This is a genomic window from Archangium violaceum Cb vi76, from assembly GCF_000733295.1.
GTDB lineage: Bacteria > Myxococcota > Myxococcia > Myxococcales > Myxococcaceae > Archangium > Archangium violaceum.
In genome coordinates this window covers 1-54,793 of the sequence record NZ_JPMI01000052.1, presented here as the reverse complement: position 1 = coordinate 54,793, position 54,793 = coordinate 1, and the positions used below count along the sequence as shown (strand labels likewise).

Annotated in this window: 35 protein-coding genes; 15 read left to right on the top strand and 20 right to left on the bottom strand. The window is 69.4% G+C overall.

Annotation, left to right across the window (positions count from 1 at the left end):
• Both Q664_RS51805 and Q664_RS08885 read right to left on the bottom strand, forming a co-directional pair.
• A partial coding sequence (locus tag Q664_RS51805; RefSeq protein ID WP_052517868.1) for a serine/threonine-protein kinase occupies positions 1 to 3,165 on the bottom strand: 3,165 nt, incomplete at its 3' end.
• Between the two features lie 131 nt (positions 3,166 to 3,296).
• Positions 3,297 to 3,770 carry a GNAT family N-acetyltransferase gene (locus Q664_RS08885; RefSeq protein ID WP_043392182.1) on the bottom strand — a complete coding sequence of 158 codons (474 nt, stop codon included), beginning with the start codon at positions 3,768 to 3,770 and terminating at the stop codon, positions 3,297 to 3,299.
• Between the two features lie 96 nt (positions 3,771 to 3,866).
• Between Q664_RS08885 and Q664_RS08880 the strand changes: the two genes are divergently transcribed.
• The 3 genes from Q664_RS08880 to Q664_RS08870 are packed head-to-tail and all read left to right on the top strand — an operon-like array spanning position 3,867 to position 5,867.
• Positions 3,867 to 4,730, top strand: coding sequence for a WGR domain-containing protein (locus tag Q664_RS08880; protein ID WP_043392159.1), 864 nt, complete (start codon positions 3,867 to 3,869; stop codon positions 4,728 to 4,730).
• A 28-nt stretch (positions 4,731 to 4,758) separates the two neighbouring features.
• Positions 4,759 to 5,166 carry a hypothetical protein gene (locus tag Q664_RS08875; protein ID WP_152621996.1) on the top strand — a complete coding sequence of 136 codons (408 nt, stop codon included), beginning with the start codon at positions 4,759 to 4,761 and terminating at the stop codon, positions 5,164 to 5,166.
• Positions 5,163 to 5,867 carry a hypothetical protein gene (locus Q664_RS08870; protein WP_043392154.1) on the top strand — a complete coding sequence of 235 codons (705 nt, stop codon included), beginning with the start codon at positions 5,163 to 5,165 and terminating at the stop codon, positions 5,865 to 5,867. The genes Q664_RS08875 and Q664_RS08870 overlap by 4 nt, the downstream gene beginning before the upstream one ends.
• A gap of 9 nt (positions 5,868 to 5,876) precedes the next feature.
• Here the strand turns inward: Q664_RS08870 and Q664_RS08865 are convergent, their stop codons facing one another.
• Positions 5,877 to 6,731 (bottom strand): hypothetical protein, encoded by an 855-nt coding sequence (locus Q664_RS08865; protein ID WP_052517867.1) that lies wholly within the window; start codon positions 6,729 to 6,731, stop codon positions 5,877 to 5,879.
• A gap of 242 nt (positions 6,732 to 6,973) precedes the next feature.
• Between Q664_RS08865 and Q664_RS08860 the strand changes: the two genes are divergently transcribed.
• On the top strand, positions 6,974 to 7,936 hold the full coding sequence (locus Q664_RS08860) for a DUF6624 domain-containing protein (RefSeq protein WP_043392152.1): 963 nt from the start codon (positions 6,974 to 6,976) through the stop codon (positions 7,934 to 7,936).
• Position 7,937: 1 nt separating this feature from the next.
• On the opposite strand, the gene Q664_RS08855 is transcribed toward Q664_RS08860, so the two are convergent.
• The 6 genes from Q664_RS08855 to Q664_RS08835 form a co-directional block, all read right to left on the bottom strand.
• Complete coding sequence (locus Q664_RS08855; protein ID WP_043392148.1) at positions 7,938 to 8,894, bottom strand: hypothetical protein; 957 nt, start codon at positions 8,892 to 8,894, stop codon at positions 7,938 to 7,940.
• Between the two features lie 175 nt (positions 8,895 to 9,069).
• On the bottom strand, positions 9,070 to 9,390 hold the full coding sequence (locus Q664_RS54655) for a hypothetical protein (protein ID WP_075207389.1): 321 nt from the start codon (positions 9,388 to 9,390) through the stop codon (positions 9,070 to 9,072).
• A 17-nt stretch (positions 9,391 to 9,407) separates the two neighbouring features.
• Positions 9,408 to 11,138: a chloride channel protein gene (locus tag Q664_RS08850; RefSeq protein WP_052517866.1), complete on the bottom strand. Its 1,731-nt coding sequence runs from the start codon at positions 11,136 to 11,138 to the stop codon at positions 9,408 to 9,410.
• A 10-nt stretch (positions 11,139 to 11,148) separates the two neighbouring features.
• On the bottom strand, positions 11,149 to 12,033 hold the full coding sequence (locus Q664_RS08845; protein WP_235216612.1) for an aldo/keto reductase: 885 nt from the start codon (positions 12,031 to 12,033) through the stop codon (positions 11,149 to 11,151).
• Positions 12,030 to 12,842: a M14 family metallopeptidase gene (locus tag Q664_RS08840; protein ID WP_043392145.1), complete on the bottom strand. Its 813-nt coding sequence runs from the start codon at positions 12,840 to 12,842 to the stop codon at positions 12,030 to 12,032. Before Q664_RS08840 ends, Q664_RS08845 begins: the two co-directional genes overlap by 4 nt.
• A gap of 98 nt (positions 12,843 to 12,940) precedes the next feature.
• The gene (locus tag Q664_RS08835) at positions 12,941 to 13,402 is read right to left on the bottom strand and encodes a Spy/CpxP family protein refolding chaperone (RefSeq protein ID WP_043392143.1); all 462 of its coding nucleotides are present in this window, start codon (positions 13,400 to 13,402) and stop codon (positions 12,941 to 12,943) included.
• Between the two features lie 351 nt (positions 13,403 to 13,753).
• Here Q664_RS08835 and dnaE point away from each other — a divergent pair, with 351 nt between their 5' ends.
• From dnaE to Q664_RS08815, 4 genes are all read left to right on the top strand, one after another.
• Positions 13,754 to 17,329: a DNA polymerase III subunit alpha gene (dnaE, locus tag Q664_RS08830; protein ID WP_043392141.1), complete on the top strand. Its 3,576-nt coding sequence runs from the start codon at positions 13,754 to 13,756 to the stop codon at positions 17,327 to 17,329.
• Positions 17,330 to 17,395: 66 nt separating this feature from the next.
• Complete coding sequence (locus Q664_RS08825; RefSeq protein WP_043392139.1) at positions 17,396 to 18,223, top strand: crotonase/enoyl-CoA hydratase family protein; 828 nt, start codon at positions 17,396 to 17,398, stop codon at positions 18,221 to 18,223.
• 5 nt (positions 18,224 to 18,228) lie between these two features.
• Complete coding sequence (locus tag Q664_RS08820) at positions 18,229 to 19,029, top strand: SDR family oxidoreductase (RefSeq protein WP_043392137.1); 801 nt, start codon at positions 18,229 to 18,231, stop codon at positions 19,027 to 19,029.
• 140 nt (positions 19,030 to 19,169) lie between these two features.
• Positions 19,170 to 24,737, top strand: coding sequence for a lamin tail domain-containing protein (locus Q664_RS08815; RefSeq protein ID WP_043392135.1), 5,568 nt, complete (start codon positions 19,170 to 19,172; stop codon positions 24,735 to 24,737).
• Positions 24,738 to 24,831: 94 nt separating this feature from the next.
• On the opposite strand, the gene Q664_RS08810 is transcribed toward Q664_RS08815, so the two are convergent.
• The gene (locus Q664_RS08810; RefSeq protein WP_043392132.1) at positions 24,832 to 27,342 is read right to left on the bottom strand and encodes a glycogen/starch/alpha-glucan phosphorylase; all 2,511 of its coding nucleotides are present in this window, start codon (positions 27,340 to 27,342) and stop codon (positions 24,832 to 24,834) included.
• A 400-nt stretch (positions 27,343 to 27,742) separates the two neighbouring features.
• Here Q664_RS08810 and Q664_RS08805 point away from each other — a divergent pair, with 400 nt between their 5' ends.
• Entirely contained in the window at positions 27,743 to 28,330 is a 588-nt protein-coding gene (locus Q664_RS08805; protein WP_043392130.1) for a TIGR02265 family protein, read from the top strand.
• 22 nt (positions 28,331 to 28,352) lie between these two features.
• Here Q664_RS08805 and Q664_RS08800 read toward each other — a convergent pair whose 3' ends face one another.
• On the bottom strand, positions 28,353 to 28,739 hold the full coding sequence (locus tag Q664_RS08800) for a hypothetical protein (protein ID WP_043392128.1): 387 nt from the start codon (positions 28,737 to 28,739) through the stop codon (positions 28,353 to 28,355).
• Here Q664_RS08800 and Q664_RS08795 point away from each other — a divergent pair.
• Entirely contained in the window at positions 28,729 to 29,352 is a 624-nt protein-coding gene (locus Q664_RS08795) for a hypothetical protein (RefSeq protein ID WP_043392125.1), read from the top strand. The two genes, Q664_RS08800 and Q664_RS08795, sit on opposite strands and share 11 nt — an antisense overlap.
• Positions 29,353 to 29,594: 242 nt before the next feature.
• On the opposite strand, the gene Q664_RS08790 is transcribed toward Q664_RS08795, so the two are convergent.
• The 8 genes from Q664_RS08790 to Q664_RS08755 form a co-directional block, all read right to left on the bottom strand.
• A complete protein-coding gene (locus tag Q664_RS08790; RefSeq protein ID WP_043392123.1) occupies positions 29,595 to 30,767 on the bottom strand; it encodes a peptidoglycan DD-metalloendopeptidase family protein in 1,173 nt (390 codons plus the stop codon).
• A gap of 201 nt (positions 30,768 to 30,968) precedes the next feature.
• Entirely contained in the window at positions 30,969 to 32,462 is a 1,494-nt protein-coding gene (locus tag Q664_RS08785) for a SpoVR family protein (protein ID WP_043392120.1), read from the bottom strand.
• A gap of 21 nt (positions 32,463 to 32,483) precedes the next feature.
• Positions 32,484 to 33,593 carry a DUF444 family protein gene (locus Q664_RS08780; RefSeq protein WP_043392118.1) on the bottom strand — a complete coding sequence of 370 codons (1,110 nt, stop codon included), beginning with the start codon at positions 33,591 to 33,593 and terminating at the stop codon, positions 32,484 to 32,486.
• Between the two features lie 18 nt (positions 33,594 to 33,611).
• A complete protein-coding gene (locus tag Q664_RS08775) occupies positions 33,612 to 35,678 on the bottom strand; it encodes a PrkA family serine protein kinase (RefSeq protein WP_043392116.1) in 2,067 nt (688 codons plus the stop codon).
• A gap of 334 nt (positions 35,679 to 36,012) precedes the next feature.
• Positions 36,013 to 36,810 (bottom strand): ABC transporter permease, encoded by a 798-nt coding sequence (locus Q664_RS08770; RefSeq protein ID WP_043392114.1) that lies wholly within the window; start codon positions 36,808 to 36,810, stop codon positions 36,013 to 36,015.
• A complete protein-coding gene (locus tag Q664_RS08765; RefSeq protein WP_052517864.1) occupies positions 36,810 to 37,568 on the bottom strand; it encodes an ABC transporter ATP-binding protein in 759 nt (252 codons plus the stop codon). Before Q664_RS08765 ends, Q664_RS08770 begins: the two co-directional genes overlap by 1 nt.
• 72 nt (positions 37,569 to 37,640) lie before the next feature.
• Positions 37,641 to 41,279 carry a PAS domain-containing protein gene (locus tag Q664_RS08760; protein WP_052517863.1) on the bottom strand — a complete coding sequence of 1,213 codons (3,639 nt, stop codon included), beginning with the start codon at positions 41,277 to 41,279 and terminating at the stop codon, positions 37,641 to 37,643.
• A gap of 179 nt (positions 41,280 to 41,458) precedes the next feature.
• Complete coding sequence (locus tag Q664_RS08755) at positions 41,459 to 42,319, bottom strand: tetratricopeptide repeat protein (RefSeq protein ID WP_043392111.1); 861 nt, start codon at positions 42,317 to 42,319, stop codon at positions 41,459 to 41,461.
• Between the two features lie 194 nt (positions 42,320 to 42,513).
• Here Q664_RS08755 and Q664_RS08750 point away from each other — a divergent pair, with 194 nt between their 5' ends.
• Entirely contained in the window at positions 42,514 to 44,097 is a 1,584-nt protein-coding gene (locus tag Q664_RS08750) for an ArnT family glycosyltransferase (protein ID WP_084609641.1), read from the top strand.
• Positions 44,098 to 44,243: 146 nt separating this feature from the next.
• Positions 44,244 to 46,568 (top strand): PAS domain-containing protein, encoded by a 2,325-nt coding sequence (locus Q664_RS51800; RefSeq protein ID WP_052517862.1) that lies wholly within the window; start codon positions 44,244 to 44,246, stop codon positions 46,566 to 46,568.
• Here Q664_RS51800 and Q664_RS51795 read toward each other — a convergent pair.
• Positions 46,551 to 48,971, bottom strand: coding sequence for a PAS domain S-box protein (locus Q664_RS51795; protein ID WP_052517861.1), 2,421 nt, complete (start codon positions 48,969 to 48,971; stop codon positions 46,551 to 46,553). The two genes, Q664_RS51800 and Q664_RS51795, sit on opposite strands and share 18 nt — an antisense overlap.
• Positions 48,972 to 49,412: 441 nt before the next feature.
• On the opposite strand from Q664_RS51795, the gene Q664_RS08735 reads away from it, so the two are divergent.
• The 3 genes from Q664_RS08735 (at position 49,413) to Q664_RS08725 (ending at position 54,742) form a co-directional block, all read left to right on the top strand.
• Positions 49,413 to 49,640, top strand: coding sequence for a hypothetical protein (locus tag Q664_RS08735; RefSeq protein WP_043392106.1), 228 nt, complete (start codon positions 49,413 to 49,415; stop codon positions 49,638 to 49,640).
• An 82-nt stretch (positions 49,641 to 49,722) separates the two neighbouring features.
• Entirely contained in the window at positions 49,723 to 52,554 is a 2,832-nt protein-coding gene (locus tag Q664_RS60680) for a PAS domain-containing protein (RefSeq protein WP_052517860.1), read from the top strand.
• Positions 52,555 to 52,636: 82 nt separating this feature from the next.
• Positions 52,637 to 54,742: a sensor histidine kinase gene (locus Q664_RS08725; protein WP_063934672.1), complete on the top strand. Its 2,106-nt coding sequence runs from the start codon at positions 52,637 to 52,639 to the stop codon at positions 54,740 to 54,742.
• The last annotated feature ends 51 nt before the right edge of the window (positions 54,743 to 54,793 follow it).

Sequence of the window (54,793 nt, the reverse complement as noted above, 5' to 3'; positions counted from 1 at the left end):
AGTGCGTTCGGGTGGGGGGGTCTTCGGCTCGTATCGCTTCAGCACCGCGTCCAGCTGCGCCAGCTCGTTCGCGCGCAGGATGGGCGTCCGTGCGTAGGTCGCCCGCGCCGCCGTGGCCAGCTTCTGCACCCGCTCCGGCTGCTGCCCCGTGTTCCACAGCGCCCGCGCCAGCGCGGATTGCACCAGCGCCAGGTACTCGGGGCGCCCCTTGTGTTTCTCGACGATCCGCAGCGCCCGCTCCAACTGTGGAAGGGCCTCGACCGCCCTGCCCAGCTTGCGCAGCGCCTCGCCCTTTCCCGCCAGCAGCAGCGCCCACACCGGTGACTCCAGGTCCGTCGTCTTCTCGAACAGCACCCGCACCTGCTCGAACAGCGCGAGCGCCCGCGCCGGCTGCCCCATCTCCAACAGGCTGTTGGCGACCTCCATCCGGATGAGCGACGTGTTGAAGTGATCGGCTCCCAGGAACCGCTCGCGCAGCTCCAACACCTGCTGGTGCAGCTTCAGGGCCTTGTCATGCTGGCCCCGCACCGTGCTCAGCGCCGCCAGCCCGTTCAGCGCCTGCGTGTAGATGTGCTCCTGCTGCTGTGGGTCCTTCTTCGTCAGCTCCAGCACCTGCTGGAACGTCTGCTGCGCCTGTCCCAACTGCTCCAGCGCCATCTGCGCCTCGGCCACCCGCACCAGGGATTGCAGTGCGTCCGTGCTCTCCGGACCCGTGAGCGTCCCGTACAGGCTCGCCGCTTCCTGGTAGTGCTCGAGCGCCTCGGCGTCCCGGCCCTGCTCGCTGTCGAGCTCGCCCGCCGACAGGTGGTAGTGCGCCCACTCCTCCGAGTTGGGCCGGAACGCCCGCTTCACGATCTCCCGCACCCGGTCGAGGATGCGGCGCGCGTCCGCCAGCCGCCCCTGCATCACGTACGTGCTCGACAGGTTCATCATCGGCTGCACGAGGAACGGGTGCAGGGGACCCAGGTTCCGCTCCCCCACGGACACGAGCGTCTCCAGGGCCCGCAGCGACTCGTCCATGCGGTCCAGGTTGCCCAGCGCCGCCAGCGAGTTGGTGGCGTAGCGCAGCGTCGTCGAGTGCGCCGGGCCCAGCGTCTGCTCCGCCAGCGCGAAGGCCTTGTCGAAGGACTCGTACGCCTCGGCGAAGTTGCCCTTCTGGTAGAAGGCCATGCCCCGGTTGTTGTGGTAGATGGCCCGCAGCTCCCCGTTCTCCCCCAACCTGTCCAGCGAGGCCAGCGCGAAGGCCTGCCAGCGGCTGTTCTCCTCCTCCGGGCCCCGCTGGGCGTAGTAGCCCATCAGCCGCACCGCCGCGGCGGCGGCGATGACGTCGTGCCGGGAGGCGTGCGCCAGCCACAGCGACTCGGTGAGCAGCGGGGGCACGCCCTGGTTCTCCCCGGAGATGATCTGCACCCACGCCTGCGTGAAGAGCGCCTCGGCGTGCACGGGCGAGTAGCCCAGCGTGGGCGCCTTCTTCGCCACCTCCGTGGCCAGCTCCAGCGACTCCTGGAACTTGCCGGCGGTGGTGAGCGCCTTGACGCGGGCCAGTTGCGCGCGGACCGTCTCCACCGCGGCGCGGGTGTGGGTGTCCTCCGGCGGCTTCACCTCGGACATGAGCGCCTCCACGTCCGCGCAGCCCCACAGGCGCCGCAGCGAGCTGGTGGCGAAGATGGCCTTCTCCACCACCGTCTCGTCCGCGGCGGTGAAGACCTCGGTGAGCGCGGCCAGCTCCTGCCGGCGGCCCTCCAGGCAGGCCATGCGCAGGGACATGACGGCCTCGGATTGCTCGCCCCGGATGCGGGTGGCCACGCACGTGTCCTGGTGCATCTCCTGCCACTCGCGGGTGTACAGGTCGAGCGCCTCGCGCACGCGCACCCACGTGTCGCGCGCGTAGTCCCGGCCCGTGGCGAAGAAGGCCTTCTCGATGGCCGCCTTGCGCGGCGCGTCCCAGATGCCCACCAGCTTCGCCGCGCCTCCGGTGCACAGCTGCGCCTGGCGCTGGTGCCACGTGGTCCACGCCAGCGCCGCCGAGCCCGTCACCAGCAGGCCCAGGGCCGCGATGGCCAGCGCGCGGCGGCGCACCCGGGCCGGGTCCCTCTCCAGGACGGCCAGCAGCGCGTCCAGCGACGGGTAACGCGCCTCCGGGGCCGTGTTGAGCGCGCGCAGCAGGGCGCGGTTCACCCAGGGCGGCACCTTGGAGTAGGCCGGCGGCGGGTTGATGCGTCCGGCCAGCACGTTCTCCCGGCGCTCGCTCGGGGACGTGCCCTCGAAGGGGCGCACGCCGTAGAGCGCTTCCCACAGCGACACGGCGAAGGAGAACTGGTCGCTCCGCGCATCCGCGGTGGCGCCCCGGAACTGCTCCGGCGCCATGTAGGCCGGCGTGCCCAGCACCGCGCCCCGCTGCGTCAGGTTCAGCTCCAGCAGGCTGTGCCCCTTCACGGGGCTGGTGTCCGGAGGGGCCTCGGACGCCTGCTCCGCGGGGGCGTTGTGCGGACGCGCCAGGCCGAAGTCCGTCACCCGGACGCGGCCGTCCTTGCCCACCAGCACGTTGGTGGGCTTGAAGTCGCGGTGCACCAGCCCGGCGGCGTGCGCGGCGGCCAGTCCCCGGCCCGCGGCGAGGTAGGCCGTGAGCAGCTCCCGCCACGTCCTCGGCTTCTCCCGCTCCCACTGCAACAGCGTCTGGCCCTCCACCAGCTCCATGGCCATGAAGACCTGGGAGTCGTGCTGGTGCACGTCGTAGATGGCCACCACGTTGGGATGCGACAGCCGGGCCATGGCCTGCGCCTCGCGCAGCAGCCGCGCCCGTCCCGAGGACATCTCGGGGCCTCCGTCGAGCTCTCCCGGCGGCAGCAGCTTCAGCGCCACCTTCCGGTCCAGCACCGAGTCGTACGCGGCGTACACCATCCCCATGCCGCCCTCGCCCAGGGGATCCAACACCACGTACCGGTCCAGGGGCGTCCCCCGGCCGAGCGTGGGGGCCTCGGCGGGCGCCCCATTGGCTCGAGCGCCAGCCGCGCGCCCTGGTGCGTCCCCCGTGCCGATGTTCACCGTGCGCCGATCGTCCGTCACGACCGTGCGCCGGGGCTCCTCGGGCACGAGCGTGCGGCGCTCGTCGTTCACGACGTCGTTCACGAGCGTGCGGCGCTCTTTGTCATCGAAGGACGTCATGAGGCCTCGCTACCACGCACCTACCACGCAGAATGGCATGCCCGTGTGGACGCGAGAATGGATCGTCTCACCGATTCTCCAATCAACGCACGGCGACGCTCCGCGGCGGGCCGGATGGAGGGCAGCCGGGCTCAAGTCGCTCGGGCGAGCCGCTCCAGCGCCTCGCCCGTGACGCGGAAGACGGTCCAGTCGCTCATCGGTACCGCGCCGAAGGATTTGTAGAACTCGATGGAGGGGGTGTTCCAGTCCAGCACGGACCACTCGAAGCGGCCGCAGCCCCGCTCCACGGCGAGCTTCGCCAGGTGCGACAACAGGCGCTTGCCGTGCCCCCGGCCGCGCTGCTCGGGCAGGACGAAGAGGTCCTCCAGGTAGATGCCCGGCTTGGAGAGGAAGGTGGAGTAGTTGTGGAAGAAGAGGGCGAAGCCCACCACCTGTCCGCCGTCCTCGGCCAGGACGACCTCGGCATGGCGCCGCTCGCCGAAGAGGTGCTGGCGCAGGTCCTCCTCGCGCAGGACGACCTCGTGGGAGAGCTTCTCGTACTCGGCCAGGGCCCGGATCAGCCGGGCGATGGAGGGGATGTCCTCGGGGGTCGCTGAACGAATCATGTGGGGGGGATGGTAGCGCCCCGGGCACACGGCCGGGGCCGCTTCGTAGTAGCGTCCGGCCCGCATCCGCACACCGGGTACGGGAGGGGCAGCACCATGCGCAGGTTCGAGTTCGTGGAAGGCACCAGCGCCAAGTTCTGGATGGCCGAGGTCCAGGGCAGCACCTTCATCGTGGTGTTCGGCCGGTTGGGCACCGACGGACAGCGCAAGGAGAAGGAGTTCGACGATGAGGCGGGCGCCCGGCGCGAGTACGAGCGCAAGGTGGCCGAGAAGCTGCGCGAGGGCTACCAGGAGGTGTCCGCGGAAGCCGCTCCGGCACCCAAGGGCGCCAAGGGCGCGGCCGCCGCCACTCCGAAGCTCGTGCTGCCGCCCCGGGTGCGCGGGGGCAAGCCGACCGCGGAGCAGGTGACGGCGGCCGCCGAGGCCCTCACCGCGCTCGATGCACGGGTGGGGGGACGCAGCTGGAAGGTGTCGCTCCAGGCCCGCGGGGCGCGGCGCGCGCTCCGGGCGCTGGGAGGCGTGGACCCGGCCAGCCACTCCGCCCTCGGCGCGGTGTTCACGTCACTGATGGGGAAGGTGGTGGCGCCCCGGGGCGAGCCGCGGCTGCCGCTGTGGGTGGCCCTGGAGCTGCTGGCCGAGCTGGACGCCGCGGCCTTCGTCCGGACGCTGGAGCAGTGGAAGCGGGCCCCCGCGGGGACGCCGGCCCAGGCCGCCATCGGGCTGCTGTCCCGCCAGGCCGAGGTGCTCGGCGAGCCCGAGCTGGCGCTGCGCCTGGGCTCGCTGCTGGGCGCGCGGCCCCGTGTCTCCGGCGACGGCTGGGAGAAGCGCTGGAGCGCGCTGCGCCCGCACGTGGAGGGACACCTGGTCTCGGGAGGCAGCTCCCTGCCGGCCCTGCTGCGCTCGCTGGAGGCGGGGGGCGATGCACGGCTCGCCGAGCGCCTGTCCCGGCTGAGCGGGTAGGGAGTGGTACCCTGGCGGGACCATGAACATGTCCCGCTGGTGTTGGTTGCCCGTGCTCGCGCTGTGCGCGGCCGGGTGTGCTTCGAGCAGGAGTGGTGCCCGTGCGTCCTCGGGCTCGGCCACGGAGCGGCGCGCGAACGAGCTGGAGGCGCGCAACACGGAGCTCCGGGCCGAGCTGGAGCGCAAGAGGGCCGAGCTCCAGCAGTCCTACCAGGTGGTGGCGCAGGCGGAGGGTGCCGCCGGCCTCAACAACCTGGGCTGCGCCGGCGTGGCTCCGGCCAACGCGCAGGTGCCGGGGCTGCCCCAGTCGGGTGCCGTGCACGCCCGCTTCCAGTTGCGCGGCCAGCCCTACAGCATGACGGCCACCTTCTCCGCGCCTCGCAAGGCGGGGGCGTGGCGCGTGTCCCAGGGCACCTGCCGGGTGGTGGGGCCATGAGGGCGCTGTCCCTGGGCCTCCTGGTGGCGTGGGCCGTCGCGAGCACGGGCTGTGGCACGAGTGCCGCCACGCGGCTGCGCTCGGCGGAGCAGGACAACCGGCGCCTCACCGAGGAGCAGCAGCAGCTCGACCGCGCCCTCCAGTCCGTCTCGCGCTACACGGAGGGGCTGCGCTCGTCCGGCAAGGCGGGGCGCTCCTTCTCCATGTACTACACGCCCGCGGCCCTGGAGCAGATGGCCGCGCAGCTGCTGCCGATGCGGATGCCCGCCCGCACCTTCGATCAGAATCTGCTGGGCGAGGTCGTCATCGAGCGCGTCTCCGACGTGCGCTTCGGCCCGCTCAACACGCTCACCTGCCGGGCGGAGATGCGCGGCGACAACATCCGCTACAACGGCAGCGTCCCCAAGGCCTACCAGGCCGAGGTCCGCAAGTTCCAGTCGGGCGTGGCGGCCGGCGTGGTGGCGGACCTCGTGGTGGAGCTGTCCATGGGCGGCGACAACGCCCTGATGGCCCGGGCCCATGCCTCGCGCACGAAGCTCAAGGCGAACTCCAGCAGCCAGTCGGAGGGCATGCTGCGCAACGCCCTGAACGAGCGCGTGCTGCGCCTGCCCTTCACCTTCGACCTCACCCTCCCGGGCGGCGGCGCGCCGCGCGGGATGGTGCTCACCGCCAACCACCTGGTGGTGACGTACGCGCCGTAGCGCGGGGGCTCAGTTGCCGCCCGCGGCCGTGCCCTGGGCGGGCGCCGGTTCGGGAGCGGGAGCCGCCGCGGGAGCGGGGGCCGCCGCGTCCGCGACGCTCGTCGGCTCCTTGTCCATCTCCTCCACCGGGTAGCCCTGGGCCGCCTCGAGGTAGCGCGGCGGCTTCACCTTGCGGCGATCCTTCGCGCTGAGTCCCTCGGGCGAGAACAGCGCCGGCTCGCTTCCCTTGGCGGACTGGACGACGTGGCCATCACAGAAGAGCCACTCGGTGGTGCCGTCGATGAACTTGCGCGCGTAGTACAGGTCGGTGCTGCCCACCTCGGGGTTCTTGGCACACCACGTCTGGCGCGCCGCCTGCTCCCGCTGGGGTGCCTCCGCCTTCCACTTGCGCTGGGCCTCCTCCAGGGCGAGCACCTGGGCCCCCTCGGCCATCCGCGCCCGCGACTGCTCCACCAGCTCCGTGCCGCGCCTCGCGATGTCCGGGAAGGCCCCGCTCTTCGCGAAGCCGCACTTCTGCACCGCCTGGAGGTTGTTCTGGTGCACCTTCAGCACCTTCTCCAGCGAGCCCGACGCCTCCTTCAGCAGCTCCATGGAGCGGGCGTAGTCCACCGACTTCGGGTTCTTCACCTGCTCGGTCTCGGACAGGAAGCGCGTCATCAGACCGTTCACCGCGCTCAGCTCGTCCGTCAGCCAGCGGGTCTCCGCGTCACAGATGTTCGCCTTGGCTCCCGTGTAGTCGCGGTAGTCCGCGCGGGCCACTCCCAGGCTGTACCGCTGCACCGGCGCCACATTCTTCGCTCCACACGCGCCCAGCGCCAGGCTCATTCCTCCGACGATCCACAGCTTCCGGCTCACGAAATTCATGGCTCGCGACTCTAACGGACAGCGCCCATCCGGTCGAGGTGGTTGGCTCTCAAAGCAAAAGGGCGAATGGCGGTCAAATGACGGTAATCCAGGTTTTATCGTGGCGGGGGCGTCACACGGCGGGAAGGAGTGAGTGGCTGCCTGCCTGGTGTCCAGTCAGGAGGGCATGTCCGGCTTCTCCGTTAGCATCCGCGCCCCTCCGCCGGCCTTCCGCCGGCCTCCTTTCCAAGGGAGATGACTGAATGAATCACCTCATCGTGCGACTCGCCGCCCTGAGCCTGCTGTCGGCCTGTGCCCATACGGCGGCCCCCAGCGAGAAGCCCGCGCCCGCTGCTGCTTCCGCGCCCGCGGCGGCACCGGCGCCCACGCCCGAGGCCCGCGCGCTGGCGATGCAGGCGGATGCGCTGCTCACGAGCGGCAAGAGCACCGAGTCGCTTCCGCTCTACCGGCGGGCCTGGGAGCAGGGCATGCGCACCGAGGGCATGAGCTACAACGCCGCCTGTGCCGCGGCGCTCGCGGGTGAGAAGGCCGAGGCCCTCACGTGGCTCGAGCGCGCCGTGGACGCTGGCTTCGCCGCTCTCGGACACATGAAGCAGGACGAGGACCTGGCCTCCCTGCGCGAGGAGCCCGCCTTCGCCCGCATCGCCGAGAAGGCCGCCGCCAACGAGGCGAAGCTCATGGAGGCCCGGAATCCGCAGTTGCGCGACGAGCTGCTGCGCATGATGGAGGAGGACCAGGCCGCCCGGCACGCCGCGGGCGCGGCTCGGTTCAAGGACACGGCGGCCAACGAGCGGATGAAGGCCATCGACGTGAAGAACACCGCGCGGATGAAGGAGCTCGTCGCGCAGGTGGGCTGGCCCACGAAGACGCTGGTGGGCGAGCGGGGCGCGAAGGCGGCATGGCTGCTCGTGCAGCACGCGGACCTGGACGTGGCCTTCCAGCGCCAGTGCCTGCCGCTGCTGGAGAAGTCGGTGGCGGCGGGCGAGGGCTCGCCGAAGGACCTGGCCTACCTGACGGACCGCGTGCTGGTGGCCGAGGGCAAGCCGCAGCGCTACGGCACCCAGTTCCACACGGTGGAGGGCAAGCTGGTGCCCCGTCCCATCGAGGACGAGGCGAACGTGGACGCGCGCCGCGCGGCCGTGGGGCTGGGCACCCTGGCCGAGTACAACGCGCAGATGCAGCGCATGGCCTCGGGCGGCAAGTAATCTAGGCCAGACGCCGCCAGCGCATGGAGAGCAGGGTGAGCGTGAGGAGACCGCCCGCGCTCGCGATGGCGAGCAGGGGCCGGCGCAGTTCCGCTCCGAGCGCCTCCAGCACGCCGCGCGTGAGCTCCCGGCTCATGCGCCGCGGGGTTCCGCTGCTCGCCAGGGCCTCCCGCCAGGTGCGCACCTGCTCCGTCAGGGCTCCGCCCACGCCCCGGACGGTCGCGGCGGCGGTCAGCTCGGCGAGCGTCTCGAGGGAGGCCCCCTGCACCTCGCCCGACACCGCCGGGTTGGAAGCCAGCTCCTCGCGGAGGCCGGCGGCCAACCCACGCACCAGCTTCCGGCCCGCGTTCTCGAGCAGGTCTCCGAAGGGGTCCGGGTTCTCCCGGAGCTTCGCTTCGATGCCCTCGACGAATCCCCGCCCCGCCTTCGCGGCGAGCTCTCCTCCCACGGGAGCCACCGCCCGCAGATCCTCCGCGAGCGCGGGCAGTTCCTCGCGGAGCTGTTGCACCACCGTCTTCACCATGGTCTCGGTGATGGCCTGGGCCCGTTCCCTCGGGGTGCGAATCTCATCGGAGCGGAAGTGGGCGAAGTCCGTCACCCCGTCCAGGAGACGGTTGAGCCGCTCGATGAAGGAATGGAGGGGCAGGCCGCCGTCCTGCCACTCCCGCTCCAGCACCTCCAGCATTCCCTGGGTCGCGGAGGCCGCGATGGCGTGAGCGGCCACCCCTGGCTCCACCTGCTTGTGCTCGGCCGCCTCATGCGCCAGCCGCCCGAGGACCGTCAGCGTGTCCTGGAGGAGCGCGCGCAACTGCCCCTCGAGCTCTGGCATCTCCTGGCGCAGCCCGTCCGCCGTGCCACGCACGACACTGCTCGCGGCCTCGTGGGCCGCCAGACGCTCGAGTGACAAGGCCAGGTTGCGAAGCATCTCCACGGGGCCCGGGCGCCGCTCATTCGACATGCATCCACCTGTCCTTCCCGGCGCCGCTCTTCGCTCGCCTGGAGCACATCCCCACGAGGAGGATGCGAACGGATGCCCTCGCTGGCACGACCGGCCGTCCGCTCACCTGGTGGGCGTGCGTCTTGCCGGAGCGCCCGACTCCTCCGCTGGCCAGGGGCGGACACGCCGTCCCCGCTCAGTGCTGCTCTGCGGGTCGCCGCGGCGGCGGAGGCGGTGGTGCCGAGCCCCCCGTTCCCCAATCCGGGGGCGGCACCTCCGGCAGGGGCCAGCCGAGGAAGAGGGGCCACCCCCGGTACATGTTCGGGTCCAACCGAGGCGCCGTGGAAGGCGGATGCGTCTCCGGCGGATGCGGCTCCGGTGTGCTCGTGGCCTGGTGTCCTCGCGGGGTGGCATGCGAGGGGCTCACCTGGGGGGGCGTCCGCAGCAGGACATAGGCCAGGAGCGCGCACAGGAGACCCAGTGCCACGATGCTCCACGCGCGAGTCCTCTTGTTCATGGTGGCCCTCCGCCCCGTCAGAACTGCCCTCTCTGCAACACGTCGCTCTTGGAGACCGTGCCCAGCAGACGCCGTTCATGGTCCACGACGGGCAGGCACTCGAGCGCCGTCTTGCCGAAGCTCCTGGCCACCTCGGCCAGGGAGAGCTCCGGGGTGATGATGGGCACGCCCGTGTCCATGACGTCCGCGGCCACCGTGGCCTGCAGCAGCGCGTGGTTCGGAAGGTGTCCCTTGAGGTTGTCGAGGATGATGGTGCCGAGCAGCCGCCCGTGCTCGTCCGTGACGTAGAGGTCCGTTCCGGGGGGCTGCTCCAGCAACAGCACCACCACCTCCTGGAAGGGGGCGGAGGGGGGGATGCGTCGTTGCACGGGTTTGAGCAGGGCGCGGGTTCCCTCCTCCCTCAGCCATGGGGGGACGCTGGCGGGCATGCGCACGTTGCGGCGGTTGAGCACGGACGTGTAGAGCGACTCCGGCTCCAGTCTGCGGCTCACCGCCGCGGAGATCACCGCACACAGCATCAAGGGCAGCATCAAGTCATAGTCCGCCGTCATCTCGAAGATGAGGAGGACGGCGGACACGGACGCATGCGTCGTGCCCGCGAGCACGGCCACCATGCCCAGCAGCGCGTAGGCTCCACTGGGTGCCCCGCCAGGCCACACCATGCCCGCCACGTGCCCGAAGGCGCCTCCCAGCAGGGCTCCATAGAAGAGCGAGGGGGTGAAGAGGCCCCCGGGGACCCCCGCGCCCGCGCACATCGACGTGGCCAGCAGCTTGGCCAGCGGGAGGATGGCGAGCAGCAGCAGCGACATCTTCCCGAGCAGCGCCGCGTTCACCGCGTCATAGCCATTGCCGAGCAACTCGGGCAGCCAGATGGCGGCCAGCCCCACGAGGCTCATCGCCACCAGGGGTTGGAGCGCTTGGAACCGGCGGGGCACCTTGTCCAGCGTGTCCGACAGCAGGTTGATGGTGCGCACGTAGAGGGCGGAGGCGGCCCCCACCAGCACGCCCAGCAGTAGTGCGAGGAGCAGCTCCCGGGGGTGCGTCAGCACGTAGTGCGGGATGAGGTAGCTGGGGCGGTCCGCGACGAGCGTGCGCGACACGAGCGTCGCCACCACGCAGGAGACGACGATGGGGCCGAACAGCTCGAGCGCGAAGCTGCCCAGCAGCACCTCCAGGCCGAAGAGCGCGCCGCCGATGGGGACGTTGTAGGCGGAGGCGATGCCCGCCGCGGCCCCACACGCCACCAGCAGGCGGGCCTGTCCCGAGGGCAGCCGCAGCCAGCGGGCCAGGGCGGAACCGCTGGCCGCCCCCGTCTGCAGGAGCGCGCCCTCGCGGCCCAGGGGGGCTCCCAGGGCCACCGCGATGATGGAGATGAAGCCCCGGAAGAGTGCCCGCGGCAGGGACAGCTCGCCGGCCTTCACCCAGATGGATTCGATGATGCCCGCCGTCCCATGTCCCCGGAGGGGCTGCCCGACGAGCAGGGTCATCAGGGAGACGAGCCCTCCACCGAGCACGGGCACCAGGAAGCGGCGCCAGGGCGGCGAGGCGACGACGCCCGCGAGGAAGCCCTCCACCTCACTGCGCCAGAAGAGATGCTGGGTGACGCGCAGCACGCGGAGGAGGACTACCGCCCCCACGCCCGAGATGAGGCCCACGACGACGACGAGCACCCAGAAGCGTTTCTCCACACCCGCCAGGCCGCGGAGGAATCCGCCGAGGGGGGGGGCTGTGCGTTGCGAGGTCTCCATCCGTGTCGGCTCAGATCAGTCCTTCCCACCCCTGATCATGCTGGCGGAACGTACCGCGAATCCGTTCCACCAGGGCCTCGGGCAGCGGGCCCTTCTCCAAGGCATGCACGTTGCGCTGGAGGTTCTCCATCCGCGTGGTCCCCACGATGCAACTGGCCACACCGGGCACGAAGGCGGCGAAGCGCAGGGTCAGCTCGCTCCAGTCCATCCCGCTGGTATCCAGGCCCATGGCGCGCATGCGGTCCCAGTACGTCGCGACATCCGGAGCGGAGGGACGCTCGGCGTGACGCCAGGGCGCGTTCCCCAGGGGGCGCTTGGCGATGACGCCGATGCCCTTCTCCCGGGCCAGGGGCAGCGCCTGGTCCATCACCTTCTGGTCGAACACATTCACGGACGTCTGCACGGAGCCGAAGGCCCCCGAGTGCAGCGCCCAGCTCAGCGGCGCACTCTCTCCCGAGTACGCGGCCACGCGCACCTTGCCCTGCTGCACGGCGTGCCGGAGCGCGTCCACGACACCGGGGCGCTCCAGCACCTCCACGGGGCACGAGTGGAAGTGCACGATGTCGAGGAAATCCGTGCGCAGCCGGCGCAGGGCCAGCTCAATCCCCTGGGTGATGCAGGGCCCCGTCCAGTCCTCCACGCCGGGCACGCCGTAGCCGCACTTGGTGGAGAGCACGACGTCCTGCCGCCGCCCCCGCAGCGCGCGGCCGATGCGCTCCTCGGACTGCCCGTAGCTGGGGGCGCTGTCGAGGAGGTTGATGCCCGCGTCCAGCACGCCCTTCAGGAGGGCCTCGGCCTCGGACTCGGACAGCTCCGGGCTGCCCACCGGCCCCGCTCCAAAACCCAGCACGGAGACCTGTAGACCGGTGTTGCCCAGAGGACGGCGAATCATCATGTGCTCCCGCTTCCACGCGCGGCCAGGTCGATGAAGCCGCGAATCCAGATGAGGTTGATGGCGTGGCAGGCTTCTAGCGGAGTCCGGGTGGTCGTCTCCAGTGCCGTGGTGTAGGGCACGCCCAGGCGCATGAAATAATCGGTGACGCTGCCGTCGTGGTACTCGATGAGACCGTCCGGGTCGGTGCGGTTGTGCTCGTCCACCTTCTCGTCGCGCATCACCTGGGCGTGGGCCGAGGCGGCCTTCATGAAGGGCCGGTAGGCGTCCTTGTCCCCGAAGGTATAGGCGTAGGTGGCGGCGCCGGGCAGGTAGTTGTCCTGGTGGATGTCCAGCGCGGCGGCGGGAGCGGGGTAGCGCGCGATGTCCGAGCGCACCGCGCGCGTCTCCCTGGGTCCACCCTCGTAGAGGGCCCAGCGCAGGAAGGGCTCATCGCGGGTGAGCTCGCCCTTCCACTCGCCGGGGGCGACCTCGTAGCGCATGAAGTCGTTGTTGGGCTTCTCCCCGCTGCGGTTGTAGCGGGTGCCGTCCACGAAGCCCGAGGGATTGATGCACGGGTACACGCGCAGGCCCACGCCACGTTCGCGGGCGTAGGCGACGATGTCCGGGAAGTAGTGGCACAGCGTGAGCGGGCCGGCGGGCTCCTCGCCGTGGAAGCCCGAGGTGATGACCAGCCAACGGTCGCCGGGTGTCGTGAGCCGGAAGAGTGGGTACTCGACACCACCCTCGACGACACGGGCGTACTCGTTCACCTCGGCGAACTGGGCGTAGCCGCGGATGCGGCGGGCGTACTCGTCGTAGTTCTGGGGCACGCCCCCAGGTTATTCACAGGAGGGCCTGCCCCGAAGTGTCTTCGGGCCCGATTGTGCCCGGATGTGTGCATGGATGGATACCGGGCACCGGGCGAGCACTAGCGAGCGTTCATGTGCTCACGAACGTGCTCCGTCACCTGCTGGCGCTGCTCCGGGGTGAGGATGCGGTGGGCCTGGAGGGCGGCGTCCGCCACCTTGTGGGCGAAGGCGCGGAAGGCATCCACGCGCGCGTCCACCAGGGCGTGCACCGCCTTCGAGTCCGGGTTGGCCGACTCCCACTGCTCCACCATCTGCGTCCGGGCGCCCTTGTTCTCCTCGAAGAGGCGCTTGCCGTCCTCGAAGAGCGAGTCCTTCAGCCCGTGGATGGCCTGCTTCTGCTGCTCCGAGGCCTTCAGCTCCTCGAGCCGGTCATCCAGCCGCCAGGTGAGCATCTGCTTCACGCGCTCGGGGTCGCGCGGGCCGCCGAAGTGTCCGCCGAAGTGTCCGCCGCGGAAGCCCGTGAGGAGGACGAAGGCGAGGACGGCGGAACCGGCGATCATCAGCTTGTTCTTCGTGTTCATGGCGTGTAACTCCCAGGGGCCTCGGGGGCCCGCTTTCCGTTCGTGGGCGCCGTCAATCGGCGACGATGTACAGAATGCGAGAGGCCCGTTGCGGGCGCTTTTCGCTGGGGTAAAGAAGTGTGAAGGCCCGCTCGGCGGCCCTGCGAGGGGGCCTCCGAGGGACACCCCAGGTGCCAGGCCACCCGACCCATGCCCGACCTGATGGCTCCTTCACGGCCCGTGTGAGGCATGCCACAAGGTTCCGGGGCCGATTTTCCGGCTCCAGACGCGACGTCCGGCCGGAAACTGGCGAGCGTCCCCGCCCTGAACAAATGTGGTGCTGTAGCCCCTCTTCCTGACTACTTTCCAGCCATGTCCTTTACCCACCTGCACCTGCACTCCCTGTACTCGCTCCTCGATGGGGCGATCCGGATGAAGGACCTCATCAAGACGGTGAAGGAGAAGGGGATGACGAGCGTGGCCGTGACGGATCACGGCAACATGTTCGCCACCATCGACTTCTACAAGAAGGCCAAGGACGCCGGCATCAAGCCCATCATCGGGATGGAGACGTACGTGGCCGGGCCCAAGGGCCGCAAGGACCGTACGGAGAAGGTGGGCCACCACCTCATCCTCCTGGCCAAGAACAAGGACGGGTACGACAACCTCAAGTACCTCTCCTCCATGGCCTACCGCGAGGGCTTCTACTACCACCCGCGCATCGACAAGCAGCTGCTGAAGGACCACAGCAAGGGTCTCTTCGCGCTCACCGCGTGCCTGGGTGGCGAGGTCACCGGCGCGGCCTTCCGCGGGGACATGGACCACGCCCGCAAGGCGGCGCTCGAGTACAAGGAGATCTTCGAGCCCGAGCACTTCTTCCTCGAGGTGCAGTCCAACGGGATGCCCGAGCAGGAGAAGGCCAACGAGAACCTGAAGCAGCTCGGCAGGGATCTGGGCATCGGGCTGTGTGCCACCGCGGACGCGCACTACATCAAGCAGGCGGATGCGCGCGCCCACGAGCTCCTCATGTGCATCGCCAGCGGCAAGACGCTCGCGGATGGCAAGCGCATGAAGCACTCCACGGACAAGCTCTACGTCACCAGTCCGCAGGAGATGCTGGAGTACTTCAAGGACACTCCCGAGGCCGTCCACAACACCCAGCGCATTGTCGAGCAGATCAACCTGGAGCTGAAGCTGGGCAAGCCCATGCTGCCCACCTTCAAGGTGCCCGACAGCCACACGCCGGACAGCTACATGGCGGAGCTGGCGCGTGCCAACCTGGAGGAGCGCTTCAAGGAGATCGACATCGCGACCTTCCGCGCCGGCAAGCCGCCCGTGGATCGCGAGCCCTACAGGGCCCGGCTGGAGCTGGAGATCGGCGTCATCCAGAAGATGGGGTTCAGCGGCTACTTCCTCATCGTTCAGGACTTCATCAACTGGGCCAAGCAGCACGGGATTCCGGTGGGTCCGGGCCGTGGCTCGGGCGCCGGTTCCCTGGTGGCCTACTGCCTGCGCATCACCGACCTGGATCCGCTCCCGTACAACCTGCTCTTCGAGCGCTTCCTCAACCCCGAGCGCGTGTCGATGCCGGACTTCGATATCGACTTCTGTCAGGACCGGCGCGACGAGGTCATCAAGTACGTGGGCCGCAAGTACGGCGAGAACAACGTGGGGCAGATCATCACGTTCGGCTCGCTCAAGGCCAAGAGCGTGCTGCGCGACGTGTGCCGCGTGTTCGCGCTGCCCTTCAGCGAGGGTGACCGCATCGCCAAGCTGGTGCCCGAGGTGCTCGGCATCACGCTCAAGGACGCCATCGAGATGGAGCCGCGTCTCAAGGAGATGATGGAGAAGCCCACCGCCATCGGGCAGGTGGAGGGCAAGGACGTCACCACCAAGGACGTGCTGGAGATCGCCCTCGCGCTGGAGGGACTGCACCGCCAGCCCGGCATGCACGCGGCCGGCGTTGTCATAGCCGACAAGCCGCTGTGGGAGTTCGTCCCCACCTATCAGCCTCCGGGGGAAGACACCCTCATCACCCAGTTCGCCAAGGACGAGGTGGAGGCCGCGGGCCTGGTGAAGTTCGACTTCCTCGGCCTCAAGACGCTCACCGTCATCCAGAACGCGCTCAACCTCATCAACCGCAACCCGCCCAACGGCAAGCCCATCCTTCGCGATGACATCCCGCTGGAGGGTGACGCGGAGGTGTGGAAGCTGATGGCCGAGGGCGACACGGCCGGCGTCTTCCAGATGGAGTCCAGCGGCTTCACCGAAATGGTGATGAAGCTCAAGCCGTCCTGCTTCGAAGACGTGGTCGCCGCCGGCGCGCTCTACCGGCCGGGTCCGCTCGACTCGGGCATGGTGGACGTCTTCATCAACCGCAAGCACGGCCGCGAGCCGGTGACGTACCCGCACCCGGCGCTGGAGCCCGTCCTCAAGGACACCTACGGCGTTATCGTCTATCAGGAACAGGTGATGCAGATCTCCCAGGTGCTGGGAGGCTACACCCTGGGCCGCGCGGACCTGCTGCGCCGCGCGATGGGCAAGAAGAAGGCCGAGGTCATGCAGGCCGAGCGGGCCGGCTTCCTCGAGGGCTGCGCGAAGAACAACGTCGACCTGAAGGTGGCCGGCGAAATCTTCGACCTCATGGAGAAGTTCGCCGAGTACGGCTTCAACAAGAGCCACTCAGCGGCCTACGGCCTCGTCACCATCCACACGGCGTGGCTCAAGGCGCACTACCGCGTGGAGTTCATGGCGGCCCTTCTCACCAGTGAGAAGGACAACACCGACAAGGTGGTGCTGCACATCGGCGAGGCCCGGCAGTCGGGCGTGCAGGTGCTGCCGCCGGACGTGAACCAGTCGGACATGGCCTTCGGCGCGGTGGAGGGGAAGATCCGCTTCGGCCTGGGCGCCATCAAGGGCGTGGGCGAGGGCGCCATCGAGGCCATCATCGAGGCGCGCAAGGAGGGCCCCTTCAAGAGCCTGTTCGACTTCTGCGAGCGTGTGGACTCGCGCAAGGTGAACCGCAAGGTGCTGGAAGCGCTGGTGAAGGCCGGGTCCTTCGACTTCGAGAAGCGCCCGCGGCGGCAGATCTTCGAGAGCATCGAGCGCGCGATGAGCCGCGGCTCCAGCAGCCAGAAGGACAAGGCCGCGGGGCAGAGCTCGCTCTTCGGCATGCTGGGCGGGGGCTCCTCGGGCGGCGGCGGCGGGATGAAGGACGACTACGTCCAGGTGGAGGAGTGGGCGGAGAAGGAGCGCCTGTCGCTGGAGAAGGAGGCCATCGGCTTCTACGTGTCGGGCCACCCGCTGCACCAGTACGACAAGGAGCTCAAGCGCTACGCCCGGCCCATCACCGCGGTGGCGCGTGCGCGCAAGGACGAGAAGCTCACCATCGCCGGGATTGTCGCGGCGCTGCGCGAGCGGCCCACCAAGACGGGCAAGCGCATGGCGTGGGTGACGCTGGAGGACCTGTCCGGCTCCATCGAGCTGGTGTGCTTCCCCGGCAAGGACGGCACGCGCAACGTCATGGGCAAGGACGGCAAGTGGACGAAGCAGGGGCCCAAGCCCGGCTTCGAGCACTGGGAGCCGTTGCTCAAGAGCGATGACCCCATCCTCGTGACGGGCACGGTCCAAATCAATCAGCGCGACGAGGACACGCCGGTGGCGGAGCTCATCGTCGACGACATCCAGAGCCTCAAGGCCGTGCGCGAGAAGCGCACCAAGCGGCTGGAGTTCCGGCTGCCGGTGGACCTCGCCACGGACGAGCGGATGGAGAAGCTGGCGAAGCTCGTCAAGCAGTATGAGGGCGCCACCCCGGTGGCCGTGAGCCTGCTCTTCACCAACGAGGCCGAGGCGCTCATCGGCAACACCTCGCTCAAGGTGCAGGTGAGTGACGAGCTCATCCAGTCCGTGGAGCGGCTCTTCGGCATGAAGGTGGTCGAGTTCGGCTGAGCGCGGGCGTGGACGCTGCCCGCCCGTTCTGCTCAAGTGGGCCCTTCCTCGCGAGGGAGGGCCTGAATGACGGCGGCATACCAGTCTCTTCGCATCGAGCAGGCGGACGGCATCGCCGAGCTGGTGCTCATCGGTCCGGGCAAGGGCAATTCGCTCGGGCCCGACTTCTGGCGCGAGATGCCCGAGGCGCTCCGGGCCCTCGACGCGGATGATTCGGTTCGCGTCATCCTCCTGCGAGGCGACGGCGCGAACTTCACCTACGGCCTGGACCTGATGGCGATGACGGAGTCGCTCGGGCCGCTCATCCTCGGCGAGGGCAACCTCGCGCTCGAGCGCTCGAAGCTGCTCCAGCTCATCGAGAAGATGCAGGCCGCCTCCGAGGGGCTCGCCCGCTGCCGCAAGCCCGTGCTCGCCGCGGTGCATGGTTGGTGCATCGGCGGTGGCATCGATCTCATCGCCGCGTGCGACTTCCGCTACTGCTCGCGCGAGGCGAAGTTCTCCCTGCGCGAGGTGCGCGTGGGCATCACCGCGGACCTCGGCGCCCTGCAACGGCTGCCGCGCATCATCGGCGAGGGCAATGCCCGTGAGCTCGCCTATACCGGCGGGGACGTGGACGCGGACCGGGCCCTCCAGATGGGGCTGGTGAACCAGGTCTTCGCCACCCCCGAGGAGCTGCTGGCCGCGGCGCGCGCCACCGCGCGGAAGATCGCCGACAACCCGCCGCTCGTGGTCCAGGGCGCCAAGCAGGTGATGGAGTATTGCGCGGACAAGTCCGTGGCGGACGGACTGCGCTACGTGGCGGTGTGGAACTCCGCCTTCCTTCAGTCGCATGACCTCGCCGAGGCCTTCGCCGCGTTCGCCGAGCGCAGGACTCCGCGTTTCCAAGGGAGATGAATCACATGTCGGACGTGTTCAAGCCGGGGCTGCTCCAGGGCAAGGTGGCGTTCATCACCGGTGGCAGCAGCGGCATCAACCTCGGCATCGCCGAGGCGTTCGTGAAGGCCGGGGCCAAGGTCGTCATCAACGGCCGCAACGTGGAGAAGCTGGAGGCCGCCGTGAAGGGGCTCCAGCAGCACGGCACCGCCATGGGCCTGGCCGCGGACGTGCGCAACTACGAGTCCGTGGAGAAGGCCTTCCAGTCGGCGCGCGATGCGTACGGGGAGCTGGACATCCTCGTGTGCGGCGCCGCCGGCAACTTCCCCGCGCCCGCCATCGGGATGTCTTCCAATGGCTTCAAGTCGGTGCTGGAGATCGACGTGCTGGGCACCTTCAACGCCTGCCGCGCCGCCTTCGAGCACCTGCGCAAGCCGGGCGCCTGCGTGCTCAACATCTCCGCGCCCCAGGCCTACCTGCCCATGGCCATGCAGGCCCACGTCTGCGCCGCCAAGGCCGGCGTGGACATGATCACCCGCACCCTCGCCATCGAGTGGGGTGGGGCGGGCGTGCGCATCAACTCCATCACCCCGGGTCCCATCGAAGACACCGAGGGTATGCGCCGGCTCGCTCCCGGTGACGAGACTCGCGAGAAGCTCACCCGCGCCCTTCCATTGCAGCGTTTCGGGACAAAGCAAGACATCGCGCAACTCGCGCTTTTCCTGGCATCCGATGCGGCGTCATACATCACGGGCTCCATCATGGTCTGTGATGGAGGCCAGTCGCTGCTCGGTTCCGGTCTCATGCTCCAGGCCATGGGAATGTGAGAAGAGCCCGGCCTGGCGGAGGAGACAGCCTGCTGTTTCCCTTGTCGCTGAGTTTTTACAGGTAGAGGGTATCTGGTAGGATACAGAACCGTGCCTGCTGTGATCGGCGGGCGCTGTTCCCCCTTTATCTGGAGTTGTCCATGATGCATGGCCCCCCCACCTTCGCGCGGCTGGTCGCGTGGAGTGTGTTGTTGTTTGGTCTATCCGTGGGTTGCGGTGGGGGTTGTGGAGATCCCGTCACCAATCCACCGGCGCGGGAGATGCCGGACGCGGACAGCTCGACGGTCACGGTGAGCAGGTCCGTGGGGGTCCGGGCCAACGGTGAGGACGCCGTCGACATCCAGGTGACGGTGCGCAAGGAGGACGGCACGCCGTTGTCGGGCCGGACGGTGCAGGTGGTGGTCTCCGGTGAGGGCAACACGGTGACGCAGCCCGGCTCCACCGACGCGCAGGGCCAGGCGAGCGCGAAGCTGGTGTCCACGGCGGTGGGCGTGAAGATGGTGACGGTGTCGGTGGAGGCCGAGGGCGGCGCGGTGACGCTGTCGTCGCGGCCTACCGTCGAGTTCGTCCGCCTGCCCGCTTCCAGGCTGGCCTTCACCGCGGCGCCTTCCTCCGGGACGGCGGGCGCGGCGCTGGGCGCCTTCGAGGTCGCCATCCAGAATGCCGACGGCGAGACGCTGAGCGACGCCACGGGCCCGGTGACGGTGGCCCTGAGCGCTGGTCCGGCGACGGCCACCCTGAAGGGGACGTTGACGGTGGCGGCGGTGAATGGCGTGGCGCGCTTCACGGACCTGGTGATCGAGAAGGCCGCGCGGGACTACACGCTGGTGGCGAGCTCCGAGAGCCTCACGGGCGCGACGAGCGGCGCCTTCGACGTGGCGTCCGCCTCGCCCGCTTCGCTGAGGGTGAGCCACTCGGGCATGCCCGTGACGGCGGGGGTCGCGCAGAGCGTCGATGTCTCCGTCCAGGATGCCTTTGGCAACGACGCGGCCAGCTACACCGGCACGGTGCGCTTCACCTCGGAAGAGGGCACGGACACGCTGCCGCCGGAGTACACGTTCACCTCGACGGACGCGGGCCGTCACACCTTCACGGGCATCATCGCGAGGCGCGCGGGCGCCCGGCGGCTGACGGTGACGGATACGGCGACGGCGGCCTTCACCTCCTCGGTGGAGCTGTCCGTGGTGCCGGCGGCCCTGTCGACGCTCGCCTTCACCGAGACGCTGCCCAACCGCTCGGTGCGCGCGATCTTCAGCGTGCAGGTGGCGCTGACGGACGCGTTCGGCAACCGGGTGCAGACCAGTGCTCCCACGGTGACGCTCACCGCCAACAAGGAGGGGCGGGTGACGGACCTCGGCAGCGCCATGCCGGTGGATGGCCTGGCTTCCTTCCCGGGCCTCTCCATCGCCGAGGAGGACACGGGTTACGTGCTGACGGCCTCGGCCCCGGGCCTGGGCTCCGTGCCCAGCAACGCCTTCGACATCATCGACAATGTGCCGCCCGCGAAGCCGGAGCTGGCCCAGACGGCCAACACGCCCACGTCCATCACCGTCTCCTGGGCGGCGGTGGGCGATGACGGGATGCTCGGCACGCCGGCCAGCTACGAGCTGCGCTACGCCTCGTCCAACATCGTCACGGAGGCGGATTTCAATGGGGCCACCCCCGTGGCGGTGGCGCCGCCCTCGTCGTCCGACACCACGCGCTCCGCGCTCATCTCCGGCCTCACCTCCAACACGACCTACTACGTGGCCCTGAAGGTGACGGACAACAGTGGCAACGCGGTGCGCTCGGACACGCTCATGGCCTCCACGAAGAACCTGACCGCCACCCAGCTCGCCTTCATCGAGCAGCCGGGGAGCGGGAAGGCCGGCGTGGCGCTGGCCCCCATCAAGGTGGAGGTTCGTGACGCCGCCGGGGTGCGCGTGGACAACGCCGCCGTGGCGGTGACGCTGACGGTGGTGGGCACCACGGGCTTCGGTCCCTTCACCGCGACGTCGGACAATGGCGTGGCGACCTTCTCGGATGTCCGGATCGACAAGGCGGGTAGGGGCTACAGGCTGACGGCCTCCTCGCCCGATCTCACTCCCGACAACAGCACTCCCTTCGACATCTCCAACGCCGGGGCCGTGCAGCTGGAGCTGGCGGGGCTGGGCTCGACGACGATCGCTGGCGCCGACAACACGGTGACGGTGACGGTGCGCGACGCCTTCGGCAACGCCGCCGAGGACTACACCGGTACGGTGTCCTTCTCCTCCAGCGACGCCGCCGCCGACAAGCCGGCGCCCTATGCCTTCGTCGCCGCCGACAAGGGCCAGCACGCCTTCGAGCACGTGAAGCTGCGTACTCCGGGCGAGCAGAGCCTCACGGTGTCCGCCCCGGGCCTGGACGCCACGTTGCACACGGTGGTGGGCCATGGGGAGCCCACCACGCTGCTGTTGACGGGGCTGCCGGCCGCGGTGGACGCGGGGGTGACGTCCGATCTCACGGTCGAGGTGCGGGACGGCTTCGGCAACCGCGTCACCGGTTACACCGGCACGGTGGTGTTGAGCTCCACCGACAGCAGGGCCACCCTGGCGTCGGAGTACACCTTCACCACCACGGACAGTGGCATCAAGACGTTCCCGGTGAAGCTGCTGTCCGCGGGCGCGCAGTCCGTCACGGTGCAGGACAAGGCCGTCGCGGCGCTCCAGGCCAAGGCCGACACCTCGGTGAGGTGGCTCTCGGCGGCGCGCTTCGTGCTGGAGGCTCCGGCCTCCGTGGAGGCGGGCAGCCCGCTGTCCCTGAAGGTCACCGTCCTGGATTCCTATGACAACGCGGTGAAGGACTACACCCGCGAGGTGACCTTCTCCGTGGATGCGGAGGGCTCCTCTGGCCCCGCGTCCTACACGTTCGCCCTCGCGGACGAGGGCAGCCGCCGCTTCGACTTCACGCTGGAGAAGGCCGTCTCCACGACGATCACCGTGACGGACACGGCGGGCCTGACCGCCTCGCACACCGTGTCGGTCTCCCACGCCCCGGCTTCCTCGCTCGTGATGGTGGCGCCCTCCACGCCGCTGGAGGCGGGTGTCGCCTTCACCGTCGACGTGACCCTGAAGGACGCCTACGGCAACGTTGCCACCGGCTACACGGGCACCCTCGGCTTCACCTCGAGCGACCCGAAGCTGGTGCCTCCCGCCAGCGGCGAGCTCACCAGCGCGGATGCTGGCCACAAGGTCTTCTCCGTGACGCTGAAGACCGCGGGCGAGCAGTCGCTGTCCGTGAAGGACCTCGCCCGGGCCTTCCTGGCGGATACGGCTTCCTCTCTCATGGTCAATGCCGGCCCCGCCCGGAAGCTCGTGTTCCGCGACCAGCCCGCGAATGGCAAGGTGCGCACGGCGCTGGCGGCGGTGACCGTGGCCGTCACGGACGCGTTCGACAACGTGCTCGACGTGGACGCGCCGGACATCACGCTGGGCCTGAGCGGCGGCAACCCCGCGGCCGTGCTCGGCGGCGGCTCGCTGACCATGAAGCCCGTGAATGGCATCGCGACCTTCTCCGGCCTCACCGTGGACCAGCAGGGCACGGGCTTCCGGCTCGAGGCCGTGGGTGGGGTGCTGGACGGTGCTACCAGCAACACGTTCACCATCGTGGATGACACCGCTCCGGCGGCCGTGACGCTCAGCATGACGGGCAAGACGAGCATCCAGGTGGAGCTGAAGTGGACGGCCGTGGGTGATGACGGCCTGGAGGGCACCGCCTCCAGCCATGAACTGCTCTACGCGACCGTCCCCGTCGAGACCGCGCCCGCTGGCGCCATCTCGTCGGTGTCCCTGGACGAGCCGCTGGCCCCGGGGTCCGAGGAGTCGGTGCTCGTCGCCGGGCTGACCCCCAGCACGACCTACTACTTCCAGCTGAAGGTCATCGACGACGCGGGCAACACGGCCGTCTCCAGCCTGAGCACGGCGACGAACGCGAACCCGTGCGAGGGCCACGCCTGCGCGCCGCCGAGCTCCACCTGCGCTCCGGATGGTGTGTCGCGAATCGAGACCTCGGAGACGTGCGTCGACGTGGACAACACCGCCACCTGCAAGGAGTCGCAGACGACCACGGCCTGCCCGGGCACCAACGCCGTCTGCTTCAAGGAGGCGTGCGACACGGCGGCCGCTCCCGGTGCCAACCAGCTGAGCATCTCCGAGGTGATGCACTCGCCCTCGTCGGCCAGCATCACCGAGTACATCGAGCTGACGAACAACACCGGCAACCTGCTCAACATCAATGGGCTCTCGGTGCTCTACCGGAACAGCGCGAGCATCACGTCTTCCATCACCGTGAGCTCCGGTGGCACGCCGCTGATCATCGACCGCAAGGGCACTTTCGTGCTGGCGCAGAACAAGGACCGCGCCACCAACGGTGGGGTCTCCGCCGACTACCAGTATGGCACCGACCTGAACCTGGAGGGCTCGGGCCGGCTCGTGCTCAACCAGGGCGCGGCCACGGTGGAGGACTTCCAGTACACGCCGTCCTTCCCGCAGACGCTGGGCAGGTCCATGAACCTCTCGGCGGTGGTGGTGGGGACCAAGTCCTCGGCGTATCCCTGGTACTGGTGCGACTCGGAGGCGCCGCTCGTGGAGGGGGGTGACCTGGGCACGCCCAACGCCCGCAACTCCACCTGCGGCATGCCGGACGTCCCGGCGCTGGATTGGTGCAACATCCAGTACCCGAAGACGTTCCCGGAGGGCACCGACTACCCGGCCACCGTGGACACGGGCACCTCGTGGCCCATCTACAGCCAGTTCTACGGCGCGAGCGTCACCGACCGGAACACGACGGGGAACGATTACTACCCGCACGTGGCCGCCGAGCTGGGCTACGGCACGGATTCCGCCGACCCGGCGGGCTGGACGTGGACGGCGGCGCTGCCCAACGGGGGCTACTCCAGCTCGTCCAGCAACAACGACGAGGTGCTGGGCACGCTGAACATCCCCACGGCGGGCACGTACCACTACGGCTTCCGCTACCGGCTCTGGAACACGGCCACGGGCAGCTACGGCTCCTACGTGTATTGCGACCAGGGTGGCCCGGTCTCGCCCCCGGCCGGCACCTACGGGAGCGTGACGGTCATCAAGCCGGCGTCTCCGGTCCTGACCGATCACGTGGTCATCAGCGAGTTCGCCGTGGCGGGGACCGTCCACAATGACGAGTTCTACGAGCTCTACAACCCGACCGACGCCGAAGTGGACCTGTCCGACTGGAAGCTCCAATACAAGTCGGCCGCCGGCAGCACGTACAACTCGACGGCCTACATCTTCCCGGCGGGCACGAAGATCGCCGCCCGCAGCTACCTGCTGGTGACGGCTAGCACCTACGTCGGTACCGTGAGCGGCGATGTGAGCTCCGGTAGCACGCTGGCCCTGGGTGGATCCGTGGGCCACCTCCGTCTCGGCAGGCCGGGCATCAGCACGGCCAAGTCGGATCCGCTGGCGGTGGACACGGTGGGTTATGGCTCCACCGCGGACTCCCCCGAGGGTGCTCCCATCACGGGAACGGTGCCCGCGGGTGGCAGCTACGAGCGCAAGGCGTACACCACCTCCACCGCCGCGACCATGGCGGTGGGTGGTGCCGACGCCGACCGTGGCAACGGCACCGACTCGGACAACAATGCGAATGACTTCGTGATTCGCACGGTGCGTCAGCCGCAGAACTCCGCGAGCCCCGCTGAGCTCCCGTAGCGCTCGGCTCGTTCATCGGATGTGAAAAGAGGCCGCTCCGGGGTTTCCGGGGCGGCCTCTCGTTTTCAGCCTCGAGCCGAAGCCCTCCGGCCGCTCAGGGGATGGGCGTCTGCTTCACCCGCCAGATCTCCTCGGCGTACTGCTTGATGGTGCGGTCCGAGGAGAAGATGCCGGCCTGGGCCACGTTGTGGATGGCCATGCGCGTCCACTTCTCCTGGTCCTTGTAGACCCGCGCCACGTCCTGCTGCCGGGCCGCGTACGCGGCGAAGTCCGCCAGCAGCAGGTAGCGGTCCTCGTTGAGCAGGCCGTCCACCAGCGGCTTGTAGAGGTGCTTGTCCTCCGGCGAGAAGAAGCCCGAGGCGATGAGATCCAACGCCTCGCGCAGCTCCACGTTGCGCTCGTACTCCTCGCGCGGCTTGTAGCCGGCGCGCTTGCGGGCGAGCACCTCGTCCACCGTGAGGCCGAAGAGGAAGAAGTTCTCGTCCCCCACCGCCTGGCGGATCTCCACGTTGGCGCCGTCCAGCGTGCCCAGCGTGAGCGCGCCGTTCATCATGAACTTCATGTTGCCCGTGCCGGAGGCCTCCATTCCCGCGGTGGAGATCTGCTCGGACACGTCCGTGGCCGGGATGATGCGCTCGGCGAGGCTCACCCGGTAGTTGGGCACGAACAGCACCTGCAGGCCCGTGGTGCCCGCGTCGCTGTTGACCACCTCGGCGATGCCGTTGATGAGGCGGATGATGAGCTTGGCCTCGTGGTAGCCCGGCGCCGCCTTGGCTCCGAACAGGAACACCCGCGGGGCGACGATGGTGCTCGGATCCCTCCGCGCCTTCATCCACAGCGACACGATGTGCAGCGCGTTGAGCAGCTGGCGCTTGTACTCGTGCAGGCGCTTGATCTGCACGTCGAAGATGGCGTTGGGGTTCAGGTCCACCTGGCAGGTGTCGCGCAGGTAGCGGGCCAGGTCCTGCTTGTTCTGCTTCTTCACCTCGGCGAAGGCCTTGCGGAACTCCGCGTCCTCGGCCAGCGGCGCCAGCTTCTGGAGCTGATCCAGGTCCGTGGCCCACTCCCCGCCGATGCGGCTCGTAATCAGCTTCGCCAGGCGCGGGTTGCTCCACGAGAGCCAGCGGCGGGGCGTCACGCCGTTGGTCTTGTTGTTGAAGCGCTCGGGGAACATCTCCGCGAAGTCCGGGAGCACGTCGCGCTTGAGCAGGTTGCTGTGCAGCTCGGCCACGCCGTTGACGCTGTGGCTGCCCACCACCGCCAGGTGCGCCATGCGGATCTTCTTGTCCGGGCCCTCCTCCACCAGGCTCATCCGCCGCATCCGGTCGTTGTCGAACGGGTAGCGGATCTGCACCTGCCGCAGGAAGCGGTGGTTGATCTCGTAGATGATTTCGAGGTGGCGGGGCAGCAGCCGCTCGAAGAGCGTGGCGGGCCACTTCTCCATGGCCTCGGCCAGGAGCGTGTGGTTGGTGTAGCCGAAGGTGGCCTGGGTGATGGCGAAGGCCTCGTCCCACGGCAGACGCTTCTCGTCCACGAAGACGCGCATCAGCTCGGCCACGGCGATGGCCGGGTGGGTGTCATTGAGCTGGATGGCCGCCTTGTTGGGGAAGTCCCGGAAGTCCGTGTGGCTCTTCAGGTAGCGCCGGACGATGTCCGCGATGGAGCAGGCGACGAAGAAGTACTGCTGCTTGAGGCGCAGCTCCTTGCCGGCCTGGAAGGCGTCGTTGGGGTAGAGGACCTTGGAGATGACCTCCGAGTCGTTCTTCTCCACCACCGAGCGCTCGTAGTCACCGGCGTTGAAGAGGAGCAGATCGAACTCCTCGCTGGCGCGCGCCTGCCACAGCCGCAGGGTGTTGACGGTGTTGTTGCCGTAGCCGGCGATGGGCGTGTCGAAGGGCACGCCGATGACCGTCTTGCCGCCCACCCAGCGAGCCACGGGCCGGCCGTCCGCGCCCTGGTGGTGCTCCACGCGCCCGAAGAAGCGCACCGGCACCGCCTTCTCCGGCCGGACGATCTCCCAGGGGTTGCCGAACTTCAGCCACTCGTCGGCGCGCTCCACCTGGTAGCCGTCGACGATGTCCTGGGTGAAGATGCCGAACTCGTAGCGGATGCCGTAGCCCATGCCGGGGTAGCCCAGCGTGGCCAGCGAGTCGAGGAAGCAGGCGGCCAGACGGCCCAGGCCACCGTTGCCGAGGCCCGCGTCCGGCTCCATCTCGACGAGGGTGGACAGATCCACGCCCATCTCGCGCATGGCCTGCTCGGCGGCCTCGTACATGCCGATGTTGATGAGGTTGTTGCCCAGCGCGCGCCCCAGCAGGTACTCGGCGCTGAGGTAATAGGCGCGCTTCACGTCCTGCTCGTAGTAGGTGCGGGCGGTGCGGACCCAGCGGTCCGCGAGCCGATCGCGCACGGCGAGGGCCAGGGCCATGAAGCGGTCGTGGGCGGTGGCCGTCTCCGGGTTCTTGCCGCGCGAGAATCGGACGTGCTCGAGCACGCCTCGGCGCACGTTGCGCGGGTCCAGCCCGGTGCGGCTGGGCTCACGCCCCGAGTCCTGCGAGTCGGACGCGGAGGTGGGCGGCGGATCGACGGGTGCGAGGGTGGACATATGCGTGGAGCTCTTCGTTCGGTGAATCAGGTGTCGTCATGCGCCCGCCGTCAGGCGGTGCGCGGGGCTTGCCAGGGTATCTGTCACCGCTCCATCCCGCACCGAAAGAAAAAATGCGTGCTCCCAGAGCGGGCGGGCACTTCCGGAACGAACGTGAGTCGGAATTCCCCGTCCCGCCTCGCGGGGTTTTCAGGGAACGGTGCGGGTCTCTCGCCAGCCCTGGCGGCCCGGAGACGGGGGCCCCTCATGCAGGGCGGGCGGCAGTGGGCTCGCCGAGAGGGGCGGGTGCCCCATCGCGGCTGGCGCGAGTGGAGAGACCTCGCCGATCAGGCGAGGACTCTGGTAGAGAAGGGCGCGCATCCAGGTCCTGCCCCCGGCCTGGAACCCGGAAGGTTCTTTCATGCCTAGTGACAAGAACGACCTCGCTCAGCGGATCGCGATCTGCAGGCCCGAGGACACCGTACGTGGCTTCATCTTCAAGTCGGTGTACGGGCTGGTGGACGAGCGGGCGGGGAGTGCGGGCACGGAGCGGCTGTTGCAGCAGCTCCGGGTGACGAAGATGCCGGTGGATTTCTTCTCCTATCCGGTGGCGGACTTCCTGCGGCTCATCTACGCGGCTGCGGACATCCTGGAGCCGCACTACCCGTCGGTGGAGGATGCCATCCGGGCGTGCGGGGCCTCCACGGCGACGGGCTTCTTCAAGTCCTACGTGGGCAACACGCTGGTGAAGCTCATTGGCATGAACGATCCCAAGCGGCTCTTCACCTCGGTGGACACCGTGTATTCCACGCTGGTGAGCTACGGAAAGCGCACCTTCGAGGACCTGGGGCCCAACCGCTTCCGGCTGGACTACAAGGGCGACATGCAGCCCATCTACTTCCACGAGGGCACGCTCACCGAGGCCGTGCGCGTGATGAGGGGCAACGGCAAGGTGACGGGGACGGCCCTGGCGCTCAACCACTCGCAGTACCTCTTCGAGTACGACTGAGGGCCGGCGCGTCCCCGCGGGCTCAGCGCTGCTTCTGCCCGGCCCAGAAGATGTTGGTGTTGGACTCCGCGTCGGTGATGTTCTCCACCGTCTTGATGTTGCGCGCGGGCGGGCCCTCGCAGACCACCTGGAACTGGGCCTGGGTGCGGTGGATGACGTGCCAGTCGCAGACGTACTCCATGAAGGAGCGCCAGGGGTTCTCCTGGTGCAGGTTCGTCAGCAGCAGCAGGCCACCGGGGGCGAGCAGCGAGCCCATGGTGTCCAGGAAGCGGGCGATGACGTTGTCCTTGAGGTAGTCGAGGATGCCCGCGGCGACGATGATGTCCATGGGCCCGTCCTTGTGGCGCAGCGTGGCCGGGGCGTCGCGGTGGCGCAGCAGCTGGTAGGTGGACAGCTGGGTGAAGGTCACCGTCGGGCGGGGGCACGCCGTTGCGCGGCAGGCGCGCGAGCTTCTCGAACTGGCGGCGGTTGAAGTCCAGCGGGGCCGGATCGAAGTCGCACAGGGTGAAGGAGCCCGTGCCGCCCAGGGCGGTGTACTCGCGCAGCGTGTGCTCGGGGCCGCAGGCGAAGGACAGCACGCGCAGGGGCCGCCCCAGCGTCTGGGTATGGCGGTGCAGGTGGCCGAGCAGCCAGGGGACGCGTGCCCGGTGTGCCTTCCCCGGCCCACAGTTGATGGAGTAGTGCGTCAGGATCCGGGCCAGGGTGGACACGCCCCGGTCCTCGCTGTCGAAGATCATCTCCACCGTGACGTAGTCACCCGGGTAGCCCAGGGGCTTGTCCACGGCGCGCCGCACGAAGGGGCTCTGCAGGAAGTAGGGCTGCACGGCCGAGCGGTGGTGCTCCAGCGCCCGCTCGCGCTCCTCGTCCGTGAGGTGGATGTCCAGCTCGGTGAGCCTGGCGAAGTGGCTGTCCAGCCAGGCGCTGACTTCCGGGATGCGCTTCTTCAGCAGCGCGGCCTGCTCCTCCTGCATGGCCTGGCGCTGCTGTGGGTCCCTCGGAAAGCGCGCCAGGCGCTCGGGTAGACCTTGCTGCAATTCTTCACTGATCCGGACGAGCCCACGATGGAGCTCCTCGGCCGTCTGGATGAACTCGGCGATGGCGGACATTCTGTCTTGGGGGGGTTTGAGGGGGAGATGACGCGAGGCAACACCCCATCCTATCAGACAGGTCGGCCCAGAAATACAGGGCCTGCACGTTTCCCCGGTTTTTCGGTGAGACGGGGAAGTAAGGTGCAACCCTACATTTCAGGTCAGGCTGGAAAAATCTACGGCTGGCTGCTCGCCGAGGCGACGGACACGGCGTCGAGCTGCTGGGCCAGCGGAGCCACCTTGGCGCGGAAGTCCGGGAGCAGGTTCTTGGGCAGCGGCTCCGTGCGCGGGAAATTCTGGTTGAGCGGGTTGACGAAGCCGCCGTTGCGCTTGAGGGCGTAGTGCAGGTGGGGGCCGGTGCTGCGGCCGGTGTTGCCCGAGTAGGCGATGACCTGCTTCTGGCTGACGCGGGCGCCCGCGCGCACACCGGCGCCGTACTTGGACAGGTGCAGGTAGCAGGTCTCGAAGCCGTTGGTGTGGCGCAGGCACACGGTGTTGCCGCCCGCGCCGGTGTTGTGCGCCACGGTGACGGTGCCGTCGGCCACGGCCCACACCGGCGTGCCAATAGACGCCGCGTAGTCCACGCCGTTGTGCGCCTTCACGTACTTGAGCACCGGGTGCACCCGGCTGCCGAACCGGCTGGTGACGTGCGCGTACTTCAGCGGGCTCTTGAGGAAGGCCTTGCGCGCGCTCGCCCCGTCCTCCTGGAAGAAGCTGGCCTTGCCGTCCGGCAGCTCGTAGCGGAACACCCGCTTGGTGCCCACCGACTCGCCCTCGTACGTGGCCGCCAGCACCTCGCCGTAACGGAGAATCCGCCCCTTGGAGACGAACTTCTCCACCAGCGCCCGCGCCCGGTCCCCCCGGCGCACGTCCCGGTAGAAGTCGATGTCCCAGGCGAACACGTCCGCCAGCACCATGCCGATGATCGGATCCTCGCCCGCCTCCAGCGCCGCCTCGTAGAGCGAGTTGTTGATCTCCAGGGAAACGAGCCCCACCTGCTTCTCCACCTCGATGGAGCGCTTGCTGCCGACGTACTTGTCTCCGTCCCGGCGCACCTGCCACTCGTCCACCGTGCTCTGCCGGTAGTCGAAGAAGTCCAGCTCGCCCTCGCGGATGACCAGGCGGAACTGATCTCCCACCCGCGACTTGCGGAAGTCGAACACGCCCTCGAGCGCGGAGATCACCGCCCCCACCTGCTCCGGCGGCAGTCCCGCCTCCTGCAGCGCCACCGCCATCGGCTGGTTGGGCTCGATGCGGCGGTTCTTCACGGTGTAACGGACGGTCGACGCTTCGGCGAAGGGCGCGGCCAGCAGCAGGCCCAGGCACACGACGGCAGTGGCGAGTCTCATGGGGCCCGCGCAGTGTAGTGGAGCTACAGGCCTGTGCCTAACTTCTGGCCGCTGTTACTGCGGGCTCGGTTACCTGGCTGCCCCGGATGATTCAGGGGAACGGTGGTTTTCCGGCACGGGGGGAACCCGGGAGCCAGGCACCCTCACCCCGTCCCTCTCCCGGGGGGAGAGGGGTGGTGGGCGAGGGTTTCAACGACGGGGCTACAGGTCGATCTTCTTCTCGGTGTGGTTCTGCCCGTCGAACCGCAACAGCACGCCCTTGTTGTCGTAGCGCGTGATGATGCACGTGGGCCGCCGCCACAACGACTGGAGGTTGCGCAACGTCTCTCGCGCGTAGTCCCCCTTCAAGTCCTGCCCGTCGTGCTTGTGCGCCAGCAGCAGCTCGCCCCGGTTCTCGTAGTTGCCGTCCACCACCTCGATGATCGGCTGCCCGAAGTTCGTCAGCCCCTGCAACAGCTTGTTCTTCACCTTCCGGAACTCACGGTCCAAAATCTCCCACGAGTTCCTCTTCTCGTTGAAGCCGTACACGAACAGCTTCTGCTCGATCGCGAACTCCGGCGTCAGGAACGTGTCGATGAAGGTGATGTCGTTGTAGTGCTTGCGCACCTCGAAGATCTTCTCCCGGCCCACTCCCAGCTTCTTGTCCCAGGAGCGGCGCGCCCGGAGGTCATCGCACTCGTCCCACTCCTTGCCGAAGCGGCCCTTGTTCCAGCGCTCCTCGATGTCCCGCCACAGCTCGATGCCCAGCTTGTACGGGTTGAGCGCTCCGGGCCTCGTCCCCATCGTGCCCGAGTGCCGGTCCGCGTAGTCGATGACCTCGTCATCCTTCAGCGCGCGCCGGGTCATGATCGTCGAGTGCCAGTAGCTGGCCCACCCCTCGTTCATGATCTTCGTCTGGCCCTGCGGCGCGAAGTAGTAGGCCTCGTCGCGGATGATGGACAGCACGTCCGACTCCCACGGCTCCAGCGGCGCGTGCTCCAGCAGGAACATCAGCACGTCGCGCTGTGGACGCTCGGGGAACTTCTTGGCCTTGAGCTTTTCGTCCTCGACCTTCTTGCGCTGGCTGTCGAGGAACTCGGCGGGGTTGATGAAGCCGCGCATGTACTCGCGGTCCACCTTGAAGCCCTCCACCCGCTCGTTGGACTTCATCTCGTCCTCGGCCCGCTTGGGGTCCGGGTTGCGGCGGATGTGCGGCGCGTGCTGGTCGATCAGGTTCTCCAGCGACAGCGTCCGATCGATGAAGTCCTCCACCTTCTCCACGCCAATCTTGTCCACCCACCGGCGCACGCGCGTGGCGTGGTTCGCCATGTCGTCGATCATCCGGCGGTTGGTGTGGCGGAAGCTGAAGTTGTTCTTGAAGAAGTCGCAGTGGCCGTACACGTGCGCCATCACGAGCTTCTGATCCACGTCCGAGTTGCTCTCCAGCAGGTACGCGTAGCAGGGGTCGTTGTTGATGACGAGCTCGTAGATTTTCGAGAGCCCGTACTCGTACCCCTTCGACAGCTGCTCGTACTCCATGCCCCAGCGCCAGTGAGGGTAGCGCGTGGGGAAGCCTCCGTAGGAGGCCACCATGTTGAGCTCGTCGTAGGTGAGCACCTCGAAGATGGTCTCGAAGAAGTCGAGGCCGAACTGGCGGGCGTAGCCCTCGATTTCCTCTTTCAGCTTACTGAGTCCGGGGGTGAGGCTCTTGGGCATCGCGAGCTCCAGGGACCGCCGTCAGCGGCCCTTGCCGAGGAAATCCTTGATGGAAGTGTAGATGGCGTCCTTGTCCGCGATCTCGCTCAAGGCCACGTTGGTGGAGTCTCCGATGGCCTCGCGCAAGTCCTTGATGAACTGGCCGCTGCCATAGGGACTCTCCACCTGGCCGTAGGCGAACTGGTTGACGCTGGGGAGGATGTCCTCGCGAAGCATCTCGATGCACTGGCGCGTGTCGTCCGCGCTCCAGTTGTCGCCGTCCGAGAAGTGGAACGGGTAGATGTTCCACGCGCTCTTCGGGTAGTCCGCCTTGATGATGTCCCGGCACAGCTTGTAGGCGCTGGAGATCATCGTGCCGCCGGACTCGCGGGTGTGGAAGAAGGTGTCCCGGTCCACCTCGCGCGCCACGGCGTCGTGGATGATGTAGCGCGCCTCCAGGCCCTTGTACTGGTGGCGCAGCCACGTATCGAGCCAGAAGCTCTCGATGCGGACGATCTCCTTCTGCTCGTCACCCATCGAGCCGGACACGTCCATCATGTAGATGATGACCGCGTTCGTCTCCGGCAGCTCCTGCAGCTTGTAGCTGCGGTAGCGCCGGTCCTCGCGCGTGGGGATGATGATGGGCCGCGCCGGGTCATACGTGCCCATGGCGATCTGCCGCCTCAGGGCCTGCTTGTAGGTGCGTTTGAAGTGGCGCAGCGACTCGGGGCCCGTGGTGTTGACCCCGGTGTACTTGATCTTCTGGGTGACGATCTTCTCGTTGTGCCGGCGCTCGATGTTGGGGAGCTGCAGCTCCTCCCCCAGAATCTGCGCCAGCTCGTCGAGCGTGACGTCGACCTCCAGGGAGTGGTCCCCCTCTCCCTGGCCGGCCTGGTGCCCATCCCCGGGCTGGACGGAGCCCGGGGACAGCTGCTGACCCACCTCACCCTCTCCCTGTCCGACGCCACCCTGCTCCTTGTGGCCGTACTTGAAGTGGGGGATGTCGATGAAGGGGATGGGGATGGCGATGGTGTCCTTCCCCTTCTTGCCGATCATCTCCCCCTTCTGCACGTACTTGCGCAGGTTGGATTTGATCTTCCCGCGGACGATTTGTTTGAAGCGTGAGTGGTCCTGGTGGATCCGCAGTGACACGACAACCCCCTTGGGTGGCTACTCCTTGGCGTCACCGCGAGCGAAGATGCTCGCCACGAAGTTCAGCACGTCGGTGGAGCAGATCTCGCAGTACCCGTAGTTCTTCATCAGCCGGTCCTTGACCAGGTCGATCTTCTCCTGGGTCTCCTTGTCCACCACGCTGGAGACGAGATTCTTGAGCTTGATGCTGTCCTTCTGATCCTCGAACAGCTTGAGCTCCAGCGACTTGTGGAGCCGCTCGTTGGTCCGGTAGTTGAAGGTCTTGCCCTCCACGGCGAGCGCGCCGATGTAGTTCATGATCTCCCGGCGGAAGTCATCCTTGCGGCTGTCCGGGATGTCGATCTTCTCTTCGATCGACCGCATCAGGCGCTCATCCGGCTCCTCGTAGAGGCCGGTGTACTTGTTGCGGACCTTCTCCTTCTGGGTGTAGGCCTTGATGTTGTCGATGTAGTTGCCGCACAGCTTGCTGATGGCGTCCTCATCGGCGCTGATGGCGCGCTGGACCTCGTTCTTGACGATGTCCTCGTACTCCTGCTTCACGGAGGTGAGCATCTCCTTGAAGCGCTTGCGCGCGTCCTCGCTGTTGATGAGCGAGTGGCCCTTGAGACCGGCCTCCAGCTCGTTGAGCACCATGAAGGGGTTGATGCAGCCCTCTCCCTTGTCGCTCACCAGGGCGTTGGAGATCTTGTCCTGGATGTAGCGGGCGCTGATGCCCTCGAGGCCCTCGCGCATGGCCTCCTTGCGCAGCTCCTTGATGTTGTCCTCGGTGAAGTTGGGGAGCGTCTTGCCGTTGTAGAGCTTGAGCTTCTGCAACAGCGAGAGGTTGTGCTTCTTGGGCTCCTCCAGGCGCGTGAGGACGGCCCACATCGCCGCCATCTCCAGCGTGTGCGGCGCGATGTGCTTGCCCTTGATGGCGCGGGAGTTGAAGTCCTTCTCGTAGATCTTCACCTCCTCGGCCAGCTTGGTGATGTACGGGATGTCGATCTTCACCGTACGGTCACGCAAGGCTTCCATGAACTCGTTGTTCTCGAGCTTCTTGTACTCGGGCTCGTTGGTGTGCCCGATGATGACCTCGTCGATGTCCGTCTGGGGGAACTTCTTGGGCTTGATCTTGTGCTCCTGCGAAGCCCCGAGGAGATCGTAGAGGAAGGCCACGTCGAGCTTGAGCACCTCGACGAACTCGATGAGGCCGCGGTTGGCGATGTTGAACTCGCCGTCGAAGTTGAAGGCGCGCGGGTCGGAGTCGGAGCCGTACTCGGCGATCTTCCGGTAGTTGATGTCACCGGTGAGCTCGGTGGAGTCCTGGTTCTTCTCGTCCTTGGGCTGGAAGGTGCCGATGCCGACGCGGTCCTTCTCGCTGAAGACGAGGCGGTTGACGCGAACGTGCTCCATGACCTTGGCGAAGTCGCCCTTGTACTGCGTCATCAGGTCCTTGAAGACGAAGCGGCAGGCGGGGCACAGCTCGCTGCCATCCGGGATGGTGTAGCCGGACTCCGGAGGGCACAGCTCGGTGAGGACCTTGGAGCGCCACTCCCGGGGGATGAGGTTGAGCGGCTCCTCGTTCATCGGGCACTTCATCTTCTCGCGGACGGTGGTGCCGTCCAGGCCCTTCTTGTCGGTGAGCCAGGAGAAGGTGTAGGCGGCGCCCTCGGGCGTCTTGGAGTACTCCTCCAGGCCCTTCTTGAGGAGGCGGGCGATGGTGGACTTGGACGAGCCGACGGGGCCGTGCAGGAGGATGACGCGCTTCTCGGTGCCGTAGCCCTGGGCGGCGGACTTGAAGACGTTGACCAGCTTCATCAGCGGGACGTCCAGACCGAAGATGGCGTCGCGGCCGCCGAACTTCTCGTCACTGAAGAAGTGGTAGCGGATGAGCTTCTTCTTGTTGTCGATGTACTCCGTCTTCCCGTGGGAGAGGATCATGTCGTAGATCCTCTGGAAGGCGGTGCGGGTGACCTTGGGGTTCTTGCGGACGATCTCGAGGTAGTCCTCGAAGGAGCCCTCCCAGTGGAGCTCCGCGTAGGTCTTCGCGTCTTGCAACGCGGCGATCTTCGCGATCCACGAACCCTTGCTCTCTACGTCCTTCATGACGCTCCCTTGGGCCACCCGAGAGCGCGGAATTCCGCGCCTTTGGAGGGCCAAAAAGTGAACCTGGGGGGGTAATGGGCCATTCCAATTCCCACCCACGACGGGTCCCAGACGACACGAACGTCCGACCTGCCCTTTCGGGACCCCGCCGCGGGGTGGGACCGCGTGGCCAGCTCGTGTCGGAAGGGCTCGCCGCCGATGCAGCGGGCCCCGCCTCCACGGGGTGAAAAGGCACACTCCATTATAAGGGGGGATGGTTTTTCGGGGAGGTGGGGAGGCGATTTCTCCGCCCACGGCGAACGACAGTACGAGAGGAAGGGTGGAAATTGGACGTTCAACTGTGGGGCAGCGTCCCCGCCTGCTCTACATGTCGGCGCGCGGCGGACAGCGCGCCCGCCGCCAAGGGCCAGAGGATGAGGCAGAAGAGGGACAGGGTGGCCCAGGTGGGCAGCAGCTCGCGAGGGCCGGCGCCGCGCAGGGCGGACTCGCGCAGGCCGTGCAGGGCATGGGTGGCGGGGAGCAGGCGGCCCATCGTGCGCAGCAGGGGGGGCAGCACGTCTGTCGGGTAGAGGACCCCGGCGAAGAGGTAGCTGAGCGCGTCCAGGGCGTAGGTGAAGGGATCTCCCCGCTTGAAGACGAGCACGAAGGCGGCCGACAACAGGCCGAGCGCGCAGAAGGTGAGGGCGCTCAGCAACAAGGTGAGGACGAAGGAGACGGGGTGGAGGTGGAGCCGGGCGCCGAAGAGGAGCGCGCCCAGGGCGAGCAGTCCCACCGCGCGCAGCAGGGCGTTGGCCACGGGCCAGGCGCCCATGAGTGTCACCACGTGCACGGTGGACAGGGGAGCGCCCAGCAGGGGCTCCAGGGAGCCGTCGTTCTGCGCCGAGCGGACCGCGCCGCCAAAGCCCGTCTGCAGCGCGCGCAGCAGGGCGGCGGTGGCCAGCCCCACCAGCGCGAAGGAGAAATAGTCCGTGCCGTAGCGGCCGCGCACCACCGGGGACTCGCCCACCGTGCGGGCGAGGAAATAGAAGAGGGTGAGGGTGAAGAGGCCCCCGGAGACGAGCAGCAGCGCGTTGAGCCGGTAGGCCGTCAGAATCTGGAGGTCGCGCCGCAGGAAGGCGAGCAACAGGCGCATCACTCCTCCTCCCGGGGCACGGCGGCGAAGACGGCCTCGGCGGTGGGCCGCACCTCGGAGAAGGGGCCCTCGGCGGCGATGCGGCCTCCGTCCAGCAGCAGCACCCGGTGCGCCACGGCCTCCACCTCGGCCAGGTCGTGGCTGGCGAAGAGCACGGCCGCTCCCCGTGCGGCCACGTCCGTCAACAGCCGCGTGCGCAGCCGGCGCGCGGCCCCCGGGTCCAACGAGCGCGTCACCTCGTCCAGCAGCAGCACCCGCGGCCGGTGGAGCAGGGCGCGCGTCAGCACCACCCGCGCCTTCTCGCCCGTGGAGAGCGTGCGCACCTCCCGCTCCAGCAGGCGCCGGGCCTCGAGCAGTCCGGCCAGCTCCTCGATGCGCGCCTCCACCTCGCGCGGGGGCACGCCGTAGAGCGCGGCGTAGAAGCGCAGGTTCTGGCGCGCGGTGAGGCGCGGCGACAGGCCCCGGTCATCCGCGAGCGCGGCGCCCACCTCGCGGCGGCACCCGGGGCGCTCGCGCACCACGTCGCGCCCGGCCACCCGCGCCGTGCCCGCCCCAGGCAGCAGCAGGCCCGAGAGGATGCGTAACAGCGTGCTCTTCCCCGCGCCGTTGGGGCCGATGAGGGCCACCACCTCGCCTGCCCGCACCTCGAAGGAGACCCCTCGCAGGGCCGTCCGGGGAGCCTCCCGCCAGCGCGCCCGGGGCCACCAGGGCCGTGGGTATGTCTTCTCCAGCGCGAGGGCTTCTATCTCCGGGGACATCCCCCCATCTCAACCCGAAAACGCCGCCCGGGTGAATGCGCGAGCTCGCTTGGACGGGGTGGAGGGCGCGCGTCACCCGGACTCCTGGCTCCCCTGCGAGAGCACCACCAGGCTGGAGAGGACGGACAGCAGCTCCGCGGGCTCCACGGGCTTGGCCACGTGCATGTTGAAGCCCGCCGTCAGGGCACGCGTGCGATCCTCCACCCGGGCGTAGGCCGTGAGAGCCACCGCCAGCACTCCGCCGCCCTCCTCGGACGGGAGCGCGCGCACCTGGGAGATGAGCCGGTAGCCGTCCTCGCCCGGCATGCCGATGTCCGAGACGAGCAGATCCGGCCTTTCCTCGCGCAGGGCGCGGAGGGCCTCGGACGCGGAGGCGGCGGTGACGACGTGCGCCCCGTACTCCTCCAGCATCACCTTCAACACCTCGCGGTTGTCCTCCTCGTCGTCCACCACGAGGATGCGCCGCCGCGCGAGCACTGCGTGGGTGGGAAGGTCGGCGGGCGGAGCGGGGCGCTCGGGTTGCTCCTGCCGGGGCAGGGCGGGGGGCAGGTGGACCGTGAAGGTGGCGCCCCGGCCCGGCCCCTCGCTCGCGGCGTGCACCGTTCCCCCGTGTGATTCCACGAGGTGACGGACGATGGCGAGTCCCAGGCCCAGGCCTCCATGCCGCCGCGTGGTGCCGCCCTCGAGTTGGCGGAAGCGCTCGAAGATGTGGGGCAGGAAGTCCGCCGGAATCCCCGGGCCCTCGTCCGCCACCGTCACCTCCACCGAGGACTCCAAACGCCGCAGCCGCACCTGGACGCGGCTGTCCCCCGGGGAGAACTTCACCGCGTTGGAGAGCAGGTTCCACACCACCTGCTGCAGCCGGCTCGAGTCCCCCATCACCAGGTCCTCGTCCGGCTCGAGCTCCGCCTGGAGCCGGATGCCCCGGGCGTCCGCCGCGGGACGCACCGACTCCATCGCCGCCTGGATGACGTCCACCAGGTGCACCGGCTGCGTCTCCATCCGCAGCTTGCCGGAGATGATGCGGCTCACGTCCAGCAGATCCTCGATGAGCTGGGCCTGCGCCTGGGTGTTGCGGTCCACCGTCTCCAGGGCCTTGGCGTGCTTGTCGGGCGGCAGCCGGCCGGTGCGCAACATCTTCACCCAGCCGATCATCGCCGTGAGGGGCGTGCGCAGCTCGTGGCTGACGGTGGCCAGGAAGTCGTCCTTGAGGCGGTTGGCCTCCTCGGCGCGCTGGCGCTCCTCCTGGGCCAGGGCGAAGAGCCGTGCGTTGTCGAGCGCCATCGCCACCCGGCGCGCCACCTCCTCCATCCGCAGCGCGTCTTCCTGCCCGTAGCGGCGGCCGGAGGACTCCGTCGTCGCGAACATCAGCACGCCGAGCGTTCGTCCCCGCGCCATGAGCGGCACGGACGTCAGGGAGCGGCACTTCATCTCCCGGATGGCCCGCAGGTGCTCGGCGTTCTGGGCCGATTGCTCCTCGAGCGCGCCCGTCACCTCCGCCACGTGGATGGTCTGCTCCAGGCGCATGGCCCGGGAGGAGGGGTGCTCGGGGTTCTGGACGGGCGGGAAGCGGCGCAACCGGTCCGCCAGCTCCGCCAGGGTGGGGTCCGCGTGGGCCACCTCGACGCGCTCGACGCGGCCGTCCTCTCCCATCAGGTCCACCATGCACCAGTCCGCCAGCACCGGCACGGCCAGGCGGGCCACCTGCTTGAGCGTGGCCGCCTGGTCCAACGAGGCCGCCAGGGCCGCGCTCGCCTCCGAGAGGAAACGCAGCGTCTCCGCGCCGCGCTTCTGGTCATCGATGTCCGTGCAGGTGCCGAACCAGTGCGTGATGCGGCCCGCTCCATCCCTCAGGGGCAGGCCCCGTGCGATGAACCAGCGGTACGCGCCGTCCGAGGCCCGCCGCAGACGGTACTCGACGGAGTAGGGCTCGCCCGTGGCGACCGCGCGCCGCCAGACCGTCCGCGTGTTCCCCAGGTCCTCCGGGTGGACGGCCTGGAACCAGCCGTCTCCCTGCGCCAGCTCCTGCGTCTGCCCCGTGTACTCGAACCAGCTCGGGTTGAAGTATTCGGTGTACCCGTTCGCCCGCGTTCCCCAGATGAGCTGGGGGAGCGCCTCGGTGAGCAGCCGGAAGCGCGCCTCGGACTCGCGTTGCTGCTGCTCGGCGTGCTTGCGCGAGGTGATGTCCATCACCACGCCGGCCAGCTTCGTGGGCCGTCCCCGCTCGTCGAACAGGACCCGGCCGCGGCTCTCCTGCCAGCGCACGCCGCCGTCCACGCGCAGGATGCGGTACTCCAGCCGGTGCTCGCTCTCGCTCCGGTCGTGCGCCGTCTGTCCCAGCGTGCGCGACACGCGCTCGCGATCCTCCGGGTGGATGAGCGCCAGGGCGGCTTCGGCGGTCCCCATGAAGGTGCCGGGCGCCATGCCGAACATGGCCCCGACGTTGGGGGTCCACATCATGCGCTGGTTGTCCAGGTCGAACTCCCAGGCTCCCACCTCGGCGGCCTTCAGCGTCCGGCGCAGGTGGGCCTCGCTCTCGCGCAGCGCGGCCTCCGCCCGCTGGCGGTACGACAGGGACTCCTCCGCCGCCTGCCGGGCCCGCACCTGCTCCGTCACCTCCACCGCGAAGAGCAGCACGGCCTCCACCTGGCCTCTCGCGTCCAGCAGGGGCTGGTAGGTGAAGTTGAAGTAGCCCTCCACCCCCTTGCCATTGTTGTCGCGGTCCAGCATCAACCGGCGCCCGGTGGCCGAGTGGGGATGTCCGGTGCGGAAGACCTCGTCGAAGGCCTCCAAGAGGCCGGCGCTCGCGCACTCGGGGTGGGCCTCCCTCGCCGTCCGGCCCAGCAGGGCCCGGCCCCCGTGGAGCCGCTGGAGGACCGGGTTGGCCAGCTCGCACAGTTGATCCGGCGCCCGGTAGACGCCCACCGCCGCGGGGACCTGGGAGAAGATGGCCTGGAAGCGGGCCCGCTGCCGCTCGGCCTCGGCCCGCGCCTGCTCGGCCTGCTCGCGCTCCAGCACCGCCTCGCGCTCGGCCTCCTCGCGCTCCCGCGAGCGCACGTCGCGCACCAGGGAGGCGGCGGTGAGCCCGATGAAGGCCAGCAGGAAGCCACTGCCCGAGAGCACGAGGACGTCCGCGCTCCGCGAGACCTCCGCGAGCCGGGCGTTCTCCCGCTGCAGACGCCCCTCGGCCTCCTCGCGCAGCTCCCGCCCGAGCACGCGCAGCGCATCCATGAGCCGCTTGCCCTCGCCGGGTTGAACGGGCTGGAGCGCGGCGGACTGGGCCTCCTGTTCGAGCCGCACCGTCTGTTCGATCAGCGCGAGCTTGTGTTGGATGAGCGCCTCCATCGCCTCCAGCCGCCGCTGCTGAGGGGGCTCGTCCGCGGTGAGGGCGCGCAGGCGCTCCAGCGAGGGCTGGATGTGGCTCCGGGCTTCCTCGTAGGGGGCGAGGAAGTGCCGCTCGCGGGTGAGGAGGTAGCCCCGCTCGCCCGTCTCCGCGTCCTTCATCAACGACAGCAGCAGCTCCGCCTCGTTGATGACGTCCAGTGTGTGCGTCACGCGGCCCGAGCTCCCGGCGAGCTGCCGGGTGGAGCGCAGGAACAGGGCGGCGATGAGGAACACCGCGAGCGCGGCCGCGAGCAGCCCGGCGATCACCGGCAGGGGAAGCCGGTGTGCGCGCCTGGGGGAGGGTGTGCTCGGGGGGGAGGGATCCATTTCAGGCGGCCTTCGGAGACGCTTACCCCAAGGGCGGCCTGTACCTCGGATCATGTACGAAGGAGCATGCGTTCGCGTCGGGTCGGTAACACATGAACCCGGTCCAAACGACAACCGGGCCGCCTCCAGGACATCGTGCCCTGGGGACGGCCCGGTGGGTGCGTCGGCGCCGCGGCGGATTACTGCGCCAGGGCCTGCTGATTGGCCAGGCGCCTGGCGCACTCGGCCTTCATGTCCACGTAGTAGTCCTTGGCCGACAGGGAGATGGCCTTGGTGTACAGGTCCAGCGCCTCCTGGTACTTGCCCGAGGCGTCGAGCAGCACCGCGAGGTTGTAGAGCGCCGCCGGGTTCTGCGGGTTGGTCTGCACGTAGGACTCCATCTCGGTGATGGCCTGGGGCACATTGCCCTTCTCCGCCACCTCGATGATGGGCTTCTGCGCCTTGTCGTCGCCGTCCATGCGGATGTACTTGGTCACGTACGTGGGCGTGATGTCATAGAGGATGCGGCCCACCAGCGCGCGGGCCGCGGCGCCGATGGCGGTGTCCTTGTCCTCGCCACGGCCGACCATCTCGTACTCCTCCTCGGCCAGCAGCGCCTTGCCCGCGGCGTTGAAGGCGGTGACGCTCACCACCGTCTTCGCCTCGTAGAACTTCACCTCGCGCTCGGTGGTGTTGCCCTTGCTGTCCGTGTCCTTGACGGTCTCGGTCTTCTTCTCGGCGTCCCAGTCGTTGACGTCGATGCGGATGCCAATCTCATCCTGGCTCTGCGCCGGGCCACTGCCGGTGCTGAGGATCTGCACGGAACGGCCGGCCACCTTCACGACGATGCCCTCGTCGGAGCGGTCCGTCACCTGGAAGTGGCCGCCGGTGCGGGCCTGGCGGGTGAGCTCGTCGACGACGAAGTCCCGGGCGCCCTTGCGGCCCTCGGTCTGCACCACCGTCAGCCGCTTGGAGGCACCCAGGTTGACCCGGGCCGGCTGGAGAACATTGACCTTCAGACTCGGCGCGCAGCCCACCGCCAGGCTGGCCGCCAACGCCATCACGACGTGACGCAAAGAACGAGAAGACAACATGTCGGGTGATTCCCCCTTTGGGACGCCCGCCGGGATGCGGGCCGGCGCAGGCTACACGTCCGCCTGTCCACCAGACAACCCAGGGGGCGGGTGTGAAAAGACCCGGGGCGAGGGGATGGTCGCTTGGCTTTGGGCCGGGCCTGCGTATTCTGCGCGCCCTCATGCCGTCCGCTTCGTCCGTTCCCGCCGCCCCCCCACGCCCCTCGGGCGCCACCCCCCTCCTCTCCGCGGTGCCCGACGTGGCCCCGGAGCCGAGTACCCGGCTGCTGCTGCTGTTGCTGCTGGCCGCGGCGCTGCTGCCGCGTCTGGTGTTGATGCCCTTCAACGAGAACTACTACGGCGACGCGGTGGCGCGCACGGAGCTGGCCGAGCGCTGGGCGAATGAGCCGCACCTCATCACCTCGTATGGGGATGGGGCGTACCAGTTCGGGCCGCTGCACCTGTACGTGGTGGGGGCCGCGCTGAAGGTGGTGGAGGACAAGGCGCTCGCGGGCCGGCTGGTGAGCCTGCTCTTCGGGGTGCTGTCGGTGGTGCCGCTCTTCTCGCTCACCCGGCGCCTCTTCGACTGGCGTGCCGCGGTGGGGGCCTGCCTGGCCTTCTCCGTCTGGGGCATGCACCTGCAGATGTCCACGACGGCGGCCAGCGAGGCCATGTCGCTCTTCTTCATGCTGTGGGTGTTCGCGCTCATCGCCGAGGGGCTGGACGACAACCGCCTGGGGCCCTTCTTCGGGGCGGCCCTGGTGCTCAACCTGGCATGCGCCACGCGCTACGACGCGTGGATGTTCATGCCGCTCCTGTCCCTGGCGCTGCTCTTCTGGGGCGAGGACCGGGTGGCCGCCATCACGCGCGCGGTGGGCTTCGGCCTGCTGTGCCTGCCCTTCCCGCTGCTGTGGATGCAGGGCAACGAGATGGCGCATGGAGATCCCTTCTTCCCCATCCACGCGGTGGAGCAGTTCCACGCGGACTGGACGCGCGAGGGCGTGGCCCGGGTGGGGGCGTGGCGCTACCGGCTGGAGAACCTGGGCTTCTGGCCGGGCGTGGCGCTGCTGACGCTGTCGCCGGGCGTGGCGCTGCTGGGCATGGCGGGCATGTGGCGCTCGTGGCGGGAGCGCCCGGACACGCGCTGGCTGGTGCTCGCCGCGCTGGTGCCCACCGCGTACTTCACCTTCCGCGCCGTGGTGCTGCTCGACTTCCAGCCCCTGGGCCGCTTCACGGTGACGGAGCTGGCGGTGCTGCTGCCCTTCGTCGTGCCGGGCCTCGAGCTGGTGCGCGGCGCCGGAGCCCGCAGGGCCGTGGCCGCCGTGTGCGCGGTGCTGGCGGTGGCCGTGCCCCTGGCCATGGGCCTCTACACCTTCCGCGCCGATGGCCGCTGGCAGGACAGCCTCCGCCCGGTGAGCCCCACCTCCACCAACCCCGTGCCCCTCATGCAGGTGGCCCGCTTCCTCGAGGAGGAGGTGGCCCCCAAGGGCGGCGCGGCCGTGGTGGATCAGGACCCGAGCTACATGGACCTCCAGCTCGCCTTCTTCTCCGGACTGCCGGATGAGCGGCTGGCCCGCGTGCGCTGGGAGACCTTCCGCAAGCACCTGCGCCTGGCCAACCCGGAGTACCTCGTGCGCTTCGACAATGGCGCGCTGGCGCGAGATCCGGGCGTGAAGCTCGAGGGCCGCACGCTGACGCTCGACGGCGTGGCCTACGAGGAGCAGGACGGCTTCTCCGCGCCCCTGCACGTCTACCGCCGCCGCTGAGCCCGCGAGCCCTTTTCCCCAGGGTTCTCCAGATGACAGAGCCGAGGAAGCCCTGGCCGGGGCCCTCGGCTCCATGAGACAACCCTGGACGCCGGGTCCACAAGACACCCCCAGCTCGTGACACACCCTCGACAGGCTCCCAGGCCATGAAGTCCGCCGCACCGCTCTCCGGGGCTCCCCCCGCCACGGATCAAGCGAGCATCCTCATCGTCGACGACAGCCCCAACCAGCTCGTGGCGCTCGAGGCGCTGCTGGTGCCGTTGGGGCAGCGCCTCGTCAAGGCGTCCTCGGGCCAGGAGGCCCTGCGGCTGTTGCTGGGGCTGGACTGCGCCCTCGTGCTGCTGGACGTGCACCTGCCGGACATCGACGGCTTCGAGGTGGCGCGCCTCATGCGCCAGCGCGAGCGCTCGCACCGCACGCCCATCATCTTCCTCTCGGGGCTGACGGAGGACGTGGCCTTCACCTCGCGCGGCTACGCCCTGGGGGCGGTGGACTTCCTCTTCAAGCCGTTCGATCCGCAGGTGCTGCGGGCCAAGGTGGAGGTGTTCGTCGAGCTGTACCTGCACCGCGAGCGGCTCAAGCTGCAGGCGGAGCGGGAGAAGGCGGAGACGGAGCGTATGCGCCTGCTGAGCCTGCTGATGCAGACGCCCGCGGCCATCGCCCTCACCCGGGGGCCGGACTTCATCTTCGAGTTCGCCAACCCGCTCTACGAGAAGGTGGCGGGCCGTTCCATCCCCGTGGGCCGGCCGCTGCGCGAGGTGCTGCCCGAGCTCCTCTCGCAGCCGGTGATGGAGGCGCTGCGGCGCGCCATGCGCACCGGCGAGTCCTTCGTGGGCCGGGAGTTCCCGGTGATGATCGACCGGCGGGGGAGGGGCCGCGTGGAGGAGGCCTTCTTCGACCTCGTCTACCAGCCGCTCCGGGACGAGCACGGCGAGGTGGAGTGGTTGCTCACCCACGCGGTGGAGGTGACGGAGCAGGTGCGAGCGCGCCGCAAGCTCGAGCTCACCGAGGTGGAGCTGCGCCAGCGCGAGGCCGAGTTCCGCGGGCTGGCCGGGAACATCCCCGACATGGTGGCCCGCTTCGACCGCCAGCACCGGCTGCTCTACGTCAACCCCGTCGTCGAGCGCACCCTGGGGCTGCCACCGGAGCGCTTCCCGGGCAGCACCATGGCCGAGCTCGGCATGCCGGCGGAGAAGATGTCCGACTGGGAAGGGGCCTTCGCCGAGGCGTTCGCGGGGCGGAGCACCTCGCTCGAGTTCGTCTTCCCCACGCCGTCCGGGCCCCGCTCCTTCGAGGCGCACGTGGTGCCCGAGCGGGACGCGCACGGTGAGGTGCGCTCCGTGCTCGCCGTGGCCCGCGACGTGACGGAGGCGCGCACCCGCGAGCAGGCGCTGCGCGAGAGCGAGGGCCGCTTCCGGCTGCTCGCCGAGGCCAGTGAGGTGCTCTCCTCGCTGGAGGATCGCACCGTCCTGCGCAAGTTGACGGAGCTGGTCGTGCCGCGTCTGGCGGACTGGGCGGCGGTGGATCTCCTCTCCGAGGCGGGCACCGTGGAGCGGGTGGCCGCGGACCATTGCGAGCCGGAGAAGGCGGCGCTCGCCTTCGAGATCGCCCGCCGCTGGCCCCTCGACACCTCCCATGGCGGAATCGGCCAGGTGCTGCGCACGGGCGAGCCCCTCCTGCTGAAGCACATGCCGGACGAGCTGCTGCCCTCGCTGTCGCGAAGCGAGGAGCACCTGAGCCTGGGGCGCACGCTGGGCTTCAAGTCCTCGCTGTGCGTGCCCCTGCTGTCGCGCGGACGGGTGCTGGGGGCGCTCACCCTCGTCCAGGCCGAGAGCGGCCGGCGGTTCAGCGAGAAGGAGCTGCCGCTCGTCCAGGAGCTGGCGCGGCGGGCGGGGCTCGCGGTGGACAACGCACTGCTGTACGGCGAGGCGCGCGGGGCCCAGGGGCGTGCCTCCCGGCTCCAGGCGGTGGCGGCGGCGCTCTCCCGGGCGGCGACTCCAGAGCAGGTGGCACGCGCCATCCTCGTCGCGGGCCTCGAGTCCGCGGGCACGCACGCGGGCATCATCTACGTGCGCGAGCCCGAGGGCGGCCTGCGCGCCCTCCACCTCCAGGGCTACTCCGAGGAGGTCGTCCGCACCCAGAGCTACCTGCCCGCGGGGACGCCAGCGCCCCCACTGGACGTGGCGCTCGCGGGGGAGGCGCGCTGGTACTCCTCCACCGAGGCGTTGTTGGCGCACTACCCCCAGCTCGCCAACCTGGCGGGGGCCTACGAGGCGCGCGTCGGGCTGCCGCTGCTCGCCGGGGAGCACTCCCTGGGGTGCCTGTGGCTGTCCTTCGCGGACCGGCGGCACTTCTCCGCGGAGGAGCGGGACTTCCTCATCGCCCTGGCGCAGCTGTGCTCCCAGGCGCTCGAGCGCGCGCGGCTGTTCTCGCGGGCCCTGCCGCCGGAGTCCTCAGGCCGGGGGCCGTGAGCGGGGCAGGCGCACCGTGAAGGTGGTGCCGTCCTCCGGGCTGGAGCGCACGTCCACGCTGCCTCCGTGCCCGAGGACGATCTGCCGGGTGATGTAGAGGCCCAGGCCCAGGCTGCCCCGGCCCGGGCCCGCCTCCGCCCCCCGCCGGTAGGGCTCGAAGAGCATGGGCAGCAGCTCGGCGGTGATGGCGGGGCCCTCGTTGTGCACCTCCATCAGGAGGCTCGAGTCCACGCCCCGGGTGGACACCCTCACGGGCGTGCCCGGAGGGCTGTGCTGCAGGGCGTTGCCCACCAGGTTGGTGACGACCTGGGCCAGCCGGCCTTCATCCGCCTCGCCCTGGCCCTCTCCGCTGGCCTGGAAGTCGATGCGGCGCCCGGGCCACGCCAGCCGCACCTCCTCCACCACGCGCCGCACGTGCTCGTGGAAGTCCAGGGGCCGCGGGTGGATGGGAATGCCTCCCCCCACGCGCGCCTGGGTGAAGTCGAGCAGGTCGCGGATCATCCCGCTGGCCCGCTCCGCCGCCTCGGTGATGCGGCGGGCCGTCCGCGTGGTGCGCTCGTTGACGGCCTCGCGCTCGAGCAGGGTGGCCGACAGGGAGATGGCGTTGAGGGGGTTGCGCAGATCGTGGCTGACGATGGCCACCACGTCCTCGCGCACGCGGACGGCCTCCTGCGCCTGTTGGTAGAGTTGCGCGTTGTCGATGGCCACGGCCGCGCGGTCCGCCAGGCCCCTGGCCACCTCCAGGTCCTCGGCGAAACCGCCCACGGTGTGGGACCGGGTCCAGGCGAGGTTGATGATGCCGAGCCTGCGCCCGCGGGCCACCAGGGGAACGAGGGCCACGGACTTCGGGCCGAGCGCCTCCAGGATGGCCCGGTGCTCCGTGTTCCGGGCCGAGGCATCCAGCCACGCGGGGGTGAGCTCCGGCACCGCCAGGGCCTCGCCATTCTCCAGGGCCCGGCTCACGGGGCTGCCGCTTCCCATCAGGGGAGGGTAGGGCCGCGCCCGTTCGATGAGGGCCTGCGCCGCGGGGTCGCGTGCCGCGAGCTCCAGCCGGTGCAGCTGTCCGTCCTCTCCCAGCAGATCCACCATGCAGTAGTCGCACAGGTGCCGCACGGCCAGGGAGGTGATCTTCCTCAGGGTGTTGGCCACGTCGAGCGACTGCGACAGCAGGGTGCCGGCCTCGAGGAAGAAGGACTGAGCCTGCTCGGCGCGCTTGCGCCGGGCGATGTCGCGGGTGAACTGGGAGAAGCCGCGCAGCACGCCGGCCTCGTCGCGCAGCGCGGTGACGACGAACTCCGCCCAGAAGCGGCTGCCGTCCTTGCGCACGCGCTGCCCCTCCATCCGGCAGTGGCCCCGGGTGACCGCCGTCCGGAGGCACTGGTCGGGCTGCCCGGTGTTCAGCTCCTCGGGGGGATGGAAGAGGGCGATGTGCCGGCCGAGCACCTCCCGCTGCGTGTAGCCCATGATGCGCTCGGCGCCCGTGTTCCAGCTGAGGATTCGCCCCTCGGTGTCCAGCAGGTAGACGGCGTAGTCCTCCACGCCCTCCACCAGCAGGCGGAAGCGCTCCTCGCTCTCGCGCAGGGCCTGCTCGGCCTGCTTGCGCGCGGTGATGTCCACGGAGATGCCTCCGAGCGCCGTGGGAAGCCCCTCGCCCCCGGGCAGGGGGAACTTCGTGGACAGGTACGTGCGCGGGCCCGTGTCGAACTCGATCACCTCCTCGAAGGTGCGGGTGTGGCCCTCGAGCACCTGGGCGTCGTGGAGCCGCAGGGCCTCCGCCAGCGGCCGGGGGAAGAGCGCGGCGTCGTCCCGGCCCAATATCTCCCCGAGCGGGCGGCCCACGAGCCGCTGCTGGTAGCGGTTGCCATAGAGGTAACGGCCCTCGGCGTCCTTGGCGAAGATGGCGGCGGGCGCCTGGTCCAGCATCGCCCGGAGCCGCTCCTCGCTCAGGCGCTGGACGGCGTCGCGCTGACGCAGGTACTCGTCCACACCCTCGGCGATGCCGGTGGTGATGAAGGCGCTCAGCGCCCGCACCTCCCCCAGGGTGACGCGCACGCCCGTTTCCTCCACCAGGTCCAGGATGCTCTCGCGCAGCACGTGGTACTCGCGCACCAGCGACTGCACGTCGAAGCCGATGCGCAGCCGCTGGCTCCCGTGCTCGCGCGCCACGGGCAGCCACTCCGGGAGCGGCTCGGCCCCGGCGGCCGTCTGCCGGCGCAGCACCCGGGCCATCTCCCACAGGTACTCGCCGATGTGATCCTCCAGCTCGGCCTGTGTCCGCTGCGTGGGGGCGAGCCCCTCGCGCAGGCGCCCCGTCCACCGTTGGATGATGTCCTCGTGCCGGCTCTCCAGCAGATCCGCCAGGGTGGGCGGCGGGGACTCCGAGGTGTGCGGATCGAAGTTCACGACGGCGCCCCCTGTCCGTCCCTGGGTGAATCCTCGACGGTGCGGGTGGAAGGTGGGCTCATGGGAGGAATTCGAGTGTCCGGCTCATGCGTGCCACCGGCCGGGTTCCCAGACAAGCGCGGGGAGGCGAAGTGCCGTCCTTCAAGGGACATATCCAGGGGGCTTCCGGCGCGCACCAGGGGCTGGCCTCCCCTCGGAAGGAGCAGGCTGTCCCACGGTTTCCCGGTGGCCCGGGCCCATCCCTTCCATCCGCAACGGACTGAAGGTTTTACCGGTTTGGGCCTGTAAGGACTTCAGCCTGACGTTCGACCCCTGGAATAAGTGTTGAAGATGACAGACAGGGGGATTGGCGCGATTCCTGCTCCAAGCGGGCCCGGAATGCGTAGACCCGAAAGTCTCTCTCGATACACCGTGGAAGTGAGTCCCAACGCCTGGAGGCAGATGGCCCATCTGCCCCTGGAGACGTACCAGCGCCTCCGCGAGGAGCTGGAATCGGTGGCGGCCCGGATGAGGCCGGAGACGCCCGTCCCGCTGCCCCAGAAGTACGTCCGGCCCGTCGAGACGCGCTCCATCCTGCTGGAGAACCACATCGCGCTCTATGAGGTGGACCCGTCGCGCAAGCGCCTCACGCTGAGGGAGATCGCGCTCCGCTCGACACAGGGCGTGTAGGCGGCCCGGCAGGCGTGGGAGCGGGTGCTCGAGGAGCCCGCTGACGAACATGGCGGGGTGGGCCGACGCATTCTTGGGAGGTATGGCCGAGCACGAAGCCTCCACCGCACTGGCGCGGGTCCGCCTCTGTGACTTCATCCGGGAGAACACCTCCCGCATCCTGGAGCTGTGGGAGCGCGAGGTCCGCCTGCTCCCGGTGCTCCAGGACTTCTCCCGCCCCCGGTTGATCGATCATCTGCCCGAGTTCCTGGAGCGGGTGGCCGAGGTGGTGGAGACGGTCCACACCGGGGAGGAGAAGACGCTCGGCGGATTCCCCGAGGAGCACGCGCTGGAGCGGTTGAACGCGGGCCTGGACGTGGAGCAGGTGGCCCAGGAGTACGCGCTGCTGCGGGCCTGCGTCCTCGAGCTCTACGCCGGGCACGTCGGGGCGATGGGGGCCTGGGCGCCGGACGTGATGCTGCACGAGGTGGTGTACTTCAACCGCACGTTCGACGAGGCCGTGACCACCTCCATCTCGCGGTATGCCCGGGCGCGCACGCGGACGCTGGTGGCGTTGGACCGGCTGTCCGAGGCGGCGCTGGGGACGGAGGCGCTGGACACCTTCCTGCCGAGGCTGCTGCGCGTCATCCTGGAGACCACGGAGTCGGTGGACACCGTCACGCTGCTGCTGCGGGAGGGGGACATGCTCCGGGTGCGCGCCTCGGTGGGGCTGGAGGAGCTGGTGTCTTCCGGTTTCACCCTGCGGGTGGGCGAGGGCTTCTCCGGGACGATCGCCGCTGAGCGGCGCCCGCGGGAGGTGCGCTCCGCGTCGACGGATCCGCTGGTGAAGGGCCAGGTGCCGCGGGACCATGGGATTCGCGCCCTCTACGGTGTGCCGCTGTTGCGGAACGGCGAGGTGTTGGGGGTGGCGCACATGGGCAGCCGCACGGCCTTCGAGTTCTCCCACGAGGACAAGCTGCTCTTCCGGACCATGGTGACGCGGGCCACGGGCCTCCTCGTCCAGGCCCGGCTCGTCGCCAGCGAGCGCGCGGCGCGCGAGGAGGCGGAGTCCCGCAGGCAACTGTTGCGCATGGTCATCGAGCAGAGTGGGGACGCCATCATCATGGCGGACGAGCGGGGGCAGGTGCGGCTCTTCAACGCCGAGGCCGAGCGGCTGCATGGAGTACGCCGCGAGGAGGTGACGGCCCTCGAGGGGTCCCTGGCGTCCACCCTGCTCACCGTGGAGGGCCGTCCCCTGTCGTGGGAGGAGACGCCCCTGACCCGCGCCCTGAGGGGAGCGCCGGTGATGGGAGCCCACTGGGTGGTGCGCCGGCCGGATGGCTCGGTGCGCACGCTCAGCGGCAGTGCCCTGCCCATCCGCCGGCCGGACGGCTCGCTCGCCGGGGCGGTGCTCTCCGCTCGCGACGAGACGGAGCGGCTGATGCGCGAGGTGGAGACCGCCGAGGCGCTGGCCCTGCTCGACACGGTGCTGGCCACCGCACCCGTGGGCCTGTCCTTCGTGGACGAGGAGCTGCGTTATGTCCGCATCAACCACGCGCTCGCCGCCATCAATGGCCTCCCGGTGGGGAGCACGCTGGGGCGCACGATGCGCGAGGTGGTTCCGGAACTGGCGCCCATCGTGGAGCCGCTCTGCCGACACGTGCTCGACACGGGGGAGCCGCTGTTGGACCTCGAGGTGTCGGGCACCACGCCCGGCCTCGCGGGGAACCTGGGGCACTGGCTGGTGAGCTACTACCCGGTGTGGAACCGGCGGGGTCAGGTGTCCATGGTGGGCTCGGTGGTGGTGGACATCACCGAGCGCAAGGGGGCCGAGGAGCGGATGGCGCAGCTGGACGCGCTGGTGGCCGCCGCGCCCGTGGGTCTGGCCCTGCTCGACACGGAGCTGCGCTATGTGCACATCAACGAGGCCCTGGCCCGGGCCAATGGCCTGTCCGTGGAGGCCCACGTGGGACGGGCGGTGTCCGAGGTGCTGCCGGAGTATGCCCCCTGGTCGGAGCCGCTGCTGCGGCGGGTGCTGGAGACGGGGGAGCCGCTGAGGGGGCTCGAGAGCCGGGGCGCGGCCGCCCATGATCCGGGGGTCATCCACCACTGGGTGTCGGACTACTTCCCGGTGCGTGCGCCGGAGGGGAGGGTGATGGGCCTGGGCGTGGTGGTGATGGACGTCACCGAGGCCCGGCGCAAGGAGGAGGAGCTGCACCGGGCGGCGGAGTTCCGCGAGCGCTTCCTGGGCATCGTCTCGCATGACCTGCGCAATCCACTCAACGCCATCCTCCTGGCCGCCAATGCGCTGATGCGCTCGGATTGCGTGATGAAGCAGCACCTGAAGGCCGTGCGCCGCATCACCACCAGCACCGAGCGCATGGTGCGGATGATTGGCGAGCTGCTCGACTTCACGCGGGGGCGGCTGGGTGGGGGCATCCCCATCACGCCCCGGCCGGCCAACCTCCGCCTCCTCTGCCGGCACGTGCTGGAGGAACTGGAGGCCGTCCACCTGGATCGCGAGCTGCGGCTGCGCGCGCAGGGAGACTTCCAGGGAGCGTGGGACCCGGACCGCCTGGCGCAGTTGCTGGGCAACCTGGGCAAGAACGCACTGGACTACAGCCCGGCGGACACGCCCGTGGACTTCTCGCTCCACGACGAGGGCGACACCCTGCGCCTGGAGGTACACAACGAGGGGCCGCCCATTCCGCGGGAGCTGCTGGCGGGCATCTTCGAGCCCTTCCGGCGGGCGGTGAGGGGAGACGCCCACCCGACCTCGGGGTTGGGGCTGGGCCTCTTCATCGTGCGGGAGATCGCCCGGGCCCATGGAGGCTCCGTGGAGGTGCGCTCCAGCGAGGGCCGGGGCACCACCTTCACCGTGCGGCTGCCCCGGTACAGCCCGGGCACGCCGGCTCCGGACCGGGCGCTGCACTGAGCCCCCGGTGTGCGGGCGGGGGAGCGGGGGCCCGGAAGCGGCCCGTCAAATCCGTGACGTGACGGGGGTTGCTGTTCTTCGCATGAGCAAGAACGAAGCCCTTGGGGCGCTACAGGAACGGTGGGAGCTCGGAAGCTTCATTCGGGAGAACCGTGCCAACCTCCTCCAGGAGTGGGAGCGCACCGTGCGCCGGCTTCCCTATGCCCGGGAACTCTCGCGGCCCCGGTTGTTGGATCACCTGCCAGACCTGCTGGATCGAATCGCCCAGGTGGTGGAGACGGTGCGCACGGGCGGAGACGAGTCGCTCGAGGGCCTGCCGGAGGTGCACGCCCTGGAGCGGTTGGACTCGGGCTTCGACCTGGACGAGGTGGCCGGGGAGTACGCGCTGCTGCGGGGCTGCATCCTCCAGCTCTACGCCCAACACGTGGAGGCGGGGGGCGCGGGGTCGCTGGCGGTGGCGATGCAGGAAGTGGTGCGCTTCAACCGGACCTTCGACGAGGCCGTGGCCGCGGCCGTTTCGCGCTACGCGCGGGCCCGGGAGCGCACGCTGGTGGCGCTCGACCGCATCTCCGAGGCGGCGCTGGGGACGGAGGACGCGGACACCTTCCTGCCGAAGCTGCTGCGCGTCATCCTGGAGACCACGGAGGCGGTGGACTCCGTCATCCTGCTGTTGCGCGAGGGAGACGTGCTCCGGGTGCGCGCCTCGGTGGGGTTGGAGGAGGAGGTGGCCTCCGGCTTCACCCTGCGGGTGGGCGAGGGCTTCTCCGGGACAATCGCCGCCGAGCGGTGTCCTCGCGAGGTGCGCTCCGCGGCGACGGATCCGCTGGTGAGGAGCGAGGCCATCCACTCCCGGGGGACGCGCGCTCTCTATGGCGTGCCCCTGTTGTACGCGGGAGAGGTCATCGGCGTGGCGCACATGGGCAGCCGCACCACCTTCGAGTTCTCCAACGAGGACAAGCTGCTCTTCCGGGCCATGGTGAGCCGGGTCACCACCCTCATCGTCCAGGCGCAGCTGGCCGCGCGGCAGCGGGAAGTGGAGCGGAAGCAGGCCGAGACACTCGCGCTGCTGGATTCGCTGCTGGCCTCCGTGCCGGCGGGCCTGGCCTTGATGGACACGGAGCTGCGCTACCTGCGCGTCAACGAGGCGTTGGCCGCCGCCAATGGCGTGCCCGTGGAAGCCCATGTGGGACGGACGCTGGCCGAGGTGATTCCCGACAGGGGGTCGCTCGTGGAGCCCCTGCTGCGGCGGGTGTTGGAGACGGGCGAGCCACTGCGGGGCCAGGAGTTCAGCACTCCCCCAGCCACGGAGCCGGGCGTGCCGCACCACTGGCTGGGGGACTACTTCCCGGTGCGTACGCGGGACGGGCAGGTGCTCGGGGTGGGTGGATTCCTGGTGGACATCACCGAGCGCAAGAAGCAGGAGGAGCGGCTGCGCCGGACGGCGGAGTTCCGCGAGCGCTTCCTGGGCGTGGTCTCGCATGACCTGCGCAACCCGCTCAACGCCATCCTGCTGTCGGCCAACGCGCTGCTGCGCACCGAGGGCATTCCGGCCAGCCACACGAAGATGGTGCGCCGCATCGTCACCAGTGGTGAGCGCATGGGGCGGATGATTGGCGAGCTGCTCGACTTCACGCGGGGGCGGTTGGGGGGCGGCATTCCCATCCAACTCCAGCGCGTCAACCTCCGGCACCTCTCCCGCCATGTGCTGGAGGAGCTGGAGATCGGCTTCCCCGGCCGCGAGCTGCGGTTGCACGCGGAGGGGGATCTCCTGGGCGCGTGGGACCCGGATCGGCTGGCGCAGTTGCTGGGAAACCTGGGCAAGAACGCATTGGACTACAGCCCGGCGGACACGCCGGTGGACTTCTCGCTCCACGACGAGGGCGACATGTTGCGCCTGGAGGTTCACAACGAGGGAGCGCCCATTCCGCGGGAGCTGCTGGCGGGCATCTTCGAGCCCTTCCGGCGGGCGGTGGAGGGGGATGCCCATCCGACCTCGGGGCTGGGGTTGGGCCTCTTCATCGTGCGGGAGATCGCCCGGGCCCATGGGGGCTCCGTGGAGGTGCGCTCCAGCGAGGGTGAGGGCACCACCTTCATCGTGCGGTTGCCGCGCCACGGCCAGCGAGCGCGGGAGTCCGCCGGGACCGTGCTGAGCATGCTCCCTCTCCCTCTGGGAGAGGGCGGGGGGTGAGGGTCGTCCCCTGCGCGTCTCCGCGCTGCGGCCACGTCGTACAGAGGGAAG

Coding starts and splice junctions, on each gene's coding strand:
- Q664_RS08755 (WP_043392111.1), bottom strand. CDS start 42,319: ATGGCGTTGGCGGCCAGCCTGGCGGTGGGCTGCGCGCCGAGTCTGAAG.
- Q664_RS08810 (WP_043392132.1), bottom strand. CDS start 27,342: ATGTCCACCCTCGCACCCGTCGATCCGCCGCCCACCTCCGCGTCCGAC.
- Q664_RS08875 (WP_152621996.1), top strand. CDS start 4,759: ATGTCCCGCTGGTGTTGGTTGCCCGTGCTCGCGCTGTGCGCGGCCGGG.
- Q664_RS08860 (WP_043392152.1), top strand. CDS start 6,974: ATGAATCACCTCATCGTGCGACTCGCCGCCCTGAGCCTGCTGTCGGCC.
- Q664_RS08880 (WP_043392159.1), top strand. CDS start 3,867: ATGCGCAGGTTCGAGTTCGTGGAAGGCACCAGCGCCAAGTTCTGGATG.
- Q664_RS54655 (WP_075207389.1), bottom strand. CDS start 9,390: ATGAACAAGAGGACTCGCGCGTGGAGCATCGTGGCACTGGGTCTCCTG.
- Q664_RS08865 (WP_052517867.1), bottom strand. CDS start 6,731: ATGAATTTCGTGAGCCGGAAGCTGTGGATCGTCGGAGGAATGAGCCTG.
- Q664_RS60680 (WP_052517860.1), top strand. CDS start 49,723: ATGGCCGAGCACGAAGCCTCCACCGCACTGGCGCGGGTCCGCCTCTGT.
- Q664_RS08785 (WP_043392120.1), bottom strand. CDS start 32,462: ATGCCCAAGAGCCTCACCCCCGGACTCAGTAAGCTGAAAGAGGAAATC.
- Q664_RS08770 (WP_043392114.1), bottom strand. CDS start 36,810: ATGCGCCTGTTGCTCGCCTTCCTGCGGCGCGACCTCCAGATTCTGACG.
- Q664_RS08835 (WP_043392143.1), bottom strand. CDS start 13,402: ATGAACACGAAGAACAAGCTGATGATCGCCGGTTCCGCCGTCCTCGCC.
- Q664_RS08855 (WP_043392148.1), bottom strand. CDS start 8,894: ATGTCGAATGAGCGGCGCCCGGGCCCCGTGGAGATGCTTCGCAACCTG.
- Q664_RS08845 (WP_235216612.1), bottom strand. CDS start 12,033: ATGATGATTCGCCGTCCTCTGGGCAACACCGGTCTACAGGTCTCCGTG.
- Q664_RS08825 (WP_043392139.1), top strand. CDS start 17,396: ATGACGGCGGCATACCAGTCTCTTCGCATCGAGCAGGCGGACGGCATC.
- Q664_RS08870 (WP_043392154.1), top strand. CDS start 5,163: ATGAGGGCGCTGTCCCTGGGCCTCCTGGTGGCGTGGGCCGTCGCGAGC.
- Q664_RS51800 (WP_052517862.1), top strand. CDS start 44,244: ATGAAGTCCGCCGCACCGCTCTCCGGGGCTCCCCCCGCCACGGATCAA.
- Q664_RS08805 (WP_043392130.1), top strand. CDS start 27,743: ATGCCTAGTGACAAGAACGACCTCGCTCAGCGGATCGCGATCTGCAGG.
- Q664_RS08760 (WP_052517863.1), bottom strand. CDS start 41,279: ATGGATCCCTCCCCCCCGAGCACACCCTCCCCCAGGCGCGCACACCGG.
- Q664_RS08725 (WP_063934672.1), top strand. CDS start 52,637: ATGAGCAAGAACGAAGCCCTTGGGGCGCTACAGGAACGGTGGGAGCTC.
- Q664_RS08750 (WP_084609641.1), top strand. CDS start 42,514: ATGCCGTCCGCTTCGTCCGTTCCCGCCGCCCCCCCACGCCCCTCGGGC.
- Q664_RS08850 (WP_052517866.1), bottom strand. CDS start 11,138: ATGGAGACCTCGCAACGCACAGCCCCCCCCCTCGGCGGATTCCTCCGC.
- Q664_RS08820 (WP_043392137.1), top strand. CDS start 18,229: ATGTCGGACGTGTTCAAGCCGGGGCTGCTCCAGGGCAAGGTGGCGTTC.
- Q664_RS08775 (WP_043392116.1), bottom strand. CDS start 35,678: ATGAAGGACGTAGAGAGCAAGGGTTCGTGGATCGCGAAGATCGCCGCG.
- Q664_RS08815 (WP_043392135.1), top strand. CDS start 19,170: ATGATGCATGGCCCCCCCACCTTCGCGCGGCTGGTCGCGTGGAGTGTG.
- Q664_RS08885 (WP_043392182.1), bottom strand. CDS start 3,770: ATGATTCGTTCAGCGACCCCCGAGGACATCCCCTCCATCGCCCGGCTG.
- Q664_RS08790 (WP_043392123.1), bottom strand. CDS start 30,767: ATGAGACTCGCCACTGCCGTCGTGTGCCTGGGCCTGCTGCTGGCCGCG.
- dnaE (WP_043392141.1), top strand. CDS start 13,754: ATGTCCTTTACCCACCTGCACCTGCACTCCCTGTACTCGCTCCTCGAT.
- Q664_RS08765 (WP_052517864.1), bottom strand. CDS start 37,568: ATGTCCCCGGAGATAGAAGCCCTCGCGCTGGAGAAGACATACCCACGG.
- Q664_RS08735 (WP_043392106.1), top strand. CDS start 49,413: ATGGCCCATCTGCCCCTGGAGACGTACCAGCGCCTCCGCGAGGAGCTG.